Annotated in this window: 41 protein-coding genes and 2 pseudogenes; 20 read left to right on the forward strand and 23 right to left on the reverse strand. The window is 47.7% G+C overall.

Features of this window, described 5'->3' with window-relative positions:
• Positions 1–1331: 1331 nt before the first annotated feature.
• Positions 1332–2603 (reverse strand): SUMF1/EgtB/PvdO family nonheme iron enzyme, encoded by a 1272-nt coding sequence (locus U2F10_RS24120; protein WP_499873484.1) that lies wholly within the window; start codon positions 2601–2603, stop codon positions 1332–1334.
• A 323-nt stretch (positions 2604–2926) separates the two neighbouring features.
• On the opposite strand from U2F10_RS24120, the gene U2F10_RS24125 reads away from it, so the two are divergent.
• From U2F10_RS24125 to U2F10_RS24155, 7 genes are all read left to right on the forward strand, one after another.
• Entirely contained in the window at positions 2927–3067 is a 141-nt protein-coding gene (locus U2F10_RS24125; protein WP_499873485.1) for a hypothetical protein, read from the forward strand.
• Complete coding sequence (locus tag U2F10_RS24130) at positions 3067–5313, forward strand: NACHT domain-containing protein (protein ID WP_499873558.1); 2247 nt, start codon at positions 3067–3069, stop codon at positions 5311–5313. Before U2F10_RS24125 ends, U2F10_RS24130 begins: the two co-directional genes overlap by 1 nt.
• Before the next feature lie 141 nt (positions 5314–5454).
• Positions 5455–5769 (forward strand): hypothetical protein, encoded by a 315-nt coding sequence (locus tag U2F10_RS24135; RefSeq protein WP_499873486.1) that lies wholly within the window; start codon positions 5455–5457, stop codon positions 5767–5769.
• 421 nt (positions 5770–6190) lie between these two features.
• On the forward strand, positions 6191–7027 hold the full coding sequence (locus tag U2F10_RS24140; protein WP_499873487.1) for a hypothetical protein: 837 nt from the start codon (positions 6191–6193) through the stop codon (positions 7025–7027).
• Between the two features lie 59 nt (positions 7028–7086).
• A complete protein-coding gene (locus U2F10_RS24145) occupies positions 7087–7374 on the forward strand; it encodes a hypothetical protein (RefSeq protein ID WP_499873488.1) in 288 nt (95 codons plus the stop codon).
• Positions 7371–7709, forward strand: coding sequence for a hypothetical protein (locus U2F10_RS24150; protein WP_499873489.1), 339 nt, complete (start codon positions 7371–7373; stop codon positions 7707–7709). Before U2F10_RS24145 ends, U2F10_RS24150 begins: the two co-directional genes overlap by 4 nt.
• Positions 7710–7885: 176 nt before the next feature.
• Positions 7886–8110 (forward strand): helix-turn-helix domain-containing protein, encoded by a 225-nt coding sequence (locus U2F10_RS24155; protein ID WP_499873490.1) that lies wholly within the window; start codon positions 7886–7888, stop codon positions 8108–8110.
• A gap of 27 nt (positions 8111–8137) precedes the next feature.
• On the opposite strand, the gene U2F10_RS24160 is transcribed toward U2F10_RS24155, so the two are convergent.
• The 4 genes from U2F10_RS24160 to U2F10_RS24175 form a co-directional block, all read right to left on the reverse strand.
• Positions 8138–8308: a hypothetical protein gene (locus U2F10_RS24160; RefSeq protein ID WP_499873491.1), complete on the reverse strand. Its 171-nt coding sequence runs from the start codon at positions 8306–8308 to the stop codon at positions 8138–8140.
• Positions 8309–8451: 143 nt separating this feature from the next.
• A complete protein-coding gene (locus U2F10_RS24165; RefSeq protein WP_499873492.1) occupies positions 8452–9588 on the reverse strand; it encodes a hypothetical protein in 1137 nt (378 codons plus the stop codon).
• A 211-nt stretch (positions 9589–9799) separates the two neighbouring features.
• Positions 9800–11011 (reverse strand): hypothetical protein, encoded by a 1212-nt coding sequence (locus tag U2F10_RS24170; protein ID WP_499873493.1) that lies wholly within the window; start codon positions 11009–11011, stop codon positions 9800–9802.
• Positions 11012–11024: 13 nt separating this feature from the next.
• Positions 11025–11384 carry a PadR family transcriptional regulator gene (locus U2F10_RS24175; protein ID WP_499873494.1) on the reverse strand — a complete coding sequence of 120 codons (360 nt, stop codon included), beginning with the start codon at positions 11382–11384 and terminating at the stop codon, positions 11025–11027.
• A 284-nt stretch (positions 11385–11668) separates the two neighbouring features.
• Between U2F10_RS24175 and U2F10_RS24180 the strand changes: the two genes are divergently transcribed.
• Entirely contained in the window at positions 11669–11914 is a 246-nt protein-coding gene (locus U2F10_RS24180) for a hypothetical protein (RefSeq protein ID WP_499873495.1), read from the forward strand.
• Positions 11898–12023, forward strand: coding sequence for a hypothetical protein (locus U2F10_RS24185; RefSeq protein WP_499873496.1), 126 nt, complete (start codon positions 11898–11900; stop codon positions 12021–12023). The genes U2F10_RS24180 and U2F10_RS24185 overlap by 17 nt, the downstream gene beginning before the upstream one ends.
• Positions 12024–12115: 92 nt before the next feature.
• On the opposite strand, the gene U2F10_RS24190 is transcribed toward U2F10_RS24185, so the two are convergent.
• A complete protein-coding gene (locus tag U2F10_RS24190; protein ID WP_499873497.1) occupies positions 12116–13711 on the reverse strand; it encodes an SUMF1/EgtB/PvdO family nonheme iron enzyme in 1596 nt (531 codons plus the stop codon).
• A 569-nt stretch (positions 13712–14280) separates the two neighbouring features.
• On the opposite strand from U2F10_RS24190, the gene U2F10_RS24195 reads away from it, so the two are divergent.
• Together U2F10_RS24195 and U2F10_RS24200 are read left to right on the forward strand one after the other, a co-directional pair.
• A complete protein-coding gene (locus U2F10_RS24195; protein ID WP_499873498.1) occupies positions 14281–15597 on the forward strand; it encodes a pentapeptide repeat-containing protein in 1317 nt (438 codons plus the stop codon).
• Positions 15598–15898: 301 nt separating this feature from the next.
• A complete protein-coding gene (locus U2F10_RS24200; RefSeq protein ID WP_499873499.1) occupies positions 15899–18631 on the forward strand; it encodes a TIR domain-containing protein in 2733 nt (910 codons plus the stop codon).
• 257 nt (positions 18632–18888) lie between these two features.
• Here U2F10_RS24200 and U2F10_RS24205 read toward each other — a convergent pair whose 3' ends face one another.
• From U2F10_RS24205 to U2F10_RS24250, 10 genes and pseudogenes are all read right to left on the reverse strand, one after another.
• Positions 18889–19347: a hypothetical protein gene (locus U2F10_RS24205; RefSeq protein ID WP_499873500.1), complete on the reverse strand. Its 459-nt coding sequence runs from the start codon at positions 19345–19347 to the stop codon at positions 18889–18891.
• Positions 19348–19736: 389 nt separating this feature from the next.
• Complete coding sequence (locus tag U2F10_RS24210; protein WP_499873501.1) at positions 19737–20192, reverse strand: hypothetical protein; 456 nt, start codon at positions 20190–20192, stop codon at positions 19737–19739.
• Positions 20193–20291: 99 nt separating this feature from the next.
• A complete protein-coding gene (locus tag U2F10_RS24215; protein ID WP_499873502.1) occupies positions 20292–20894 on the reverse strand; it encodes a class I SAM-dependent methyltransferase in 603 nt (200 codons plus the stop codon).
• 154 nt (positions 20895–21048) lie between these two features.
• Positions 21049–21963, reverse strand: coding sequence for a class I SAM-dependent methyltransferase (locus U2F10_RS24220; protein WP_499873503.1), 915 nt, complete (start codon positions 21961–21963; stop codon positions 21049–21051).
• A gap of 2472 nt (positions 21964–24435) precedes the next feature.
• Positions 24436–25364, reverse strand: a pseudogene (locus U2F10_RS24225) (IS1595 family transposase).
• 202 nt (positions 25365–25566) lie between these two features.
• Positions 25567–26304: a double-stranded RNA binding motif domain-containing protein gene (locus U2F10_RS24230; protein ID WP_499873504.1), complete on the reverse strand. Its 738-nt coding sequence runs from the start codon at positions 26302–26304 to the stop codon at positions 25567–25569.
• 9 nt (positions 26305–26313) lie between these two features.
• Positions 26314–26502, reverse strand: coding sequence for a hypothetical protein (locus U2F10_RS24235; RefSeq protein ID WP_163671287.1), 189 nt, complete (start codon positions 26500–26502; stop codon positions 26314–26316).
• Between the two features lie 178 nt (positions 26503–26680).
• A complete protein-coding gene (locus tag U2F10_RS24240) occupies positions 26681–26926 on the reverse strand; it encodes a hypothetical protein (protein WP_499873505.1) in 246 nt (81 codons plus the stop codon).
• 50 nt (positions 26927–26976) lie between these two features.
• The gene (locus tag U2F10_RS24245) at positions 26977–27198 is read right to left on the reverse strand and encodes a hypothetical protein (RefSeq protein ID WP_499873506.1); all 222 of its coding nucleotides are present in this window, start codon (positions 27196–27198) and stop codon (positions 26977–26979) included.
• Positions 27198–28244: a ParM/StbA family protein gene (locus tag U2F10_RS24250; RefSeq protein WP_499873507.1), complete on the reverse strand. Its 1047-nt coding sequence runs from the start codon at positions 28242–28244 to the stop codon at positions 27198–27200. Before U2F10_RS24250 ends, U2F10_RS24245 begins: the two co-directional genes overlap by 1 nt.
• Before the next feature lie 285 nt (positions 28245–28529).
• On the opposite strand from U2F10_RS24250, the gene U2F10_RS24255 reads away from it, so the two are divergent.
• From U2F10_RS24255 to U2F10_RS24275, 5 genes are all read left to right on the forward strand, one after another.
• Positions 28530–28769: a hypothetical protein gene (locus U2F10_RS24255; RefSeq protein WP_499873508.1), complete on the forward strand. Its 240-nt coding sequence runs from the start codon at positions 28530–28532 to the stop codon at positions 28767–28769.
• A 168-nt stretch (positions 28770–28937) separates the two neighbouring features.
• Positions 28938–29117, forward strand: a complete 180-nt coding sequence (locus tag U2F10_RS24260) for a hypothetical protein (protein ID WP_499873509.1) — start codon at positions 28938–28940, stop codon at positions 29115–29117.
• Between the two features lie 545 nt (positions 29118–29662).
• Complete coding sequence (locus U2F10_RS24265) at positions 29663–29872, forward strand: hypothetical protein (protein ID WP_499873510.1); 210 nt, start codon at positions 29663–29665, stop codon at positions 29870–29872.
• A 124-nt stretch (positions 29873–29996) separates the two neighbouring features.
• Positions 29997–30404: a hypothetical protein gene (locus U2F10_RS24270; protein ID WP_499873511.1), complete on the forward strand. Its 408-nt coding sequence runs from the start codon at positions 29997–29999 to the stop codon at positions 30402–30404.
• Positions 30405–30944: 540 nt separating this feature from the next.
• On the forward strand, positions 30945–32324 hold the full coding sequence (locus U2F10_RS24275; protein ID WP_499873512.1) for a recombinase family protein: 1380 nt from the start codon (positions 30945–30947) through the stop codon (positions 32322–32324).
• Between the two features lie 68 nt (positions 32325–32392).
• On the opposite strand, the gene U2F10_RS24280 is transcribed toward U2F10_RS24275, so the two are convergent.
• Positions 32393–36094, reverse strand: a complete 3702-nt coding sequence (locus U2F10_RS24280; protein ID WP_499873513.1) for a hypothetical protein — start codon at positions 36092–36094, stop codon at positions 32393–32395.
• A 268-nt stretch (positions 36095–36362) separates the two neighbouring features.
• Positions 36363–37040, reverse strand: a pseudogene (locus U2F10_RS24285) (ATP-binding protein); the annotation flags it as partial.
• 2 nt (positions 37041–37042) lie between these two features.
• On the opposite strand from U2F10_RS24285, the gene U2F10_RS24290 reads away from it, so the two are divergent.
• Positions 37043–40747 (forward strand): hypothetical protein, encoded by a 3705-nt coding sequence (locus tag U2F10_RS24290; RefSeq protein ID WP_499873514.1) that lies wholly within the window; start codon positions 37043–37045, stop codon positions 40745–40747.
• 618 nt (positions 40748–41365) lie between these two features.
• Here U2F10_RS24290 and xisF read toward each other — a convergent pair.
• On the reverse strand, positions 41366–42793 hold the full coding sequence (gene xisF / locus U2F10_RS24295; protein ID WP_499873515.1) for a fdxN element excision recombinase XisF: 1428 nt from the start codon (positions 42791–42793) through the stop codon (positions 41366–41368).
• A gap of 248 nt (positions 42794–43041) precedes the next feature.
• On the opposite strand from xisF, the gene U2F10_RS24300 reads away from it, so the two are divergent.
• Both U2F10_RS24300 and U2F10_RS24305 read left to right on the forward strand, forming a co-directional pair.
• Positions 43042–44556 carry a toll/interleukin-1 receptor domain-containing protein gene (locus U2F10_RS24300; protein WP_499873516.1) on the forward strand — a complete coding sequence of 505 codons (1515 nt, stop codon included), beginning with the start codon at positions 43042–43044 and terminating at the stop codon, positions 44554–44556.
• A gap of 2 nt (positions 44557–44558) precedes the next feature.
• The gene (locus U2F10_RS24305; protein WP_499873517.1) at positions 44559–47528 is read left to right on the forward strand and encodes an SPFH domain-containing protein; all 2970 of its coding nucleotides are present in this window, start codon (positions 44559–44561) and stop codon (positions 47526–47528) included.
• A gap of 158 nt (positions 47529–47686) precedes the next feature.
• Here U2F10_RS24305 and U2F10_RS24310 read toward each other — a convergent pair whose 3' ends face one another.
• Positions 47687–48064, reverse strand: a complete 378-nt coding sequence (locus U2F10_RS24310) for a CU044_2847 family protein (protein WP_499873518.1) — start codon at positions 48062–48064, stop codon at positions 47687–47689.
• 97 nt (positions 48065–48161) lie between these two features.
• Here U2F10_RS24310 and U2F10_RS24315 point away from each other — a divergent pair, with 97 nt between their 5' ends.
• A complete protein-coding gene (locus U2F10_RS24315) occupies positions 48162–51155 on the forward strand; it encodes an nSTAND1 domain-containing NTPase (protein ID WP_499873519.1) in 2994 nt (997 codons plus the stop codon).
• Between the two features lie 194 nt (positions 51156–51349).
• On the opposite strand, the gene U2F10_RS24320 is transcribed toward U2F10_RS24315, so the two are convergent.
• The 3 genes from U2F10_RS24320 to U2F10_RS24330 all read right to left on the reverse strand — a co-directional run bounded on the left by U2F10_RS24320 (position 51350) and on the right by U2F10_RS24330 (position 57442).
• The gene (locus tag U2F10_RS24320; RefSeq protein ID WP_499873520.1) at positions 51350–52003 is read right to left on the reverse strand and encodes a hypothetical protein; all 654 of its coding nucleotides are present in this window, start codon (positions 52001–52003) and stop codon (positions 51350–51352) included.
• Positions 52004–52867: 864 nt separating this feature from the next.
• On the reverse strand, positions 52868–56707 hold the full coding sequence (locus U2F10_RS24325; RefSeq protein ID WP_499873521.1) for an NB-ARC domain-containing protein: 3840 nt from the start codon (positions 56705–56707) through the stop codon (positions 52868–52870).
• A gap of 99 nt (positions 56708–56806) precedes the next feature.
• Complete coding sequence (locus U2F10_RS24330; RefSeq protein ID WP_499873522.1) at positions 56807–57442, reverse strand: toll/interleukin-1 receptor domain-containing protein; 636 nt, start codon at positions 57440–57442, stop codon at positions 56807–56809.
• Positions 57443–57671: the final 229 nt, after the last annotated feature.

Consider the following 57671-nt stretch of genomic DNA (forward strand, 5'->3'; position numbering starts at 1 on the left):
AACTAAAATGAAGAATTATTGAACGTTACACTGCGAAATATTTTTCAGCAAACGATAACGGCAAATAGCTTTTCAGCTTTAAGGCTAGTCACAAACAAAGCCCTCAACTCCGCTGGAATCAGGGACTTATTCACTGCCAGTTAGTGTATTGCCGGGTAACAGCGGGAATTACACTTTGCTATCGATGGTGTGACGATTTCTGCGTCGCTTACCTGGGGGATAAACCTTGCGCCCCAAGTAAACTGAACAAGAAGATACAGCCTGGGTGCTACTGTGCGATCTCAACAATCCGCTCTTTAGATGTAACTTTACGCATATAATTCACGACATCAGTGATTGCTAGAAGCTGTAAATAGTAAGAGTTATTGAACAGTGGTGATATCTAGTCACTTTTATTCAGGAAACTAGTTAGCAACAACAAACCCCTGGCACTTTGTCTACAGAGAGTTAGTTCATTTGAATACAGATGAACTAACCAACACACCGAGCCGTCATTCCTCGCACCCCACCCCTATCCCATCTATGCCCTAACAGTCTCCCTCCCAACAATCTCCCTATCTCCGCAGCCGTCCTCCCCGCTTTCTGCAAATTCGTAGCAAAGCTCCTACGAAAACTATGCGTTGAAATCCCTTCCAGCTCTGGAGCAGCTTCAACCACGATGATGATGATGATGCGGTTGGATTGAATTGCAGAGATTTTGAGGCTCAGTACCTCGGATATACGAGAACCGGTGAAGTATGCGATCGCAAACACGACGGACCACGATCTCAAACACGATGGATGGAGTTCATAGATCACATAAGACTTGCGTGTGCCAATTCAGAGCATCCACTCTGATCATCAGCGTAGACAGCAGTAGGCCAGAAAAAATCTTCAACATCGCTGAAAGCATTGAAAACTGGTTGACTAGTTGCCATGCAAGGCAGTTCCACAGGACTAAATCTGTTCCCAAGTCGTTGCCATGAGATGGTTTCAGGCTTTGTGAAGTTGATTGCTCAAAATTTGGACTGGACTAGGATTAAAATCGCTGATTGGCACATTGTGACAGTCAGATGGATTGATTATGAAGTCAGCCGCTCTTGAGTGTGACAGTTGCGACACAAAACAGTTGTCTCACAACGCCCGTTTGTGGAAAAGTTATTCAGGTGCTAATTAATATGCTCTGAGGTTAGGTCATCTAGTGAAATGTTCAGAACTCTGGCTATTTCCTTGAAAGTAACCAGAGCATTTTGAATGATGGATGCAAGCATTCTTAATCTGGGCCTGCCTGTCTCGCATTGAGATTTTTGCAAAATATAAAAAGGAAAGGATGAAAAGCGTAACTAGGAACCTTAAGGGGAACAGGTGACACGAAATCCGAAGTTTTTGCGCCGAAATGCTGGCATGACGTACAACCGAGCCGCCGACCGACAACGAAAGAGTCGATTGTCCCATGAGCCACCACGTACCATTCGAAAGTTTGAATTGCCTCCCTGAGTCCAGGCACTGCCATCTGTCGGCGCACCAAGGTAGTTGCTGTGCATATGATCCTGGCACCACTCCCAGACATTTCCATGCATGTCATAGAGGCCAAAATTGTTAGGAGAATATCTCCCAACAGGTGTTGTTTTCAGTACATTGTTGGAGAAATTAGCTTGTCCCGCTGTAAGGATGGCTCCAAAAGAGAATGGTGTTCTTGTCTCTGCTCGGCAGGCATACTCCCATTCAGCTTCACTAGGTAATCGAATAGGTTGTCCAGTTTGCTGTGAGATTGTTTCGCAAAACTTCGCTGCATTATGCCAAGTCACACACTCCACTGGAAAATTGTCGCCTCTGAATATACTTGGATTTTCCTCCATAACAGCCTGGTATTGCTCTTGTGTGACAGGGTATTTCCCCATCCAAAACTCAGGAACTGCTACTTCATGTTGTGGCAGTTCATCACCACGTCCCTCCCCTTGAGGAGACCCCATGAGAAACTTTCCACTGGAAATATATAACAGCTCTAGAGCTACTCCATTCCCTAGGTTTAGGGTCTTGGAAGATTTATTAGTAGTTTCTTGCGGCTTATTCTCCCTGGTCGCTGGTTCTTGTGAAGCTGTAGCTAACTGAGCAGATTGTGAAACTAATGTTTTGGGGGAACTTGCTTCAGACTGCAATAAGTCTTTTATTGCTTTCACCAGCCTGTCCATATCTGCATGAAAGCGAGGATCATACCCAACCTGGGTGCCATTACGTCGCGCTAACTTATGTAGTGACTCAGGTAATTGCATGCGCTTTGGCAGACTGGCTCCTTCCAATAAGACCGGAATTACAGGGATATTACGTTTTAGTGCCGATTCAACTTCGATACGTACAAAATCATCAGGATTATCTAGTCGCTTGGCCCCATCTACTTCAGTGGCCGATACCCAAGTTTTACCAATAATGACTAACAGCACTTGGCACTGACCGACCGCTTTATCTAGTTCCTCAGCAAAGTCGGAGCCAAGAGGAATGCTGTCCACATCCTTGTAAACACGGTCTTTGCCAAATGCAGTCACCAGGCGATCGTAGATTCTGCCAGTTTCCGCAATAGAGTCACTACGACGGTAGGAAATGAATATCGATCCTGAGCTCGACATTGGCTAATACAGGTCTAACATCACACGCTGAAAGCAGTTCTGCTCGCCAAGTTAGAGTCGCTTTCTACTATGTAGTATCTATTAAAAACAGTCTGCTTGATGAATGTCAGGAATCCACCCCCAGGCATTGAAGCTATAGATGGCAGACGCATTACCGATCTGCCTACTATTAATTTTCTTATAAAAATCAGCCCCTAGTGCTCAGTGCATCGGGGGCTATTTAGTGCGACCCTTAAGTCTACGAAATCCCGATAGCCCCGCTGTATACTCCTGATAGCGCGGTTAACCGTGAATCGTTATTTGCGTTATCCCCAGGTATCTCCATGAGTAGACCTGCCACTGGCCGAACCACCAAACTTAGCCGAACTACCCAGCTTAACCGAACTAATAAGCTTGTTAGAGTACCGATTCGCTTTGAGGCTGAGAAGGAGTTGGGGCAGCAAGTACAGCAGGGGCAGAAGTGATGCTAGGGAATGGGGCAGCAAAGGTTGCGATCGCACTTCTCTTAGCCTCGACTGAGCAATCCGAACCCGATCCGGTGTCTACGCTGCTTAAGCAACTAGAGCAGCTAATGTCTCCCAGAGCTTGGGCTGTGCTCTTTGTGGGAGTTTTCGCGCTTCTATTTCTCCTAAATATTGGTGACCAGATATCTGGGATTCTCAGTTGGTTAGGTGTTCCAAGCCCCTTTCAGAGATCGCAACCTTCTACAGACCAGCTAGAACGCACCCGCCATCAGCTACTGACAATTGTCAAAAAAGAGGTGGATCGTCGTTTAGCTACGTCTTTGCATGAATTGGTCAAACTGGATCTCTATATGGAAGACCAGCAGCAACGGGTAGGGAGTCCTCAGTATAAGCTGGTGCCTGAAGATCCGCCCAAGGACCCTGAACCGAGCTTTCAAGCTGTTAACCGGGTACTACATCAAAAAGGGAATAAACCACCACTGGACTTGAAGCGCACACAGAAAATCTTTGAGGTTTTTGATCGTCAAGATATTGCGGGAAAGCTTCTGATTCTAGGAGAACCAGGTTCAGGAAAAACGACCGAGTTGCTGCAGTTAGCCAAGGACTTGGTTGCTCGGGCGGAAGAGAATGAACGTTACTCAGTGCCTGTGATCTTAGAGCTATCGAGCTGGGATGGGGAACCCATTGATAAGTGGGTGGCTAGTCAACTGAAGAAGCTCTATAGCCTGTCGGGAGAGACCACAAAGACATGGTTAGCAGGCAGTCAAATACTGCTTTTGCTCGACGGATTAGATGAGCTAGGACTGACAAAGCAAAAACAGTGTGTGGAGAACATTAACCAATTTTTAGACACGACTCGCACATCAGAGATCGTTGTTTGTTGTCGTCGAGAAGAGTATGAGGCAGGCCAAGTTGAGCTGGATGCATTGAATGGGGCTGTCTATTTAGAAGCTCTGAAAGAAGATCAGATCCGTCAATATTTTGAAGAATTAAATCGACTGAGCCTTTGGGAGAATGTTAGAGGTAATCCAGCTTTACTAGAATTAGCTGAGAAGCCACTGTTTCTGTTCATGCTAGTGGTGGCTTATCAGGGGAAGCCAATTCGTAGCGAGCAGGAGTTGTTTGATGCCTATATTAAAAAGCAACTCCATGTTCCTGTTAATCAGGGCACCTATAAACCAGGCAAAGAACCTACCCTACGGAAAACTCTGCATTACCTTATCTGGTTAGCTCAACAGCTTGAAAACGTAAGTGAAACTGAGTTTTTGATTGAGGGATTACAGCCTACTTGGTTATCTTTCACTACGCAAATAAGACTGTACAGATTGAGTGTCGGCCTGAGTATGTGGCTGATTGCCTGGCTGATTAGCGGGCCGATTTTCGGGCTACTTGGTATCCTGATTGTCTGGCTGATTAGCGGGCCGATTTTTGGCTCGATTGTCAAGCTGATTGGTGGACCGATTGTCTGGCCAATTGTCAGTTTGCCTGGCTCGCTGATTGAAGGGTTGATTATCGGGTTTGATTTAGGGTTGATTGTTGGATTGGTTTTCGGACTGATTTGCTTATTGGATGACCTTGCTATCAAATCAAAAGAAAAATTGCAGTGGTCTTTTGACAAACTTCTTTTCTGGCTGGGTGTCGGGTTGATTGGTGGACTGATTATCGGGCCGATATTCTGGCTGGTTGTCGAGTTGATTGGCTGGTTTCTCGTCTGGCTGAGTGGCCAAGGGAATGGCGAGCCGATTGAAGGGCTGATTATCGGGCTGATTGGCGGACTGATTATCGGGCTGATTATCGGGCTTCCTACTGGGTTGATTGATGGGCTAAGTGGTGTTTCAATCACAGAAAAAGAAACACCAAATCAAGGCATTAGAAAAAGCATTCAAAATGCTCCCCGCGCGGGACTGATTATCGGGCTTCTTGGCGGGATAACTGCCGGAGTAATTAATGGACTAATTGATGGGAGGGGTGGAGGGCTAATTAATATGCTGAATAGCGGGCTATTGGCTGGGGTGATTGTCGGATTGCTTAGCGGGGTTATTGGTGGGTTTGCTGGTGGGTTAGATGTAGCAATCAAACACCTCATCCTCCGTATCTTCCTCACACTCAACGGAGACACCCCATGGAACTATGCCCGTTTCCTCGACCATGCCGTCAAACATCGATTCATCCAAAGAACGGGTGGTCGCTATCGCTTTGTGCATGATTTGCTACGGAAACACTTTGCAGCGATGCCTTTGGAGTAGGGGGTGTGGACCGAGGTAGAGGACGCGACACCATGATTGCCACAGGAAAGTTACGTCACAGGCGGCTTATGTCGCCAGAAGGATGAATCAGGACTAAGGGCTGCTTGCTTTCTTCGTCGATCAACTGTCCAGGAGGACCAGGTGGGTGGCACCATCAACAACGAAGCGGCTAAAATACCTTCCCTCTCTTCCCTCTCTGAAACCACTACCGAGATCCAAACCCTACTCAAGCAGCTCAAAGCATCCAACCCCACAGCGACCGAAGCACAGCAGACGGCGTACCTTGATGCGTTGATCCCACCTACGCAACGTGAGCGGTTAATTGGTGCGTTGAAGGCAGCGGGCAATGCTGCAATCGATGATCTCCCCTACGGCTCAGTACTCAAAGCATTAGTCGAAGGATGGCAAAGGCCAAGCCAAACCCAAGAAGGTAAGTCTGACAATCAGCTCAGCTGACTGATATCAAAAAGAGCAAATCTTCCCAAAAATCTTTCTCAGAAAAAATATCTTCTAGGTCCTTGCTCTGCTCGATCCAAGAGGCCTATCCGTTGCCATCAAATTTTATGTCTATTCAGACTACACATTAGATGACTTTGAAGTTATAGTAGAGCCAGTCCAGCACTCCTAGCACCATGAAAAGAAGAGCCAAGAAGGTCTCAGCGTACTTAACGCCTGAGCTACATCAAAAAGTTAAAAAGCTAGCCGCTCGTAACCAAATGAGCATCAGTACATTCATTGCATATCTTCTCTCTAAGCAAGAGAGTGTCTAATCTGACCCAATCTGTGATTTCAGGTCAGGGTGAGTTGGCGGCATTAGAGCTTTCAAGTAACAGAAGTTTTTTTTGGATTACGAAATGAAATACATGAGGATGAAATCATGAGTGAAACCGTTTTAGCGTTGCAAGTGCGCAAGGCTATTGACTCAGAAAGTCTTGTTGAATTTATCAGAGAAAATTTGCAGGGTGAAAACCTTAGCATCAAAGGAGTTGCTGCTCTTTGTGGTGTCGCGGACACGTCTATTATTCGGGGCGCTGCCTTTAAGTCGCTCGCGCTAGCCGGAAGGCTTGAGAATAAAGGGTTTGAGGCCGCTGCCTTGGCTGAAGAAGGATTCAATCCTGTCGCCACTTGGCTGACAATCGATTATTTTGCTAATGAGTCAAAGGCCAAGGCGGTTTATGCTAAGGCGATTGCCAACACGTTTGGAGCATTTGGCGTTAAATCCGCGTTTAATCAAATTTCACACGAGAATTTTAATCAGCAAATCCAACCCAATGAACCCAGATTGATTGCTGGTTTTGTCGATGCAGGAAAAGCCCTCGGAAAAATGTTTGGGCCTGCATATGGTGAAAGCTTTACGTTATTAAATATCAAGAAGCACTGTCCTAACGTGGCATTGCCTGAGGTGCCTGCCCAAGAGCGAGCTTCTCTCAAATCTGCTGAAGCCTTACTCACCCCAACAGATATCGGTAAGGAACTGGGCATCGTTTACAGCACCGGCAGGGGGCATGCCGTCAAAGTTAACCATCTACTTAGGGAGCTGGGCTATCAGGAAAAGATTGGGGAGAAGGGTCCATGGTCCGCTACTGAAAAGGGTAAACCATTTAGTGAACGTAAACCCATATCAACCAACAGCAAGTCTGATAAAGACCAGTTGTTCTGGTATGCATCGATCTTAGATGAGCTACGGAAGAACTGTATAGAAACCGCAGCTTAATCTGACATTTTGTCAGGATATCGACTCACTCAACTATCAACTATTCGGAGAATACCCTCATGCCTCAACTCACAACTGCCTACACTCTATCGTTGCAATGGCTAGAGTCTGAAGGTTACCAGCTTATTGATCAAGGTATCTACAGCAAGCAGCCAGAACTCGACGGTCCTCTGGAAATTCAAGTCGTTGGTGCTCAGGCAACCGGTCATGCTCACGTTCAAGTGGTGGACACGGATGACAACTGGGCTGATTTACCAGAGATTGTGTGTCACACCACAGAGCAATTCATCGCTGTTGTCCGGAATCTTGAGTGTCTGGCTAAGAAATTGGGAGAGGCTGAGTCATGAGTTTAACCGGGTTACTTCATGACATCGATGCTTGGCTTGAGAACCATGGCTGGTGTCTGGTGGATAATGGGATTTATACCCAGGAGGACTGGAGCGACGATGACATCTGTTTGGGGCTTCACATTTCAGGGGCTCCAGAGACGCCAGAAGTCTTTCAAGTTCGCTTCATGCAGTTCAAAGGTGTTATCGAGTTATTGGATTTACCTGGCATCGAGGTGGATTCCCTCTCACAGTTCATTGCGATCGCAGAAAACATCAGGTTAGCCATCAGCCTCATCAAGCTAGCCGAAAGTGGACGGCCTCAAATGAGCCTGATTCAAGGGGGGATTCAATGATAAGCGGTCCCAAGCCGATAGATGCCAAAAACCAGCTAAAGGGGATCCGGCCTGGCTGCCAACTCAGGCGGGTAAGCCCTACTCAATGATGACTATGGCCACTGGGCAGTATGGAGATACGACTAGTTATCAACATTTGAAGTGGAGTGAGCGGGTGCTGGAATTGTTTGAGGGAGATGTGGCGGCATGATCTACACCACAGAAATGACTACAACTATGGCCATTTAATGGTGGACATGAATAAGGTCACCATCAACCGTATGAAGAGTAAATTCGAGTTAGATTTCAACCCAACTCCTGGGACGTTAAACAAACTTTGTAGCGCTTTGAATTGCCAACCCGGCGATTTATTGCGCTATGTGCCTGATGAGGTGGTCGATGATGAAAATCAACCTAACTAAAATGCTCCAGAGAGCCTAAATAACTAACTACTTAGCTTCTGGCAATACTTGTTCAGCCTGAGCTGTTCCGTCAATCAAAATATCCAGCCATTCTGACTTAATCTGGACAATTCCTTGATTCTCCAAGGCAACAATCCCTAAAATAACCAAGCCAACCACACAAAGTGGCACTAGAATGTTGAGGTAGTGTAATTTCATGGTTTCGACTCCATTGAATAAATAAATAAATGCACGAACTGGGGCCGCCTTGGCAGAGGTGGCCTTTTGGCTTATTTGGTTGGCAGGTAGATGGTGCGAGATTAAGCTAAGAGAGATTGCGTTCAGAACAACCGTGTTAATGATCAGTCATCGATAGTATGGTCTCCAAAAGGTAAAAACAGATTCTCTAATTTCACCTGGATATAGTAGGCCCAGAGAAGAAAGAGAAATTCATGAGTGAGGCGTTGTTGAATTTGCCAGGGGGAAGCGTTTGTTTTCTTCAGGCGACGTTGCAAGTAACCTAGCTCTGCAACGTATTCTTCTGGCAGAAAAGCGATGAGGTGCGTTGTGTGCGGAAGGGTTGAGGAGCCTTGGAGTTTGGAAAGCGCTACCAGAAAACTGAATAGTGCTAGGGTGGATGCACCTAACAAAATTCCTGACTGTAGGAAAGTATGGGTACGATTAGGCTCACGACTCAAGAGAGTTTCTAATGTGTTTCCTTGTTGCAGCGTTAGTCCATGATTTTTTTCTAACTCTGCAGCTAGAATGAATACGAGTAAAGTCTTGTTAGTCCTATCCAACTCCTGAGCCAGTTCTTGAGTCAGCTCTTGAATCTGAGCGAGTTCCTGAGCCTGAGTCAGCTCCTGAGCCAACTCTTGACTCCGAGTCAGAATACTATCCTGAAGCGAAACCCCGATCGTAACCATAAATAGATCTTGAGCCAGAAACTGTGCTAAAGATTGGCTATAATCAGACCCCAGCTCCATACCCTGAATTTGAGCCAAGTCCTTAGACAAATTCTCGGCTAGAAACTGAGCCTGAGACTGCGCATGGATCAGTTTCTGTACCTGAGCCAGAGTCTGAATCGAAACCTGAGTCTGATTTTCAAGCCTTATGAGTGAGTTCGCTAGCCCCCGAACCTTAGGCTGAATCAATGATAGTGCTGGTCTCCCCGTCTGGGCATCAAGCAGAATTACAAGCGAAATCGGTCTATTCGTTAAATGCTGAATGGCTAATTCCGTGTTCTGCAAACCACGTGTTTTAGAGATTCGTTCAATTTCTAATATTGCTCTGAATTCATTCTGTTTAGTCTTTTGTTCTTTTGTTAGTATCTCCACCGACTCAAAAAGCTCTAAAGCCCATGATGGATATTTAGGACGATTATTTACAACTGCCTGCAATTGCAAAGCAGAAACCCCAAGAACAAGCAAACTACCCATACCCAGCAGCAGGCGATCGCGCCACAGCTTCCGAATCCTTCGGTTAAGGCTTCTCTTCATCTCAAACCCTCCATACACACCGAAAACCACAGGCAACTGCTATAGCAATCGACACAAGCTTATTAAGCTTGATAATTGTGGAGCCAGATAACCGAATCCTCAGCTCAATAGTATCGGGAGCCAATGTTGTTGTTGAGGGTTTGGGTCGCTTTCGATAAAGCATGGGGTGACTCCTTATGAAGAGCAATCGAAGTAAAGCTAGAACTAGAAGTTAATCGTCAATGGTGTGGTCTTTGTTGGACTCCAAAAACAGTTTATCTATCTGCATTTGGACATAGTGGACCCAGAGTAAGAAGAGAAATTCATGAAATAATCGTCGTTTAATTTGCCAAGGTGAGGCTTTCTGTTTCTTCAGGCGGCGTTGTAAGTAGCCTAATTCAGCAACATATTCCTCTGGCAAGAAGGCGATGAGATTTGCTGTTCTTGGCAAGCTGGATGAACCTTGCAGATTGAGAAATGTTGCCAGTATGAGAAATAATGCTACTGCAGACCCACCGAGCAAAAAGCCTGACCGTCTTGAAGTACGGGCTCGGATTTGCTCGTTCTCTGAAAGTTTCTTTAAAGTATTGCCTGTTTGTAGAGTTAGCCTATGAGTTCGTTCTAGCTCTGCGGATATAAGCAGTCCTACGAAAATGTCATCCGTTAGGCTTGTAGCCAATCCTAAATCAAGAGCCTGTTGCTGAGCCTGTTTTAGATCCTGTTTCAGAAAAGGATCCAGCTCCCAATCCTGCCCCATAGATAGAGACAGGACCTGATCCAGAGCCAGATCCAGAGTCCGTGCTTCTGCTGCCTGTGGCCAAGTCACGGACAGAGCTTGATTCAGGGCCTGAGCCTGAGCCTGAATCTGTTCCCGTGCCCTTACTTGTTCCAGATCCTGTTTTAGAAAAGAATCTAGACCCTGAGCCTGAATCTGTGCCCCTTTCAGCTCAAAAGCTTGAAACAATCCCTGAATCTGTGCCCGAGTCCCTTCCAGAGCCAGAGCCTGATACAGATCCCGATCCCGATCCTGAGCTAGATCCTGAGCCTGAGCCTGAATCTGCTTCAGAGACAGAGACATAGCCGGAGTCTGTACTCGAACCTGAGCCTGAGCTATAGCTAGAATCAGATCTCGCTGCTGAGAAAAAAGGTCATCTTTATTTCGATTCAATAATGACCACTTAGTGATCGATAAAAAACGGTCTTCCGAGATGCTTAGAGCCTTGAAGATTGCTGCCTCTTTCGCTTCCTCAGATGCTTTCTCATCTGTTAATACCTCCACTGACTGAAAAAGGTCTAATGACCATGATGGATAGTCAGGATTTCGATGCTTTAAGACTGTCTGTAACTGCACTCCAGAAAATGCAACAATGATCAAACTCCCCACACTCACCAACAAGCGATCGCGCCACAGCCTCCGAATTTTACGCTTAAGACTTCTCTTCATCTAAAGTCCCTCCTCACGTAGCTGGCGCTTGGCCTGCTCTCTGAGCCAATGAAGCCCGATATTCCTGCACTGCCCTTAGCGACCTGGCCCCCAAACCAGTCACTTTGTAATATTTCCTCCGAGCACCCCCTGACTCATCCACTTCATCGCCCCATTTCCAGGACACTAGCCCCTTCTTCTCCAAACGATTTAGTGCCGGATACAAGCTGCCAAACTTCAGCTCACTAGGCCGACCGAGATTCAACTGGTCCAGAATTTCTAGACCATACAGCTCACGTCCCATCAACGCGGTGAGGACATCCTCATCTATGGCTGAGATGCGTGCTGGTTTTTGGTCCTTATCATCAGAATCTTTCTCTTTCTTGGAAGGCATGACACCAACCTCATTGTGAGTATCGCTATAGACATCGATTCAAAATCGACACCTACATACTATTCGAAAAACATATAATTGTGTGCAAGTTTCTAGGAAATATTTAGGATGATCTTTGAACCGTCCTTTCTAGTATTAGAAATGCAAGTTTCAATAGTCTAGGATTGGCCGAGAAGCTGGAGATAAGAGGATTTGATGCTGCAAGTCTAGCCGCTGCCTTGACTGAAGAAGAATTCAATTCAATCCGCTAAATGGCTAACGATTGATCAGACCCTGAGACGGGTGTGTACTCGGTCAGCTCGGTCAGCTTTGGTAAGTTCTTAGAGCTGAGAAACCAGCTTAAGTCTCCATTTATCGAGTTCCACACAATGGAGCAGTTTATTGCGATCGCAGAAAACATCAGGCTAGCTATCGGTCTGCTCAAGCTAGCCGAAAGTGGTCGGCCTCAGATGAGTGTTATTGATGGGGGCCTGAAGGGGGTGTCCGGTGATGGGAGCCTAAGGGGAGTGGCCGATGATGGGGATGATTAGCGATCGCAGGCCGATGGATATCAAGAGTAAATCTGATCAGGATCAGTGGCTATGGCGAGCATCGATTATTGACGATCTACATGGTCAGGATATGGCTGTAACGGCGTGAGCGAACACAAGGTGTAAGCTTCTCTGGAAAGTGCCTACGCTATCGAGCTTGTTCAAAAAGTGCCAGCACTTAGAATTTGATTTGTTTCCTTATCATTTTGTTGGCGCACTGGAGTCTGCCAGTTTAGAACAGGCAACTCGAAAACCCGTAAAGTTGCCGAATTCATCGGGCGCACAGTCGCAGCGGTTAGCAGAGCGGCAATTCCTAGGACGATCACCCCAAGAGCCCCCACGCATAACACGATAGGCCTCATTGTCATTTGTGCCCCCTATATCCCTATCGATTGGATCACTTGCATAATTGTTATGCAAGTAGTCTTGACAATATTCCCAGACATTACCGTGCATATCGTAGAGGCCAAATTTATTAGGCGAGAAACTGCCCACATCCATTGTCTGCTCTCGAAAGCTACCTTTTGGACCAGCGCCATAAGAGCCTGAGTAAATTTTGTTTCTAAACTTCCGGTCAATTCCTCGATAATTGGCCAATTCAGTGGTTATCGTAGGTCCAAAATAGAATGGACTCGTCGTCCCGGCTCGACAGGCGTATTCCCACTCAGCTTCACTTGGGAGACGATACTTCTGACCTGTATGGACAGAGAGACGCTTACAAAACTCAACCGCGTCATACCAGGACACACACTCAACTGGACGATTATCGCCTATGAAGTGTGATGGATCAGGCTTCAACGCTCTATCTACATCATCCAACAACGACACCGAATGCCACTGAGCTTGAGTCACCGGATACTTTCCCATCCAAAAAACAGGCACCTGTACCTTATGCTGTGCTTCATCGTCCAAACGTCCAGCTTCGCTCTCGGAAGAACCCATCCAAAAGCGTCCTCCTGGAATTTTCACTAAATCTAAATAAACGCCATTAATTAGGTTTTCTCGATAGTACTCTGTTGTTTTTTCTTCACGGCTCTTAATATCTCCTGTGCTATTAACTTTCACGACCTCAAACGAGAATGTTGGCAGTGATGATGGCGAAGTATTAGTCTGCTTTGGCACTGCATTAGGAGCTGAGTTAGTAGATATAGCTTTATCAAATGTCTGATTATTAATTGTTCCACCACTCTGAGATCCCTGTACAGTTTCAGCGAAGCCTCCAGCAAACTGAGAATTATTGAATATAAATACATTGCGCTCGGTGCGCTCAGATGTTGAGAGTCTTGTTGCTAGCGACTCAAGCGCTTTCCTTAATTGTGCAATCTCTTTCTCAAGGGAGGCTTTGGACTCAGATTTGGGTCTATTCAGGGCATTGGGGAAACTATATTCAATAACCCTGACTAATTGCTCAAATCCATCGGGCTCGAAAAAATTTAGCCACTGATAATCAATAAAGCTTATGCCATAGTCTTCCTGTCGAAGCTCTGGAATTTGGCAATCATCTAAGCGAAGTGGAATGAAGTAAATCTGCCCTGCCGGTTTATTGGCCATTTCCTGCAGGGCCATTCTAAACTCCCGCTGTACATAGCCTCGCTTATGTATGGACTGCTGCGACAGGCAAGCAATGAATACATCACTTCCTCGGATTGCCTTGGGAATTTCGGCTCGCCAGCTTTGACCAGGCAGTAAATCAACCTTATCTAGCCAGGGTTTGAATCCTCTAGCCTTTAGACGGTTGTATAAGTCAATAACAGCAACTTTATCTTCATGGGCATGAGCCAAAAATATCTGGACCATCAGTTACCATAGGGCTATCAGTTTCAAACACATCCAGAAAGCGGCTCTAACTTGGCGGTTGGGAGCCGTTTTCTGTATCTATACCCCATTAAAGCTAGTTTTCTTGGTCAGTGGCAGGAAACGTGACGCTTGGCTTAATACTGGAGCAGCACAAGCGACTATCGATGAGCTACGAAGCTGCATCAGAGTCTCACAGACTGAAAGCCAGCCAGCCAGAAGCTATCCTACAGCCAAGTCAAAGTCATCCTCCTGAGGTCAGCCATGTGGGAAAGTGCTATCGGCGGTAGGGTATTGCGATCGGCGGTTACTTTCTACTTTCCACTCGTACAACCATGCGATCGCATCAGAACTTGCTATTGGTGCTACAGGGCTTGTGGCTGATTTAGCCTAGCTGGATTAAGCTCTGAATGTGCCTATGTCTGAAGTGTCGCAAGTTTAGATTGAGTGGGCTTTTATGAGGATGAGTATTGAGAAGGATTAGCCAGCGCTGGAAATTTTGAGGATTATTGTTGAAGGGAAGAAGAAGGGGTTGGGTGTGTCGACCAAGTTGCTGAGTTGAGGGTTGTGGAGTGGCTAATGTTGGGCATTTAGAGCGGCTGAAGCAGGGAGTGCAGGTCTGGAATCAATGGAGAGTAGAAAATGCTGACATTGAGCCCGATCTCAGCTCGGCAGAACTTCGCGATCTCAATCTGACCGATGCCAATCTAACTAAGACCAATCTCGAATGGGCGTTTCTTCACAACTCAAATCTTGAAAGAACAAATCTTGAGGAAGCTAATTTAAGGGATGCTTATTTACCTGATGTTCGCTTAAATGGGGCTAATTTACGTAACGCTAAGCTCAATAATACGTTTCTTTCCGGTGCTAATCTCACCCATGCGGACTTTACGGAAGCTGATTTAACCAATGCTCATTTAGGACATTCAACGCTGATTAGGACAAAATTTATCAATGCCTCTCTAGTAGGCGCTGATTTCACAAGAGCATCAGCCTTAGAAGCTAATTTTACTGAGTCGAATTTGACTGGAGCCTGTATTCAGGAATGGAACATTGGTACATCTACCAACTTCAGCAACGTCACTTGCGATTACTTTTTCTTGCTGCAAGGAAATAATGAACGTCGGCCAAGTGATGCCAACGATTTCTTTCAAGCTGGTGAGTTTGTTGCTCTTGTGCAAAGGTCGCTCAACACAGTTGATCTGGTTTTCTCTGATGGTATCGACTGGCAAGCCTTCTTTCAATCTTTCCAAGACCTCCGTAGCCAATACACTGATCAAGACCTCTCTATCCAAGCCATCGAAAAGAAACGTGGTGGCGCTTTTGTTGTTCGTGTAGAAGTCGCTGAAGGTGCCGATAAATCGGCAATTGAGAGCAAAGTTAAACAGCTTTACGAAAGTCAACTCAAACAAATCGAAGCTCATTATGAGAAGCAACTTCGTCTTCAAGGCGAACAACACTCAGACGAGATTCAACGCTTGATCGCAGCGGAACGCCAGGAAAAAGCAACTCTGATGGGCGTCCTCACTACGATGGCTAGCCAGCAGGGGCCGAAGTATGACTTTCGTGGTGCCCACGTAGCTGGTGGGGTGACTGATAAGGTTCAAGGTGATCAGATTGGTGGAGCTATCAATAACACTGTTGCTGAAATGCTCTCACTCACTGAGGCTGCAGCTGAAATCCAAAACATCCTCAAACAGTTAGAAACGTCAAACACCACAGCGACCGAGGCTGATCAAATGGCTTACCTGAATACATTAATCCCACCTGCCCGTCGTGAACGATTTATCAGTGCGCTTCAATCTTCTGGCAGTGATGCTCTTGAAGATATCCCCTACGGCCCAGTGCTCAAGTCGTTGATTGAGCACTGGCAGAAACCAGAGGGGTAGCAGGATTAGTGTGTTGGTGAGTTGCTGAGATGAGTATGAGGGTTGGAGTAGTAATAGGGAGCAGCCGGTATTTCTTTGAAAAAGTTATGGAATCTCTAGGGCGAGAGCATGCTTATGCAAGTCGATCTGTATGACGGCACTCTGCGTGAAGCTGAATCTATATGCCTGGGATGCCTGGCTCCTGGGATAGTGACAGATAGCAACTCAACCAGCTTTAATGAGTATATGTATAGAAATAATCCTGACTGCTAAGTCCTAGGGTCCCATTCTTCCTTAATGTGCTGATAGCCCTTTTTAGTAGATGATTCGTATCTTTTTGGCTCATGCCAGTGAAAACAAAGAAGCCGTTATCAATTTATACGATCGTCTACAGGAAAAAGGATTTCAGCCTTGGCTAGACAAAAAAGATTTACTTCCAGGGCAGAATTGGCGGTCTGAGATACCTAGAGCTATTCAAAATAGTGACATATGTTTAGCTTGCTTATCTCAGCAGTCTGTGATCAAGAAAGGTTATGTCCAGAAAGAATTTAAGCTTGCCTTGAGTAAGTGTGCTGAGATGCCGACCGGAAAAATCTATCTGATTCCACTTCGCTTGGATGCCTGTGAAATCCCAGAGCTTCGTCAGGAAGATTATGGAGTCAACCTTCGTGATCTTCAATGGGTTAATTACTTTGAAACTGATGGCTTTGATATGCTCGTCAGATCCATAGATTCCTATTTCCCAACGTCCAAAGAAGACGCAACGCCGAGACATTCTACATCTGGAGGAGATAAGTATGATATGCGAGGTACCCAGTTTGGTGGTGGCTATGTTGCTGGGAACGTCGAAGGCACTCAGATTCGTGAAGGCCGAGAAAATGCCCGAAGGGTAGAGAACGTTCTCAAAGCCTCACAGGAATACAATAAGAACTACGAAGCTCGTCACGGACAAATCAAGACTATGCTGGGGCCGATGAAAGATTCTATCCCCCTAGACTCAATCTATACAGCGGTCAAATTTCTGGACGATCGCAGCCGACGCTACTTTGCCCCGCCAGATGGTCCAGAACAGCTCTACCGGAATCAAAATAAGCGTAGTTTTCAGACAACCAATATCCGACATGATGGTATGAGTATCGCTCAGGAAGAGCGATACCTGACGGTCCTGGGTGAACCTGGTACTGGTAAAAGTACATTCTTAAAAAAGCTCGGGTTAGAAGCACTTAAAGGTCAGGAAGGCCAGTTTAAGAGGGACCAAACTCCAGTTTTTCTCGAACTCAAAACCTTTAGAGATGAGAGTATCGATTTGGTGGCTAAGATCGCTAAAGAATTTGCAATTTGCGGCTTCCCAGATTCTGAAGCATTTACGGTAGAATCCCTCAAGCAAGGTAAGTTGCTGCTCCTGCTCGATGGCCTGGATGAGATTCCGAGCCACAATATGAGTCTCGTCATGGAAAAAATCGAAGACTTTGCGACCCAATACAAAAAAAATACGATTGTTACATCTTGTCGTACAGCGGCCTATCGTAGTAGTCTCAAACAGTTCACCAATGTCACCATTGCCGACTTTGATGATAAACAAATCAAACAATTCATTCACCTGTGGTTTCAATCTGAGATAGACCAACAGACTGAGACAGCTAAGCACTATTGGGAGCTACTACAACAGCCTCAAAACAAAGCTGCTAAAGAACTGGCGCAAACACCCTTACTTTTGACGGTTTTATGTTCAATTTACGACCGAGAAAAAAGGCTGCCAAACCAACGCAGCGCCCTTTACAAATACGCCTTAGATCTTCTGCTGAGCGAATGGACAGTTCAGAAACGGCTAGAACGTGCCCCTATTTACGAGAACCTTCATCCGGAGCTAGAAAAAGAATCCCTCAGCGAAATTGCCTACACTAGTTTTAAGGAAGATCGTCTTTTCTTCTCGCAATCAGATATTACCAATCGTATCACTACATACCTAGCCAAAACTCTAGGTGCTCCAGAGTATTTAAATGGTCTAGCCATTCTAAAAGCCATTGAGGTTCAGCAAGGTATTCTTGTAGAACGGGCTGTCGATACCTATTCGTTCTCCCATCTCACTCTGCAAGAATATCTCACAGCTCTATACATTAGTAAAAACAATCTGATGCAAGAACTGGTCAGTGAGCATTTGACAGATAAGCGTTGGCGGGAAGTATTTCTGTTGGTATCAGGTTTGCTAGAAGAACGCAGCCAAGAACTTTGGGGGTTTATGATGCAGCAGGCGGATGAATTTGTCAGAGAAACACCCTACTCGACCAAACTTCAAGATTTCTTGAGGTGGACAATACGTCTGACTCCTAAACCACAACCTACTAACCAGTTGGTAGCTTCAAGGTCTTTACTTTTGGCATCCGCTGTTAACAGCGCCCAGGCCATTAACAATATTGAGATCAAAACCATTCAAATTCATAGATCTGACCATAACGCTAGGACTAGAATCAGCGATATTAATATCGCTAGCCCTCGTCTCATGGATGAAGTCAGTAACATTGCCATTGCTATTGCCAATGCCAGCAACAGTAGTGTGGCTAGTAATATCTTTAAGAGCATTAACAACTCTGGAGCGAGAGTCAGCAACCGTACCACCGCCAAGGCTAAAGTCATGGATATCGCCATCACCATTGCCGAAGCCAACAGGAACGCTAGAAGTAGGCCTGCCGATATCCATATTGTCAGTCCCATTGCTATCGCTATCGCTATCGCCAGCAACATTGCAAGTACTAGCGACAGCGAAATCAATGCGCTCTTGAAGAAACTGGAAGAGCTGGAGAAACAATTGCCTTCTAGATCGTCTAGTTTTGATCAATGGTGCGCTTTTGCTAATCAACTAATTGAGACGTATCGCATGCTCTTTCACTTAAATGTAGTCACGATCTCACTTGAAGAAGCCCAAGCCCTAGAAAAATACCTCTACGCAGTCAAGCTAATCATCGATTGCAAAAATGCGGCTGTTCGTGTTTCTCGCAAGGAGTGGGAAGCTATCGAGTCCAGATTGTTGACTCCTCAAGGCGAGGGGAGCCAGTGATGATTAACCCTGCTGAGACCTCAATCGATGCGGGCGAGTGTGAGTGTGGTTCATCCGCACTCTACTTACTAGCGGATTGGGGCTTTACCCCCTCCCACAAAAAAGCCCCTACCAATCGGCAGAGGCTTAGAGTGTGTGTTGTACGGAGAGTCTGAGTAGGAAAAGGGTGCCCTGAGAATGAAGCTTTTCACAGATTACGGAGTCTGTACCGGGCACCCAAGCTTGTTAGGCCGAGTACCGCAACAGCTCAGCATCTGTTAGCGGACGGACTTAGTACGCGCATCCAGTGCGTCTAAGCGGGCTTCCTGAATGTTATCAACAGCCTTAGTCCGAGCATCCAACGCTTCTAAACGAGCGGCTTGAATATCCTCAACGGCTTTAGATTGGTTGTTCAGGTGCTCCAGACGTAGCTTATGAACGCTGTTCTTGGTGCGAGCATCCAGGGCATCTAAGCGAGTAGCTTGGATATCCTCGACAGCTTTGGTACGAGCATCAAGAGCGTCTAGCCGAGCAGCTTGAATATCTTCGATAGCCTTGGTTTGGTTGTTGAGGTGCTCAAGGCGTAGTTTGTGGACAGTGTTCTTAGTGCGGGCGTCTAGCGCTTCGAGGCGAGCGGACTGAATATTGAAGCTAGCGGGCTCAACGGCGGCGGCAATGGGTGCGATCGCAGCGGAGGCAACGAGAACAGTTAAGGCGGAAAGAAGTGTGCGTTTCATGGTTAAAGCTCCTTGTGTATCAGTGAAGTATTGGACTTGCTTCATTGATTACAAGAATGCCGGGGCTACCTGAACGCTATCTGACCGCTAACTGAAGGTTGCTTAAGGGGTTTCTGAGATTGGCTGAGGAAATGTGGTGATGGGAGTCACAAGGGTGGTTGTTGGCAGAATTTGCCTTGGCTCACTGAATCTTAGTGCTGCTGCCTAAAAGGAGTGCGATCGCAATTTCCGCTGCCTCCACATTTGCCATCCCATCCTTCCCAAGCCCTACAGATCCCTTGATGGTAAGGCGGCAAAAAACGATGCCGCCTGCGGAAGGATCACACGAGAGCCTCGTTTTTCGACCCCAGACTTGCGGATACACCGATTTAGTTTGCGCGAGCAGGCATTCACCATCGCCCAATTCCAGTCCGCTGGTCCCCCAGCTCGGTATAGGTCGTCGCCCAGTTACGTGCCCGCGTTTCTGAATTGTGGTTGGTGTGCGAGTGGCGAAGGCTCCCGTTTCGCGGCGATTCGAGATAGAGCTGAATGAGGCCCCATCCGTGACAGGAATACCGGTACGTGGCACCTTTACATGCTGCTTTGGGATTCAAGGTATCGCGCCGGAAACTGACCTTGCCGTCTGCACCTTCGGCATAGAGTTGCAGATAAAGTGTCGGGTGTTGTCCCTGCGACCAATCGTTAATCTGATATCGGCGTTCGACATCAGACAGTGAGCGAAATTCTGTGATTTCAGTATCAAACGCGGAGGCCAGCTCGAAGATGCGACACGGCATCGTCTCGAAGAGGTGCTCCAGGATGAAACGATGGTCGTCGCCGTACGCAAAGAAATCACAATTCGGCATGGGGGTGCGAGAGAAAGTGACTGCATGCCCTGGTTAGGGGACCAATAGAGCAAACGAGCGAAGGGAAGTAGCAGCAGATAGGTTGGCGGCAAGGTGTTGTTAGACCTCTTTTCTAGCAATGAATTGAACCACCGATGCCAGGCCAGTATGACCGTCCCCTTCGCATACTTCACGTTCAAGTTCTTGAGCCAGAATTGGGGTCAGATTTGGGAATTCTTGACGCAGTTTTGCAACAGACATAAGCATATCAATATCTTTTGGGCCACCAGTATCCTTTGCTAACTGGTTTTCTGAGTAAGCCTCAAGTAGAACAATTCCATTGGGTTTAAGCGCGGCTTCGACAAGGGGATATAACCGGAGGCGGATATGGCTGGGTAAGTGTGCAGAGATGGAAACCACGGAGCCATAATGGTGTTCTTTCGGCTGATAGTGGGCGAGATCGGCTACCTCGGTTTCGATCGCGACGCCTTTAGATTTGGCCAGTAATTGCGCTTTTTCTAATCCGACTTCCGAGCAATCCACACCGAGAACATTTAACCCCTGTGACGCCATGAAAACAGCATTCCGTCCTTCGCCCTCAGATAGCGAAAGAACTGGCCCACTCAGCAAATCTACGTTTTCTACCAAGAACGTATTGGCCTCCTTCCCGTAAAGATATTTCTCAGTTATGTAGCGCTCATTCCAGAAGGTTTGGTTAGACATGGGCTTTTTTACCTTGAGGCATAACGACAATTAGGCATGGTACTCGGTAGGGCGCGCGCGCGCGAAAGTGACATAACGTTCGCAGTCACCGAGTCGCGACAAGTGATTGCCCATTTGGAAACGCCCGGCTTCGCGGCTCAGATACATGGCATTGTTATCTCGCGTCTGCGATTGGAGAAGGCTTGAACGCAAGGTACAGCATTCCACGATTAACGGACCGATGAACTACAGCAAGCCCGGAAGACTCTGCTGTCGTGACAACCCGGTCTGGATGTAGTCGAAGTTTTGGATACGCGCTGACAGAGGTATGCCATGTCGAATCACCCAACGAATGGATGATGTCATGAACCAGAACCGCGTCCTCTCGGTATTCCAGAAAACACGTGTGTATTCGTCTATCGTCAGATCGGACAGGGATAAATCGTTCTGATCCAGTTAATTCATGGGTCGCGTAGTCACGGAATGAAATTATGAATAGCCCATCCGGTCGCAAACTCCGGGCAGCGTCACGGATCAGCTGATCGACCGCGTCGCAAGATAGTAGATGGGTCAATGTATCGCCCATACAGGTGATCAGCGATGTGGCTGCAGTGTCTAGATGAGCTGGGAAATCCGTTAGGTCAGCCTGAACTGTCTGGATCGGCAAATCGCCTGTGACGGAATCAAGCTCAGACAATAATTGCTTCGAAGAGTCGAGACAGATGACACGGTAGCCTCGTCGAGCAATCGGGATTGAATGTACGCCATGCCCGCACCCAAGATCGACCGCAATGCGTCCGTCACCAGCCGGAAGATCTATCTCGGCGTAGAAATCGTCTGCGGCTGAGCACGCAGCCTCAAAATCGCCCACCATCCAAGAGTAGATCGGAGCAAGATGATTCTCATAGTGGTCAGTGACAGGATTTGACATTCGGAAACTCCGTTGCCAGCTAACGACTAACGATACGGAAACTTTCTGGAGAAACACCTTATAAGCATATCGCCCAGAAATTTTCTGGGTAACACCCTGAGGCTTGAAGAGTTGAGATCGCGTTTTACCTTTGACGGTTTCAAAGACTCTGGCAGACACAGGGGAACAAAAGGGGACATAGGGATACATAGTCACCCAGTGGATCACACTCACTCACACCCCCGTGGCTGGCACACTGACTGTCACATTACACGCAAAATACAGTTCACATTTCAGAAAAAGTTATCCGAGGGTCGCCCACGGGTCGCCCAGTGGTCGCCCAAAAGTTATCCGAGGGTCCTCCGAGGGTCCTCCGAGGGTCCTCCGAGGGTCCTCCTGGGATCCTCCTGGGATCCTTTTAGATATCTCTGGGATATTTCTGAGGGGTCCGTGCGATCACCTTGAGGTACCCATGCGATCACCTTTAGATCACCATGAGGTGCCCTTTTAGGTACCCCCTTAGGTACCCCCTTAGGTAACCTTTTGCTGCCTGGCATCGTCACCCTAATTTAGTAGCAAAATATACAAATAACCCTGAGATTCACTCTTTCTTCCCTAACTTTCCTGCTAATTCCTAATAGAATCCTCAAAAATAAACCCGTATTTACTACTTATTAATAATCCTAATTCCTAACAATAAATACCCCTACAATCCCAAAGTTTCTAACAGAAAGCCTTTTACCTCCACTTTCCTTACCTGGTAACGCCGTAACGCAATAGCGACAGCATCGTAACACTTCACCTTCATTTGTATCAGACGTTACCGAACGCCGTAACGCAATAGCGACAGCATCGTAACAGTCCAGTAACACGGACACTCAAAAGGCGTTTTCAGTCTGTTACTAAGGACTGTCTGTTACTTGGGATACTGCCCTATCTTAGCCTCTTCCCGATCTCGGTAACGCCCAAGCGACAGGGGTCGTAACACTTTAGGTCACCTGTTACCAGCCTTGTTACTGGAAAAACAGGCTAGTAACAGGCGGTAACGACCAAGCGACAGTGGGTGTAACACTTTTGTTCCAAGTAACAGATGCGGTAACAGTGGCGGTAACGCCTGTTACTTCGTTGGAAAAAGTACAAAATTTATTCGTGAAAAATCCTTACTAAACTTTTTTAGTGACGTAATTATTATTTGATCACTACATCACCTTCTTTGGGAGAGTGATAGTTTTCTTTTGGAAACTTCCCTAAAAAATATCTGAAAGTTGAAAGGAGTGATGAAAAACTATCGCCTCATCCATCCAGTAGTTATTACTTTTTAGAATCCCGTTGTTGCGAGTGATGATGGTGCGAGGAGCGTTGTCTGTGTGGGTGAGCATCTAAAGTCATTCCCAGATCACGCTTACCCTGATGGATTGATGATTGATGGGTATCTAGGCGAGCACATCAGCTGAAGACTCCCCTCATTGAATAACCCCCGATGCGTCAGGCATCGAGGGTTGCTTTGTTATAGACGTTACTCATAGGTTGATGGAGCAGTATGTCTGCCCTCTGTGCCTAGAGTGCCCTTAAATGAGGAATTCTGTATTCCCTTGAAGGGGCATGTTTACAGGATGCAGAGCCAATGACTGCCAAGGGGCAAATTTCAGCGAACTGTATTTAATTTTCTTTACTTTCGCCTTGACCCGTGTATTTTTCGAGGGCAGAAGGATTAAGGGCAATGGCAGGTGCACTCTTGGCGGTTGAGGTTGGCGGTTGAGTGATCGGCATTTCGAAATGAGGACACCAGGTGATGAAGATAGGGTGCCAATCGAGCAAGGCCAGTTGCTGTTCCTGTGTGAGACGTATTGGCTGAGATGGGGATGAGGATGGGCAACCCTCACATTACACTTTCTGCCTTACGTTGCTACATCTTCTTGGTAGCGACTTACCCAAAACAAGTATCTGAAATGGCTGCCCCTGGCCTTTCTGCCTGCCTGCTCACGATCAACAATGATTTCCAATTTTATAGCCCTATTTATCAATAGCTAAACCTCTTATTTCTTACTAATAAATATCCCTACAAACCTCTAGTTTCTATCAGTAACCCTCTCACCCTCCTTCCTTCCCCCTGGTAAGGCGGTAATGTATATTACATCAGCGGTGTAAGGAATGCACCCCTCTCCAGTAAGGAAATCACCCGATCCGGGTAATGCATGTGTAATGGGCGGTGTAAGGAATCCTTACTGAGACCCTTACTTTTGCCTTTCTGACGCCTTACTGCATTACTGGCCTTACCACGGATTTCACCCGGATCTAGCTCTTGGTAAGGAGCCGTAATGTATATGTAATGGGAGGTGTAAGGAATCAGCCCTCCTCATTACCAGCGCCTTACTGATTCCTTACCCGGAAAATGGCTTAGTAAGGGGCTGTAATGACCCTGTAATGGTAGGTGTAAGGATTCCTTCCCCAGTAAGGAAGGCGGTAAGGAATCTGGTAAGGCCCATTACTCCGTTGAAAATAGGTAAGTGAAAATTCCTTACTAAACTTTTTTGAGTGAGTAACAAAATAGTGATCATCACATAAGACTTTTTAGAGTGACAGATATTTTTGTTGTGGAGATTGCCTTAGAAAACTATCTAAAAATCAAGGCTCAATCGACGTTTCAGGGAGCTAGACAAGCAATGTAGTCAATAGACTGCCTAGCAAGGCTTTACCCCGTTTTCTGGCATTGTGTACAAATTCGAAGAACCCCAAATAAATCGGTAATTTTTCTTGTGAGATGCCTCGATGGGGTCTCAACCATGACCGCAGCAATGACCAGAAGCCTTCCATCGTATTGACATGGACTTCACAGAATCCATCGCCATCGTCATCTCGGGCATATTCTCCGGCACTGTGGCAAACACTTTTGTGAGTATAGCCCCAACTCTCTAAGCGAGCGTAGATGTCATACTCATCAGTATAGATAAGGGTGCCAGGTTCTACTATTGACTGAATAATCGGTTTGATGGTTTGTTGTTGAACATTCGACAGCATTTTAATCACCACCTCTCCGCCTCGCTGAATCATCCCGAAGATCGGCGGTTTTTCCGTTTCGAGCGTACCGCGCCCCCGAAGCCCTTTGAGTTTCCGTCTGCGTCCCTTACGCCCTTTTTTTTGACCTTTTCTGGCTGCCCCTTATGGCCTGCTGTCACATAGACTTCATCAAACTCCACCGTTCCTGATAACTGGACTTCTGGACGCTTATCGGCCACCGCTTGACGTAATTCACTCGTCATCTGATGGACATCATCTTTATGCAGACTCAACTCTTCGGCAATTTGTTGATTAGACACATTGAGACCCATCAAATATAGGCACGCTATCCAGATATGTAACGGTTGATGACGACCGGCAAAGAGGGTGCCGGTTAAGTCATCAAAGTGACGACCACACTCACCACAGATATAGCGTTGCCGTGCCGAATAGGTATCATGCTTCCCTCGTTTGGTAATGCTTTTCGCGCCACAATCAATGCAGCAAACGCCCTCAGGCCAACGCATCGTGCGAATAGTCTCGTAGCATTTGTTCTCATCGATTAACTTAGAAAGCGTTAGCATAGGTAGTCTGACCGGGGGCTTTATTCCCTGACACTACCCTGCTCATCTTGAAGTTAGCAACCTCCCTGAAACAGCTATTGAGCCAAAATCAAAAGGAGCGATGAGATTAGATCGCTCCTTTTGGAAAGATGTTTATTGACTTTTTAACTGGTTGATTACGGGTTTGATTTGTCTGTTTGAACAAGTCTGGTTATCGCTCCGTTCACGAGTACCCCAGCTGTTTCAAGGCAGCCACCGCAGCACTTCGCTTGGCCGATTTCTTGTTGGAGCCTGAGCCCGTGGTGGCCAGCTGTTTACCCAACACTTTCACCTGGCACTCACAGGAGAAGCCTTCCTCACAATGGCCAAAGGCATAGTCAGGCAGTCGCACCTGATGTTTGTGGCAGATTTCCTGCAATTGAGAGATCGGGTTATCGAGGTGGATTTTGCCAATGAAAGGCCTGGCCTGGAGCTTGGCAGATGAGGGTTGGGGAGAGGAAGGGGGAGAAGGCTGAGTGGGGGCAGGAGCAGGCTGGGACGGCTCAGGGAAATGCTTAGGCGGAGTAACTGGATTAGGCGGAGTAGCCACAGCGGTCTTGGGAGCCACCGGGAGCTTAGACGCCTTCACCGGGACCTTCGTAGGCTCAAGGGGGCCAGAAGACTCATTCACAGGCACCTTAGAAAGCTCAGCCCTATCTGTAGCTCTGGGTCGCATCATGGCCGGTCGCTTGGCCGGTCGCTTTGCCGGTCGTAACGCCACCACCGTGCCCTGGGAGGCGATTGGATCAGGCTTTCCAGGCGTATTACGACGGCTCGCCCTCATCTCATCTCGGATCAGGAGCCCGACCTGGATGGGTAGCTCCTCATCGGGATAAAGAGAGTCGAGAAATGAGACCTGGGCTGCATTCAACCAAATTTCAGCTCTGTAGGTGTCTCTGACCTTTGGAGTACGGGTGTTCATCTCTCTTCTCTACTCCCGAAACAGTTTCAAATCTACGCTCGGCAGCGTGCTGGGCCAACCCACGCCAGTCATGGGCTGTGATTGCGCCTCAGTATCGGCCTTGCGTTTTAAGGCCCAATACCAATGATGGGTGGGCCGGTAGTGCTCTAGCCTGTGCAGGGATTCGCGGCTATAGAGCCCATATGTTGTCGTCTTCATGGTTCTCTTCCTGATTGATAACCTGATCAATGCCCAATCCTGGGTAGCAAGACGCTCCTCTCGATGAGATGGGCAAACACAGCCTGAATACGGATGATTGGGGGTGAATAACAGAGGAGACGGGGTGCGGGTGCCGACCCCCTCGCCAGCTCATCACGACAGGCAATGACTGCGGTCTCTAGTACGTTAAAGCTCCGCGACGTTCTCTCTGGGTAGTTCGGGTAATCAGCTTGCGCGGATACCTCGCCGGAGGCAGCCAGTGGGTGTGATTGGAGGCCATGAAGAAGCCGAGTGCCTTGAGCCCATCGACGGTCCAGATAGCAGGCTTCACGCCAGGGACCGGCGAGAATACAAACCCATGGCCCAGGACAGGCAGGGCAACGGTTTGGTGGGTGCGAGTATGGATAAAAGGTTGGGTTTTCATAGGGGGTCACCGACGCGAACGTTTTCTGTTCTTGTTTTCTGTTCTCTGCTTTAGCCGTGCTGTTGAACGGAATCCAGGTCCAGCTCTATGTCGTCCAACACCTCTTCAAGCTTGGCCGCATCGACATTGCCATCACTGTTCACTAGTTGTTGCTGGGACTCTGCCCATAGGCCAATGATGTGTTGCACCGCCAGGCGTGGCTCTGTGGTTTGAATGTTGGCCATCACCTTCTTAATCAGTGGGTCAAACCCTTTATCAATGGATACGCGCACTACTTCACCTCCTGCTTGGCAACATAGTTGCGGGCATAGGCATAGAGACCACGGACATTGGCCCACTGGGGGTCTGGCAAGACCTTAATGTTGCGCTTGGATAACAGTTTGACAATCCCAGGGAGACACGCCCCACCACCAATGGCAATCAATGCTGTGGCGCTATCTGTCGCGGTTTCTGCCTTTCTGAGCAATGGCTTAAGCACGGTGTTCACCCAGGCAGGTAATGCTTGCTTGTAAGCGTCGGCAAAGTGCCAACCCGGATACTGGGTGCCATAGGTGAACTTGGTGGCCTCAATGCCAGCCCGGATGAGGTGCCGATCACCCTCTTTGAGCAATTTCTCTCGGACGATGGGATTGCAAGCAATGGCATCAATCAAGCTCTCGACGCCACCCCCATCGGAATACCCTCGATCACTCATCGCCAGGCCAATGAAGTGAGAGTAAATCAGGGTTCCATTCCCCAGGTCATAGACAATGGCGTTGGTGAAATCCGCCTGTTTCTGATAGTGAATAACAGCTCCCGTACCTTCCTCTAGGACCGCACACACCTCGATATTCACAACGGTGTCACGATTGTTGAATCGCACCTGATGGCGACCTTCCTTGGCCGCTTTAACCCCCTTCCCAAGGACAGGGCCATCGTGGACACTGCTGGCAATGGACAAATGCCATTCATCCCGATGGGGCATCAATGACACAGCAGACAGCAGCAGTTGCAGGCCCAGATCGACTTTGCCGTAACGGTCATCGGTGACTCGCAGAACCGCGTTAGGGGCGTGGTAGTAGGCATTAATCCCACCAATCCATTGCTTGCCAATTAGGTCATCGCGGTCACCCTCCAGGTACTCCACATACCCAGCGGTTAGCCCCAGGGACAAGCGCTCTTTTGTGTAAACGATATAGCTATCTAAGCGGCTTTCACCCAGGGATGTGGCTAATTTCAAGGCCCCATTCCCACAGTCTTCGCCGACCGGGAACAGCGCCTGGCAAGAGCGTTGTTTTACTGCAGATTCTGCAGGTCTTGTCATCACAGTAGTGGTCATATTTTTACCTCAACAGGCTTCAAAGGATTGTTGTGTCGATATTTGAGGGCGATTGCCAATAACTGCCGGAATGCAACAGATGCAACGATTACCGTCGAATTCGCAGAACGTGTCATCTCGTTGTTACCGTTATAGCATAAGTCTTAATACTTGCAAGCCTATATAGCTAAATAAGCTTAATTAGCTATATAGGCTATATAGGCTAAAAAGCTCATTAGCTGGCAGGCTTTTTAGCTTGCAAACAATGCAAGTCAACAAACTATCCGGCATACTGGAGCCGATGAAATGCAGGTAACGACTGAAAACATGGCCGGTGGACGCAGCTTGGATAAAAACTATGGGCAGCTAACGGGCCACATCCCTAAGCACAAAATCAAAGCCTTCAAAATTGGAGTCACCACGGAAGAGACGACCATTAGCGAAGCCTTGGAGCAGGCGGTTGATTTATGGCTAGCGGCTGTCGCGAGAGGAGACGAGTTGCCAACAGTCGATGAACGTGTCGATAAGCGGAGGGCAGAGGAATGACGTCAACGACGGTTACCAGCAATCGCCCCCAGAACACACCTCAGTGCGTGGAACAGCTTGATCCGTTCTCCTTGCCTACTGTTGACTACAAAGATACGAACCATTGACCCTCAGCCGCTGGCATTTACGTTGTGATCAGACGCAAAGCGATTATCTATATAGGGTGCAGTGTCAATGTTAGAGATCGATGGCCGACGAGGCAGTATCCGATTTCATGCCTTGACCCTGGAAGTGATGGCCGCTTACTGGGTCGCTGAGTGCAGCCAGGGTAATCAACAGGTGCTGACCCTGGTGACTGCGCTCAGAGGCCTATCAACGGATTTCACAACTAAAATCCAGCCTGGATAGTCTCAGGGGTGCCTATGCAGAGGCAGGTCTACTGCGTGAGGACAATGACCAACGGCGGCAACAGCACTCGGTCGTCTGACCATATGGCGAGAATGCGTTGAGCTCTCCAAGTAATCAGACATCACAGAAAATTCACATTTCAGGCCTCAGCGCGCGACGGGATACCGGATTCACCTAGCGGATGCGTCGAGAATCCGTCATATCGACCCGTTATTTGGCTTTAGAGACTTTATGTAGTCCTTGCCGTAAGCTGAATCTTTAGTCAATCAATCGCCAAGAAGCCTGTAATTGCTTATCAGCTGTGAGATAACTTCAAAAAATAAGGGTTGCCGTAGTCTTAACTGTAAGTTAGTCTTACTATAAGAGAACACGCAAAGGCCAATATATCTCTATTGGCCTTAAGTAATGCCATTAAGTGTAGTCTAGTGTGTCTATTAAGATTACTCTAGTTGTACCTCAGGTACACCACTCCTGTTAGGGCGATTGCCTGGCTGTTCTCCGCATCTCCCATCATCTATGCAACCCAATCAAGTAGGAACTGAACCATGAGAAAAAGTAGCGAACCCCTCCAAATCTATTCGTTCCGTCTGAGCGCTCGTGACATTCGCAAAATTGATAGCCAACAAGGTGAAAGCCGGACGGCTCGCTTGAGAAGTCTGATCTCCGCAAATACAGCTCCTCAGCAGGAAAATACGTCTCAGCGGAACACGACTCCCCAGCAGAATACGGCGTCTCAGCGGCAAGTCGCCACATAGCAAAAAACCGCCTGGTCAGGAGTTGTCAGGCGGTTCTTAGTTGGTTTCCTGACGGCAGGAACAGCTAACGAATTCGAGAACTCCTCAAAAAGTTAACTGATGTGTAGCCAGGGACTACGTCTCTATGTATAGCACAATTAAAAATCTTTGCCCAGGATCTCATCAAGCATCTCCAGAGAGTGTTTACTCTCACGCCTGTTGGAGGCTCCTCAAGACGGTATCCCGCTATCTAGGGATTCCAAATCGCCACATCAAGAAACGCAAGAAGCGCTTCTATACCCTCAAGCCAGACCAACAGCGGCTCGTCACTCAAACCTGGATCCGCATCGGGCATCTACAGGATTACGGCATCCGACTCGGATTCTTAAGCAACGAGGGAATCATCGGCATTGATTCACCCTTGGACGTATTAACGATTCTGTTTGAAACCGCTGAGCACGATATCGACACTGCGATCTGGCAATGGACCGTGACAAAAGACTTGCTCAACCGTGTCAGCGCCATGAAAGCCATTGAGGAGATAGGGGGATGAACACCTTCCTCGGTAAATGGAGGGGGAGATGGGGTGGCGTCCCCCGAGAACCGCCCTGAGAATCTCTTTCTTAATCGTTTTTCCGTAATAGATTGTCAAATCAGGTTGCAGATAATTGAAACCCTTTATTTCAGTAGTTTTTGGAAAACTCAGTTGTGCAAGGTGTCTTGAGGCAGAAAAAAACTCACACCTTGCTCCAAAGTTCCTACACCAGGACAAGTCGTGAGTTTTCCAATGTTGATGACCACACTTAGGAGGCCCTCAAGTATGAATGTAATGCAAAAGTCGAAAGACTTTTCATATTGTACTCGATTTACACTCGCTACATCACTAAACAAGAGATTTATTTTGGCAGGAGGGACTGAGTCATGAGTAGTACGCCTAAAACGCCTTCCACTAAAGCAACTGATGGCGATAATCTCCAGATACCAGAACCATCGCAACAGCCAAAGAGACTCATAGGGATCCCATTCTCCTCGACAGTCAAAAAAATATTACTGGATCGTCTGGCAAACTACTTAACACAAGGGAGGGAGGACGATGTATAGCGCGGATGCACCCACCTGTAGAGGGGATAAACAGACTATGGAAGATTATCCGATCGGTTATGTAAGGGCATCAACAGACCATGACCAACAATCAACCAGTATCAAAAATCAAGAGCAACGCCTAAGGGAGTATGGCTGCCAAAAAATATATATTGATAGGGCATCAGGTAAAGATTTTGCCCGTAATGGTTGGCTAGATCTTGAGGAAGATGTAGAAAAACGTTTGGGCGCTGGTTTAAACGTGATTGTTGTTGTCACTGCTCAAGATCGGATAGGCCGTAACAATGAAATTCCAGCGTTGATTGGAAGGTTAGAAAAGTCTGGAGTCCGCTTCTATTCTCTGAATGATGGACTGATTAGTGTACAGGACCCTGAAAGTGAGTTCATGGTGGATCTTCGGTCCACTCTCGGAAAGCTTGAGCGGAATAGAATTAGACGAAAGATTCTCAAAAATAAAGCCTGGAAGAGAGCTAGTAATCATAGGGTGGGTGGTAACCCCATCTTCGGGTATCACTGGGTAGATGACAAATTACAGATCCACCCTGAGCATGGGCCGATTGCCAGGGCAATGGTAGATAAATTCCTTATGGAAAAATGGGGTGCTGATCGGATACGCCAGTGGCTAAAGAGAGAGCACAATATTGATTTCACGTCCAAATGGATACGACAATGGCTTAAACATCCGATGCTCTTAGGGCATACCGTGGACAAGGTGATTGACGGTATACGAGTCAACAAACCCCGATACAACACCCATCCGGCAATCATTACAGAGGCAGAGCACCGGGCAATCATAGCTAGAAAAGGTCAATCCCGTGGCGGTGGAACCTCTAGGGCCTGTTCCGGTCTGGTCTGGTGCAAAAGATGCACTATTAGGCTACAGCTAAAAAAGAGCGCGAGGCTGAAATCCAAAACTTACTACTATTTCCGGTGCCATGGGACCAATAACCACGGATGTCCAGATAAGGGGGTAGTCAAATATGAATTAGTGGAGCCGCTGGTCATAGAAGCCATCGCCAATCATGCCGAAAGCATAGCCCAACGTGCCCTAGAACCAGAAGAACCCATAACAGACCCCAAAGTTCTGGAGCTACAAAATCAGATTGCTCAATACCAGAGTCTTTATGAGCAAATGCCCATGGTGGAGACAGCCCAGGTAATAACCAAACTCCAAGACAGGTTGAACACTCTACGCTCTACAGAGGAAACCGATAAGATCGATCACGATAAGTTGCAGGAACTAGCCCAAGCAATGAGTGACCCTGTTTACTGGCAGGGGATACCGGAAGCCGACAGAAATCTGATCTATAGAGAGCTAGGGGTTAAAGCATGGCGTGTAGGCAACCGAATTGAATCGGTACAGCTGAGTTAGGCTGCTAGCAAGTTCTAAATTCTAAGGGTTCTTGGGACGAACTTTGTAAAAATCCAATCTCAGAGGGTCTACTGTTGAGATTTTGAGGGTTGAATACCGGCAGGGGGTGGATCAGCATCACGGTGACAAGCTTTTATCGGGTAATTTAGCCTCTCGATTGGGCCATCAGGTGGCGGTGTCCCCTCGGGCAGCACAGTAAACAGAGGATCCTCTGGATAAGGTCTTGTTTTTACTGTGCTGTCATCAGAGTCCTTGGCAATAAAGGCGTGTAGACGCTGCTGCCATCCGGTCACGGCAGACTTAATTAACCCCTCGATGAACTGATTGAGTTCCGCAAGCTGCTCTAATGCCTGCTCGGTGAACGCCTGCCGAGTCTCAGCGCTCGGCGTTACCCCTTGCGCTTTGATCTGTTTTTTAGTGACCTCCTTTGAGATAGCAGCTCGGCCCTTCTCACTCAAGTTGGTTTGCATCACGCGGACGCGTTTTTTGCGCCCATCAATAGTGGTCCAAGGTTGCCTCGCACACGCCGTAATAATTCCCAGATATTTATCGAGGAATTTGCAGACCGTACTGATGGGGTCTTCATCCCAGACAAATTCTTTTCCCCAATATTTTTGGGACCAGAGATTTAGCATCCCCGCATTGGCCGCCAAGAGTTGGGCAAACTCGATGACATCTTCCCGATCCAGGGCAATCTCATCATCGACGCCATTCAAGATGCGCTGAACCATCCGGTGCTGCCCCACCCCATCGGCCAGTTGTAAGGTCAGGAGGGCTTTAGAGCCCTTTAGCTCCTTCAACCCCTGTAGGATCCCGGTCTGGCTCAGGGTTTCCAGATGGTCATCGGAGATAAGTTGGATAAGCTGCGCTACCTGGTCACTCTGGGAACCCAGCTCAATTGCCGCTCTTAGTAACATTTGAGCTAAGAGCCCCTGTTGATTTTCGAGTGTGTGAATCAGTTCTTTATTTTCCAACGCAGAGTCTGGGAATAACCGACTCAGCTCCAGCTTCCGCCGATGGCAATTCAGAATGAAACCCGACTCAGTTGGGTCGAGGAGTGCTGAGCGGTACGCCAACGCGTCTAATACGCATGTTCCATCTTCTCTCGTGATAGTTTGGTAGTCCTCCAGCGTTCGTTTACCGCGAGCGATGGTTCGGCACCGCATCCATTCCGCCGCGTTGATTTTTTTATCCAGCAGGGTTTTGATGGCTTTGTTGGTGCCGGGGTCACTGCGTACCTCTCGCACAGACCAGTCGAGGGCCTTACATTTATCGAGCAGCAGATCAGTTCGAAAGAACCGTTGTCGTGCCGCCCAGGCTTCATACTTAGCCGCCCAATCAATCGCCCAGTCCAGGTTTTTGAGCTGCTCCTTCACCTTGGTCGTATCCCCTTTCAACAGGGCCAGATAGCGCTGATTTTCCTGGCGTTCTTTATCCGCCCAGTACGACTCGGTGAGCTGCTCAATACTGGTAAACGACTCGCGAGGGCTGTATACGCACAGTTTGGGGGTATCGCCACGCAACAGACTACGGCACCGGCTAAAGAATTGGTTAACAGAACTGGCTGCCATTTTTGGTGATGCGGCGCAGTACACCACATCAAAGTCACGTTGCAGGTCAATCCCGGTTTCAGCCAGCCGGGTCAGAATCACAATCTGGGCATCGCGGACTGTTTCGTCCGGCTTGGCCGCAAACCCTCGTTTTTGGGTTTTAGTTGAGTAGGTGCCGTCTCGAAACACCACGCGTACGCCCGCCTGTTTGAGGGCTCGTCTTAGTTTAGAGGCCGTTTTTTTGTGATTGAAATAGCCCTTGAGGCCCCGTGCCTTTCGAACACTGCCTGCCAAGACCAGAATCTGTTTCCCGGCCAGAGCATCATCGATCAGCGACTGATAAAACGCGCCTGCCCCCGAAATCGTCTCCCCATGTTCATCCTCATCATCTAAAAAGAGGTCAACCTTAACGGGTTTCCGTGGCTGCTCGCGGATCAGCTCAACCACTTTGACCGGTTCGCCGGATATATCTGCAAGGAAATCGACCGTAATGGGATTGATGTCGGCGTTCAACCAGAGTTGGACTGGGACTTCTTTGATCAATGCTTGCAGTTGGGCCAGGTTCGGATCGGCGGCATCACCCAATAGGCCCTTGAGCACTCGCAATATCCAGGTGTCGGGCTCGTCTGCCGCTAGATAGTCCACCCGCTGGCCTTTGATCTTATAAAGGGACTCCGCAGGCGTATCTAGGTTGCCACCCTGGTTGAACGTGTTCCCTGTGTCATCCGCAGACGACTTCATCGTCAGCCCTTTTGCACTGAAGCGGGCCGCTTTCTCAATCGATAAGGTCTGCGTCGGACTGACCCCGTGGTACGTCAGATTTCCATAGCGTTGTTGCAGATAGACCGCCAGTTGAGCTGCAAACTCAGTTTTGCCGCATCCGGTCTCACCTGAAATAACGACCGGGCCGTCATAGCGGGCAATCCGCTCGAAGTCTACTTCGTTCATTGCACTACCCGGATTGATGACCCGGTCGTTAGGCATGGCTTTGCCCCGAGCACTATTGAGAAGGGTTTGCCGGTGTTTCCGCTCAATCTCACGGTAACGCTGGGTTTCAGCCTTGGCAGTGTTGACATCCGGTAACGTTGCGATATCCAGGGGGGTGCAGTCCTGGCCGACCGCTGCCGCCCATTTTGCCGCCGTGGCCGCCGCTTTTTTGACTTGCGCATGGGCGGCCTTGAGCGTCGCATCTGTCTTGCCCGCTTCGTTTGCCACGGCACTCCAGGCGGGGCGATACTTCCGAGGGGCGACGTCTTGAGAGTGAGCAAAGCTGGTGATGGTCCAATTGCCAGGTTGTTGGCAGAAAATTCGAGCCACATCCGATCGCCCACCTCGGTAGGACGGTTCCTGGGGATCGCACAGTGTTTGGCCATGGTGGTCAGGGCCGATATCCCCTGCAGTAATGATCTGCCCGTTACTCAGGTAAAGGGTATGGTCTTTCTCCAGCGTCGCCTGGTTAGCGGTTTCGATTCGTTCGTTGGCCAGATTGGAGCACTCTTCTGGTGTCAGGTCTGGCTGCTCTTTTTTGATGTGCTCTATTACGTTGGCGGTGCGCTCAGGCTCTTTGAGCTTCCTGCTCTCCTTGATTCGGTGCTCAACTTCGGCCAATTCTTCAGGGGTTGGTTCTGGAAGGGTGTCAATATCCAGAACGTCTCCTTTAAATAGTTGTGGTGCGGGTCTGCGTTGCTCCCATTCATCTGGGACGATGGCACCTGCTTCATAGACCAGACGTTCTGCGGAAAACACTGAGAGATCTACCAGCGTTCGTTGATGGATGGCCGTGACTCCGGTTTGGGCATTGGCCCTCGCTAGCTTATGAAAGCCGTGTCCGTTCAGCCAGGTGCGAACTTTGAGAATCCGCTTCAGCCGCTCAACATCACCACGGACCATTAAATACGTGTGGTGTCCAGTGGCTGGCTTAAGGCATGCCCCTGTGGCCTTGTCGTAAATGCTGCTACTAGTGGACATCGTCACCACTCGTCCGCACCTTTCCAGTTCGGGCACACAACTCACCAACGCCTGCCAAAATTGATCAGCATCTAGCTCGGGTTGACTCGGTTCAGGGTCGTGGTCTAGTAGAACCGCATGCGTATCTTCTGGCCATTGGTAGTACTCTTTAGATCGACTAATGGCAGTCTGAGTATTCAGACTACTAAATTTCTTTAGCTTTCCGAGTTGGTCCTTTGGAAAGACCCGGTTGATGCCCGGATGGGATGGCACACCTAGGGTGAGGGCCTCATTCTTGTTGAGCGTTCCAATCAGATTGGCGAGCCCGACTAGCGGGTTATTTCTAAATTCAACCGTGCGGGCTTCGCCTTGACTAATGCCTAAGTAATGGTTCTCATCCTTAGTCGGCTTTCCATCTACATTAAGGATTCGTTTTTGGACACTGCCCCGTGTGGCCTTGATGACTCCAATTTGGAAAACATCGCCCGAACGGTTACAGGTGGGTAGCCGCTAACTAGCAATAACAGGTTAACGTCTCTCCAGACTGACGCGTACGCGCAATGCTTACATAGCCATCCTCCAAAGGCTGCCGCAAAAACTCCAGCACCTTGCGATTAAATTCCGTCAGCTCATCAAGAAAGAGAATACCGCGATGGGCCAAAGAAATTTCTCCTGGCTTTGGAAATGTTCCACCCCCCACCAAAGATGGCCCCGATGCAGAATGATGAGGACTACGAAACGGTCGCTCAGTTACTAATGTCCCCTTATCTTTAAGCAGGCCAGCCACTGAATGAATTTGAGTAACCTCCAGAGCTTCTTGAAAGTTCAGAGGCGGCAAAATAGTTGATAGGCGACGGGCCAACATGGTTTTACCGCTACCAGGAGGCCCTACAAATATAAGGTTATGACCACCTGCCGCTGCAATTTCTAACGCTCGTCTTGCCTGAGCCTGACCTTTGACATCCCGTAAATCTACTGCATGGGGTTGGGCTTTAGCCAGAGATTCACAGCCATCGATAGTAAGTGGCATCCGCTCGCCAGGATTATTCAGAAAATCGACAACATCAGTAATCACCTTAAAACCATAAACCGCAAGACCCGGTACCACTGCCGCCTCTTGGGCATTATCCTCTGGGACAATTAGACCCTTGATCCCCAATTGAGGCGCTGCTGCTGCCATTGCCATCACACCCGCTATCGGTCTCAAGCTGCCATCAAGCGGTGGGTCAACGTTATCAGACCAATCCTGTAACCGTTTCCCAATCTGGGAAAGCAGCGATTTCTATTCTAGAATCCGTCCAGGCTTCTAAGGTATTCGACCTAGATAATGGCCAACTCATTAAGCACAATGCGCAAAGCATTTGGGCTGGAGCGCTAACCCCTCACAGATTTGATCACTTAGAGCAATTGCTTCCTTACCTGAACGGGGATTACTCCTTTGTGCTGGGCGTTGACCGTTCGGGTGATTGCGATCGCAAATTTATAACTACTGCTGAACGGGTCCAGCGATTAGGGGTTGAGAAGCAGCAAAATTGGATCTACCGCTCAAAGGAAGATCTGATTTTCCAATACGGTCGGATGCCGATCATCATCGACATTGACCCAGGTAATTTTGAGTACGAGGAAGCTTACCAAGCGATCAGAGGCGTTTTCCCTGGTTGGGATGACACCCAACGAATAGAAAAGCCCTCGACTAGTTCGGGCATTTGCAACGCCGATGGTGATGTGGTTTATGACTCCAATGGTAGCCACCTTCTAATCCTGGTGGATGGTTTGAATAGCGTAGAAGACTATCAACGGTTTCAGGAAAATCTGGAGGCCCGATTCTGGCTAGCCGGGTTTGGGCACTGGATGCTGAGCAAAAAGCCCAGCGATGGTGGCCCTAGACGGGCACTTGAACGCTTCCCCATGGATATGGCAGTCCTGAAAGACCCTGCACGGGTAATTTACTCTCAGGGGGCTACCTTTACCAAGAAGGCCAAAAGAGCTGGTTTCTGGCAACGCCCACTTAACCCTCAGTTCTTTGAAGGTCGAGAGGCATTTAACGCTGCTGATTTTGAAATTGATGACCTCGATAGATTAGAGGCCATGAAACTGAGGTCAGAGGCTAAGGAAAAACTGCTAAAAGAGTATCTGCCACAGAGAACTAAAGAACTGATCTCAATAGGTGTATCCCCCTCTAAAGCCAAAGAGCGAGCAGCTGATGAAACCCGTTCAATCGAAAATCAGGAGCTTCCAGGTTCTACACTGCTATATCCAGCTGATGGAAGTGATCCTGTGAGAGCAGATAGCTTACTACCTGAGCATGACGGTCTGCTGCTTAAAGCTGTATTAGAGCCTGAATATAGAGGGGGTGCTCAAACTGCGATCGCATACGTTAATGGCAATGGCATTGTGATCAGGGACCAAGCTCATGGAGGTTGCAAATATCTAGTTCAGCTAGCCGAGAAGCATGGCAACATCCTCCGTCAACTCGCTAGCCAGTGGGCAAAGCTCAAAGAATATGCCCATGTAACCAGAACATCGGTTGATATTGTGCCTGTTACACCGATGGAAAAAGGTGCGATCGGTGAGTATGAAGCGCAAGTAGGGATTAATAAAGCCCGCTCCCATCTAGCTAAAGCTTGGCGAGAACAGCATCTACTCTCTAACGGTGAAGTTGGGTGGGTTGAGCCTGTAAGCTTACCCGCTGATAGCCGCAGTCTCACCGCATTTAGCGCGGATGTTTCTTTAGGTAAAACGTCCAATGGTGTTTCTAGGGGGGTATTTGAAAATTATCAGCGCGGTGGTAGAACCCTAATCGTCACAGCACTGAGGCACCTAAATGCCGACACTCGGCGACAGTATCAGCCCCACGACGGGCATGGGAGGCCTAGTGAGTTTCAGCGACTCTTGCAAGAGACGGGCATCGCAGCTCCAACCGTGATGATTCTGGGTGAGGAATCGTCCTCCTCACCCCAAGATGTTCAACCCCTTAGCCTTGATCCATGGTGCGCTGATATCGTCATCTGCTGCCCGGAGTCGCTATGGAAAATCGCCAAAGATATCCAAAGCCATGGCACAGAATACAATCTCATCACTATTGATGAGGTGAGTTCCAGTGTTCACCGTATGGTCAGTGGTGCCCTAAACGCTAACGCTATGGAAATGAAACGGACGCTGTGCGATTTGCTGGAGTACTCACAGCACGTCATCATTGGCCAGCAGGAGATTGAGCAATTCACACTCAAACAGATTCAGACATGGGGCAACTTTTCAGACGCTGAAACCACCGTGCAGATCCGTCAGGTACATCCTAATCCTGACTGTGAGCATTGGGGCTTTGATCGAGAAATCGATATTCTCTATGCCATTCAGCAGTCTGTAAGCATGGGTGAGAACGTTGCGATCGCAACGGCTGATAAGACAGCAGGCCGGAAACTGTGCGAATTACTGGGGGATAAGGCTGAAGTTTTTGATGCTTGGCATGATAAGGACTTTGATGGAGCACGGGCTAAAGCATTCCGGAATGACCCGAATGCGTTTATCCGTAATCATCAGCCCCAGGTGCTGAGCTTTAGCCCCACTATGAGCCATGGGTTCAGCATCACTGAAAACCATTTTGATCGGGTGTTCTACCTGCCTAACGTTTGGACAACGGATTCTGATATCCAGCAGCAGATCGCCCGTATCCGAGACGTGTTTCGGGGCAACCGGCTTAAGAGTGTTGGCACCTATCTCAAGGGCAAGCCTGGGCTGGGCTATTGGCCTGATGCTAACGAGCTATCGATGGTTCAGGCACTAGAAGATGTTAAAGATAGTTTTTTGGGGGCTTATCGGCAGAAATGGGTCAATTCCCACCGTGGTCATGAGGCCGTATTGGAGCGGGCACAGGAACAGTGTGATGAACTCGCTGACAGTATCGCTCCTCACCTCCAAGCCCAGCGTTTCCGCCAGGTGTTTGAGAAGGAACTATGGGCACTCAGTGTTGAACGCAATGGCTGGACAGATCAAAACGCAGACCCTAAATTCACGTTTCAATACGATGGGGATGGCAGCCTGAGAAAAGAGTTTGAACAAAAACTTGAAGCTGCGCGCATTCGTTACGAAGTCAAGCTATCTGACATGGCATCGAAAGTGGAAGCCATTGATCTGAAAGGTCATGAGCCCAAGTCTATGGATGACATCTTAGGTGACATGAAGTTCAAGCGAACTCAGAAAATCGGTAGTGATGACCTTAATACCTCTGACTATTGGCGTTTGTTCCGGTTTGGTGTGAATGCTAGGGAAGCATGGCGAACCGTCTTGTTCATGGGATTGTATCGACTGTATAAGGAACGGCCTGACCTATGGAAGCGCTTGGTCGCCCAACGAACCGAAAGGAAAATCCTGATCGAGGAACTAAGAGCAGCTGACCTGCTCCAGATTGATGAAATTCCGCCACTCGCTGAGATCGAGACTCTGATCGATGCCTTTATGCTGGTGCTCAGTTGTGCGGCTGTGCGGGAGCTATTGAGCCGTGAGAAGCCCATCGCAAGCAATGATCCATTGCTGGGCCAGATTAAACAATATGTTCTGGCTAATCGTCAGGCCTACTATCGGTTAATGAAGTCTCGACCGACTGAGAAACGTTGTGCGACACAGCTTGTGAGTACGTTGCTGAAACGATTTGGGCTCCATTGGAATACAGTCTCACGTTCAGGGACTAAGGTTCGTGTAAGAAAGTATGAGATTCAGGGGCACCTGAAATACCTAGAAAAACGGCTATCTGACCAGGAGAAACGTAAGGAGCCTAACCAGGAAGTGATTGAACGGCTCGAAGGATGGCTGGAGTTTATCCCCCGACTAGTGGAAGCACGTTTCCAGAGATTAGTGGCGGGTATCGTTGAACTTGATAACTTACTGACCCTTATGTCCGATTGGTCGGGACCACCACTCACGTCCTAATTTCACTCTGCTATCTCAGATATAAGGTCTTTAGCCTTTTCCAGCACCAAGCCCATACCTTTAGCCAAGCACGGGACTACCTGCTGGGAAATTTTGCCATCAAATTTTTGACGAAAACAGCGACATGAGTATCAACTTCACTCTAAAGACGTTGGGTCACCACGCCTTCAGAGTGAAGCATGAACTTAAATGCATTTAGAAATCAATTAACTGCTTGACAAATGTCCTTTGGAACGTGGACTGTTTGCACAAGATGTTCTTGAACATTGAGTTTTATAACTTTTGAAATGCAAAACCCCTGACCATAGAACTTACTCTATGACCAATATTTTGTTCATAGCTCTTTATAAAAATAAGAGCGTCCAGCACATTCATAAGAGCAAAGATCTATAACAATGTGCTGGACGTGACTAAAAAACGAATGATTTCAATCTTCTTGCCCAGAAAAAATGTGACATGGGATATCAGAATTACCCCGTCATATGAACCAGGATGGTAGGGGAATGGAAATGAAAAAGGTCTGGACGCACTCACCATAAACACACCGACGAAAGGTAAACCAGCATTTTCACAAACATCTAGCCCTTTTGAACAAGAGGGGACCAGAAGAACAGAGTTCTAAACTTGTAGATCCACAGCGATCACAGTCTTAGCCCTAATCCAGATGGCTTTTACAAAATGGGGATACAGGATCAACTTCTCTTCAGTTCCAAGTGTCTCGCGCCAAAATGTTGGGTCACGCCCTACTTCAGCTAGCTCTGAGCGTTTCGCTTCATCAATGGATGACGGCTCATTCTCACGTTGAGCGATCTGACTTTGAAGCATTGCAACATGTTGAGCAAGAAACCCTCCAGTATCGGAACTGGCTCCCATCATGTTCTTCACTGTTTCCAATTCAGCTTGAAGCCGTTGCAATTCCGAATCGATGTCTTGATCAGCCAGATCTGTAGCCACGTTTTTTGCGATCGCATCGGCACGAGCTACCAGCGCATCTATCAAGGCATCTTCAATCACCTCTGCTCGAATGTATGGCTTGTTTGTACAAGTACCGGCAGCTGCATGGTGACAGTAGTAATAGTAATAATCCCTTGGCTTTCGGTTTTTGGAAGCTCCACTCTTACTGGTGTAGCAAGAACCCTTGCAGACATCACAATGGACCAAGCCCGACATAGGATGACGCCGTTGGGCCTGGGCTCCCCATCCACCAACTTTCTGGTTCACAGCTTTTACCTCCTTGATGGCCTCAAACTCCCGATCCGTCATTAATCGTTGCTCTGAATGGGTGTTCCAGGCAATTTCCTGGCCACGTAAATAGGGGGTGTGGCCTCTGAGGACAGGGTTATTTAGCCAGTTTCTCAGCCCTGATGGGGATACTTGGAGCCCAGGACGACCATAAACTTTGGATGCCTGCTCAACACCATAGATATCATTAATAGCTCTGGCTGTGCGGCGTAAGCTTCTTTCCTTCAGATACAGCTCAATACGTTCACGAGCTATATCCCTAACGGTCAATACCCGTTTACCATCAAGCAGGCAAATATATTCCTGATCATCAAATATGTATTTTTCTTCATCGCTCATGCGATAACCGAACGGTGGATGCCATGCTTTTTTTTGTTGCCGCCGATAGGCTGTACCAGCTTTTACCGCTTCTGTCTTGAAGTCAGATTCACTACTACCAAAAACCATCAGCATATGGGCCATAGTCCGGCCAGCTGCGGTCGATAGATCAATATTCTGATCTAATGTCCTGAGCACTACGCCCGACTCGATAAATATCCCAAGGACTTGAGAGCCTTTAATGTTGTCCCGCGCTAGGCGATTAATACGGGTAGCAATAACCTCGTCAACTTTACTCTGCCTGACCAGGTCCAGCAGTTGCTCTAGCTGTGGCCGTGCTTTTTTCTTGAACCCACTCTGAACATCCGAATAAATTTCGGTGGCCCCAGCCTGCTTAAGGCGCTCAATCTGCTGTTCTAAAGCATTAGAATTTTGGGCCTGCTCACGCTTACTCACGCGGGCATAGCCTACAATGCGCTTAGTCATATGTTTTGAAAAACGGCTGGGTACTCCATCACCCAGCCGTTTTGATTTTAAGTCATGCCTGTTCTAGCGATAGACTGGCAAACTATTTGATTTTTCCAGGGTCATCAGGTAGCTCTTCTTGGCTTTTTGAGCAGATGATTGGAAGCCAGCTGGGAGTTAATCTCTATGCTGATAGTCTGTAATATTATGCGCCATCTAAAGCGCTCCACCAGTATTCTAATGACAGTTCCGTACTGATATATTTCTGAATGGGTTTTGAACAGGATCTATTCATCAGTTTTAGTCATATTGATAACCAGTCTTTGAGCCCAGGCAAGGATGGTTGGATTACTTACTTTCACAAGGCTTTGGAGATCCGATTGTCCCAACTACGAGGGGCTTATCCGCGCATCTGGCGTGATCGCAAACTTCAGGGCAATGATTATTTCAGTGACACTATCTTTGAGACTCTGTCTAAGACAGCTTTACTGATCTCCATCTTGTCACCCCGGTATCTAAAATCTGAGTGGTGCATGGATGAGTTACAGCAGTTTTGCCAGATGGCAACTCAAACTGGAGGGCTGCGAATTGGGGACAATAAGGCCCGCTTATTTAAAGTAGTCAAAACATATTTACCGCGAGATCAACACCCATCAGAGTTTGAGTCCTTCGTGGGATATGACTTTTTTGAGTTTGATGATGCGGGGCGTCCTCAGGAATTTGACAAAATTTATGGCCCTGAGCAGGAGCGCAAATTTTATGCCCGGCTCAATGACTTGGCTTATGACATTCACCAAACCTTGCAACTGATAGAAGCATTACCTATTAGTAGTTCCAAGTCATTAGAAACCCTAGCAGTAGCTACAGCGACAAATACCTCGTCTTCTGAAGGTAAGGCAATTTATCTAGCTGAGACAACCTACGATATGAAGGAGTTTCGGGATAACATTCGCCGAGAACTGACTATGGCTGGACATGTCGTCCTGCCGACCCGCCCCTTACCATTTACGCCAGATTTTACTCATCAGGTGAGGGAAAATCTGGCTCAGTGTGATATTTCTGTCCATCTAATAAGCCCACAAGAATCCGTTACCGAGCAAACTAATTCTCTCTCAGGCAAAGCTCTACAGCAACTCTTAGAGGCACGGAGTCAGGAACAAATTGAGATTGCCACAAACTGTAGTCAGGATCAGAAACGACCACTTAGCCGAATCCTGTGGATGCCCCCAACAGCCCAGAATGCTGAAGCAAATAACTTCTTACAGTCGCTGCAAAGCCAACCAGATTTTCTCAGCACGCCTCTAGAAGTTCTAAAAACAGTGATTCAGGAGCGGCTAACCCAACTAGTATCTCTACCCGAACCTGAACTAGCTGATGGTAAGGGATTACACCGTGTTTACCTTGACTGTGACCAGCGAGATCTGGATACCGTAGGCATTGAGCCTCTTTATGATTGGCTGGAGCAACGTTTTCAAGTAATACTGCCCGATTATGAAAGTAGTAGCCTCAGACAATCGGAGGCTCGACTTAAGCAATGTGAGGCCGTTCTGATTTACTACGGTCAGGCTAGTGGTCTTTGGTTAAAGCGACGGTTGTTGGCTTTGAAGAAAACTCTTTATGAGCGACCTCGACCACTGCTGACAAAGGCTATCTATATTGCTGGTCCAGTAACTCCAACTAAGCAAGGTTTTTCTGACCCAGAAGTCCCTGTAATTGATGGTTCGCAGGCATTTAACCCGAGTCTGTTGGAACCATTTTTAGCTCCGCTAACAGGAGAAGCATAAAAATGGTAGAGATGACAAATCGAACCAATCCTTTTCCAGGCTTACGACCATTTGAGCTAGACGAGGAACATCTTTTCTTCGGTCGCGAAGGCCAAGCCGATGATTTGCTGGTGCGTCTCAACCGTACACGGTTTTTGGCAATAGTAGGCACCTCGGGCAGTGGTAAATCATCACTGGTGCGAGCAGGATTACTGCCTTCGCTATACAGTGGATTTTTATCAGGTACCAGCTCTGGTTGGCGAATAGCGATCCTACGACCGGGTCAGGCTCCCATCCGTAATCTGGCTAAGGCACTGAATCAGCAGGACGTATTTGGGGTAGACACTACTGATGATGAAATCATTATCCGTACAGCCCTGATGGAGAGCACTCTGCGACGCGGGGCACTAGGATTAGTGGAGGTGACCCAGGAGTCCCGTATGGCAAACCATGAGAGTTTGCTGGTAGTAGTAGATCAGTTTGAGGAGCTTTTTCGGTTTAAGCAGCAGGCTCAATCTTTGGTAGATGAAAACGAGGCATTAGCTTTTGTGAAGCTGCTGTTAGCTGCGGTAGGTCAACGAGCGGTAGCGGTTTTTGTGGTATTGACCATGCGCTCAGATTTTTTGGGCGACTGTACCCAGTTTCAAGGATTGCCAGAAGCATTGAATGACAGTCAGTACCTGACTCCTCGCTTAACCCGTGATCAGTTACGACAGGCAATTGAAGGTCCTGTTGCAGTCGGGGGGAGCATGATCACCCCACGATTGGTGAATCGTTTACTTAACGATATAGGAGACAAATCTGATCAACTGCCAATCCTACAACATGCCCTTATGCGGACGTGGGATTGCTGGAAAGAACAAGCAATCCCACCAACACCTATCGATATTGAACATTATGAAGCCATCGGTGGAATGAGTCGTGCTCTCTCCATACATGCTGACCAAATCTACTTCAGTTTTCCTGACCAGGAATCTCGGAAAATCACTGAAACAGTCTTTAAACGGTTAACAGAAAAAGGATTGGATAATCGTGAGGTGCGACGCCCTTCATCTTTAGAAGAATTATGCCTGGTTGCAAGAGCTAATCAAGAAAAAGTAATTTCAGTTATTAACGAATTCCGCAAATATGGCGCTTCTTTTCTAATGCCACCTCCAGATCAATCACTTGAAGAAAAAGTCATCATTGATATTTCTCAAGAAAGTCTTATGCGCATCTGGGATAGGCTTCAAAATTGGATGTCGGAGGAAGTTGAGACTGCCCAAATGTGTAGACGACTAGCTGAAACTACCCAGCTACATCTAGATGGCAAGGCAGCTTTAATTAGAGATCCAGAATTGAGACTTGCTATTGATTGGAAAGAAAAAATCAAAGGAAATTCTGCCTGGGCAGAACGCTATAGCAACAATTTCTATCAAATTGTCACTTTTATTGAAAAAAGCGCAAAGCAAAGCAGTGATGAAGAGGCTGTGCGTGCAAAAAAAAGTAAGACAAAATTTCTGCAAAACTGGATCATAAAACCTTCGCTTTTAGGGGGTGTAGGATTAGCTACTACGGTCTTACTATCAATCACTAGAGATAGATTATTGGGGGCTATTTCACCAAAGTACCTTGTTGCATGTGCAATTTTGCTAATTGTTATTGCATATGCCGTTGGTTCTATTCGGATTATCAAAGAGGGTAATGCGGCAATCGTAGAGCGATTAGGTCGCTATCGTGCGACTCTAGCTCCAGGCGCAAATTTCATCGTACCTTTTTTCGATGCGATCGTTATTGAAGATACTCTTCGGGAACAAATTCTCGATATTCCACCTAAATCATGTACTACGAAAGATAATATAAATCTTGAAGTCGACACCGTCATCTATTGGAGAATTCTCGACTTAGAAAAGGCATATTATTCCATTGAGGATGTAGGATTTGCCATGATTGATTTGGTGAGCATATCAATCATGGCTGAAATAGCGAAGATAGATTTCCAAAGAATTCTTTCATCGCGAGAGAGTATCAATAAGGCTTTGCTAGACATACTCGATAAAACTACAGAACCCTGGGGAGTTAAGGTTAATCTAGTAGAATTACAGGAAATTAGACCACCTAAAGGGCTCATTGATTCCATACAGCAGGAGCAAGCGGCGGCTATCAGAAGATCAAGAATGCAAAGTATTGTAGAAGCTAAGCTTCCAATAAAATATAACGAGACTACAGAACCCTGGAATGTGAAAAGTGAACATATAAGCGTTCAGGAACCCGAGGGGCAATCTCCATCTGTCGTTGGAACTATTCAACAACAAGAAGTGAATACCAGAGTTACAAGATATAGCGCTTCTAGGATTGGTCAAAGTAAAACTCGGCTTCAGCAAAATTGGATCAGAGCATTTATAGCTTTAGGGAGCATAGGATTAGGTGTCACTGCATTATTTAGCAGGGATAGAATATTGGAATATATTCCACCAAAGTATCTTGTTGCATGTGCAATTTTGCTAATTGTTGTTGGATATATCTTGGGTTCTGTTCGGATCGTTAAAGAAGGTAATGTGGCAATTCTAGAGCGATTAGGTCGCTATCGCTCTACTCTAGAGTCAGGATTGAATTTCATTGTACCTTTCTTCGACGTAATAATCATTGAAGATACTCTTCGGGAACAAATTCTCGATATTTCACCTAAATCATGCACTACAAAAGACAACGTTAATCTTGAAGTCGATGCCGTTATTTACTGGAGAATTCTTGACTTAGAAAAAACTTACTATGCCATCGAGGATGTAGAAACAGCCATTAGTGAGTTGGTGAGTACATCACTCCGAAGTGAGATTGGAAGAATGGAATTTCGGGAAATCATGCCATTCAGAAATAGTATTAGCGAAGCATCGCTTGAGATACTCAATATAGTTGCAGAAGTTTGGGGAGTTAGAGGTATGCGAATAGAGATACAGGAAATCAAGCCTCCTAAAGCTCTGATTGACGCTATGGACGAAAGGTGGTCACTCTAAATAAGCATTCGGTTATACGGTTCACCGAGCAGGTTAATGGTTAGTATGAGAGGTGGATTATAAGAGTGTTAGCGCGGCTAATCCTTGGAACATGGGGGAGCTGAGTAATTTGGAGACTATACTATTATGCAGTCTCGCTATCATCACCTCAGCCCTGGCTAATCCAAGCCTCCCTTTTCCCGCTCTGGAAACGAACACTCAACGGTGATCTTGAGATTACATTCAGCACTCCCCTTCGTCACATAGGGCACCCCACCCTCCCCAGCCACCTTGATGCCAAACTCCAACGTCACCTTATCCACATTGGCAGTGGCCATGTCCTTAAAAGCACTCAGGGTATGGGCTGTGTAGGTGCGAATCGTGCTTTGCATCATCTGGAAGTTTCGGATCGCTTGCTCACCAGGGCCTTTGGGAGTACGAGTAGGGCCGTCAGCAGTCGGTACTGATGGAGGCAAAGGTGGAGCCGTAACGGTTTCGTCAGCCTCGATATAAATGGTCGTGCCGTCTTCGAGCTGAATGGGGGCTAGTTGGGTCATGGCATATAAAGAAGAATGAATAAGTACCAGTACGGGTACTGCTATATCAGCAACCAGATACTACACTGACACCACATCCTGCCATTAGCCGCCATCTATGAGCCGCGATGCCCTGATCGTCGGAATCAATCGCTATCAGTATTTGAGTTCCTTGAAAGCTCCGGCTAAAGATGCTGAAGCGATCGCACACCGATTGGAGGAGGATGGCGATTTCAATAAAGTGCAGCGGATGCCGGAACAGCTCGACCAGGCTAATGGGAATAGGCCGGTGGTGTCATCAACGCAGCAAGTTTTGCAGATACAGCTCGAACAGGCATTAGAGAAGCTATTTTTGCCTGACAGTAATCAGGCACCGGAGACAGCGCTGTTTTATTTTTCTGGCCATGGCCTTCCTGATCGCAAGGGATTTGACAAAGGCTATCTAGCAGCGAGTGATACAAACTCTAATACCCCACGAGCAGGGTTATCTCTGCGCTGGCTGCAGTGGTTGTTATCAGAAAGTCCGGTCAAGCAGCAAATTATCTGGCTTGACTGTTGTCATAGTGGGTCTTTGATTGTCAATGTTGAAGCGGCTAATCCAGGCAATAGCGAAAGTCGAGATCGCTGCTTTATCGCGTCGTCCCGTGACTTTGAAACCTCCTGGGAGGATCTGAACAGTCCTTACAGCGTACTAACCAAAGCACTGCTAGAGGGACTGGAACCATCTCGGTTACCAGGACGCTGGATTGATACCTTTGCACTGGTGGATTACGTGAGCCAATCACTGAAGGGTGAATTACAAACACCCGTCTGTACCAATTTTGGTGAAGCGATTAACTTGACTCGAACCTGGCAAGTTGAAGACCAGACAACTAAGGAAGTATCAGTAGACAGTGGTATCTGTCCATACAAGGGGCTGGAGTTCTTCGACTGCAATGATGAAGACCCGAAATACTTCTTTGGTCGAGAAAAGCTGGTCGGCCAACTGCTTGATCAGGTACGCACATCCAACTTTATGGCACTGGTTGGAGCCTCGGGCAATGGTAAATCATCAGTCTTACGCGCCGGGTTACTACATCAGCTAAAGCTGGGGCGACGCATCGCAGGCAGTGACCAGTGGCAGATTCTGATTACCCGACCAGATGCCCATCCAATGCAAAACTTAGCCGCTGTGTTTGTACCGGATGGTGGATCTCAGCTAGACCGTGCAGAAGCACTAGGGCGAGCTGCGGGGCTCTTGAAGGAAGGAGCGGCTGGGTTACAGCGACTAGTACAGGCATCCACAGTTCCACGCACCATTCTAGTGATAGATCAATTTGAAGAAGTCTTTACCCGGTGCGATAGCTCTGAAGAACGCGAACAGTTCTTTAGCTGTTTGATGGGAGCACTGAAAGAAACTGGGGAAAAGCTCTGTCTGATTATTGCGATGCGGGCGGATTTTGTTGGTAAATGTTTAGAACAAGATTACAGTGGATTAGCCAAAACACTTCCAACTCATACCATTAGTGTTTTGCCCTTGACAGAAGATAAGTTGAGAGATGCTATCTGTAAACCCGCTGATCAGGCTAATTTAACGGTTGAACCCGCTCTTGTCACCCAAATCCTCAACGACATTAAGGGTGCGCCTGGTAGCTTGCCACTCTTGCAATACACCCTCAAGGAACTGTGGCAGCGTCGTCAGGAAAGTACGCTCATGCTCTCTACCTATCAGGAGCTTGGTGGCATCAACGGCACCCTAGATAAACGGGCAACTGAGATTTATGACAACTGTGATGCTGCGCAGCAACGTACAGTGCAACATATTTTTCAACAGTTAACTCAGCTAGGTGAAGGCACTGAAGATACCCGCCGTCGTGTTTTTCTAGATAACCTTATTTCTGCCCCTCTTCACCCAGAAGAACGAGTTAGGACACTGATTGATCTATTATCCAGCAAAGATAATCGACTGTTGGTGACCAGTGAAGTTATTAGTAAAGGTGAAATACAAGAACGACGTGCGATCGTTGATGTGGCTCATGAAGCCTTGATTCGTCATTGGCGTTTATTGCGACAGTGGATCGAAAAGAATCGGGATTTATTACGGCAGCAGCGACGGATTGAAGCCAGTGCCGTGACCTGGCAAGAGCATAATCAGTTGAAAGGATATTTGCTACAGGGGTTGTCACTCAATGAAGCTCTCCGATTTCAGAAACAACAAGCAGATACTTTTCCACTCTCAGAGTCAGCTAAAAAGTTTATCCAAAAAAGTGTTTGGCAAAAACGCTGGAATCTTCTAAAAGCTTCTGTTTGGCTCATTATTCCGGCTGTGATTATTGCTGCACCAGTAGAATATAGTGCACGTGAAAACGCGATAAAAGAGGACTATGGCCGCTTAGACAGTAAAAATAAGTCCGAAGAGAAACAAGCAGTTCAATCTTTGGTTGCTGGTTGCTTTGCCGATTTAACCTATTCAAGAATTCCTCCATACATCTTAGAACGAGTATTTGGTAACTGTCGCTCACTTCTGGGAGCTCGCTTATCAGAAGCCAACCTCAGCAGCGCTTACCTCAACTACGCTTTCCTCCGCCTCGCTGACCTCCGTGACGCAGACCTAAGCCATGCTTACCTCCAACATGCCATCCTTCAAGCCGCCAACCTCAGGTCTGCAGACCTTTCATCTGCTGATCTGGGTTTCACCTACTTTCGCGATGCCAACCTCGAATACGCCAATCTTAGCTACTCTGGTCTCCACGGTGCCAACCTCGAATACGCTAATCTTTCCAACACCACCTTCCGCTCCACCAATCTCCATAACGCTAATCTGAGTTTCGCCAACCTGAATTTCGCCAATTTCCACGACGCCAGCTTCCACGACGCCAAACTCAGCAATGCTATTTTCCTTAGTACGAATTTGCATACTGCTAAAGGGCTTACTCAGCAGCAATTAGAAGGTGAAAACCCACCTCTCATCTGCAATTCTTCGCTTCCTGAAAGTATTGAAATTAAAGGTGGTAAAGACCGAGACTGTGACAAGTTAGCGGATATCTTGCATCAAAGATATCCAGATGAGTTTGAGAACATTGAAGCAGCGGCAGAATTTGTCAATGAGCAACGGCAGAAAAACTGGGAATAGCCTTGAGAGTCTGTGCTTAAACGCTCTAGTTCTATAGCTGAGTCAGAGAAAACTTCCCCTCATGGCAACCATTCCCCTCATGGCAGCCATTCCCCTCACGACAACCGCTGATAGCGAACTTCACATCTAAATCAGTCCGTCTCAATATTCTCTGCGATCGCAACCTCTTCAACCACTCCACTCAATCCTCACCCTCACTCGCCCATCCCTATCTCACCCGCTATCTCCACCTCTTCCACCACTTCAACCACTCCACCCGCTCCCTTACCCCGAGCCTTCTCCTGCACCAATCCCATCCCCTTAGCCAAGCACCCGGCCACTTTCTGAAACTCTTCATCGGTCAGGCCCTGACGCAAGATCCCCAGAATCATCTCCACCTCACTCTCCAACCGTTGGGTCACCACAACCTCCACTGGAGCATTAGCACCCGTGAGTTTGGAGATCGATTCGATGGTTTGGCGAAGCTCCCTAAGCACAAGCACCGTTTTCACCGGTCGGATATTGGCCGTATCCGCTTCGGCATCATCCCTAAGTTCCTGAACCATTTCATTCAGAATCTCAAGATTGCCCTCAAGCCTAACCAGCTGAAGCGTTTGCTGATCTTGGTAGGTCTCTCGATGGAAGACGGTCAGGTTTTTAACAAACGCCTGGTAATCATCATGCAGAACGGATACCGATAAGGGGTGGCCTTCTTTGGTGGCAAAGCCTTGCTCGGCTAACTCCTGGGCAAACTCTCGGGTGATCTGGCCGCCTGCACGACGATGATCAAAGACAAGCTGAGCCCGTTGTGCTCTATGGTCTGACTCGGAGAGTCTCTCGGCTAATTCTCGTTTGTGATTGATTCGCATGATGGGACTTGTGGGATGAGTGGGGTGGAGGAAAGGAGGGGGTGAAGGGCGCTAATCCATTGAAAATCTTCAATACCAAATCACGATCTCATTAACAATAGACTTTGATCTATGGTTAAAGGAGCTGTCATAGCTATCAGGCAAAAGAGGGTGCGATCGCACTGAGATAAGAGGGATTCCAGCCCATTGATATCGGTTTAATATCGGTGTTTTGTTCTTATGCGTGTGGTGGACACGATTCTAGAGCCATGGGGTGACCGTGTTTCAAAAAAGGAGTATTTTCAGCCATTCTACCCAGCAAGAAAAAATTTGACATTCTGAGATGAGAAGGCCCCTTTATTTGAACTGGGGGGTGGGTGGGCCTAGGGGGTGAGGGTGAGTGAGGTGAGCGGATGAACTAGGAGGTGGCCCAGGTGGAGATGGTCTGGAGTGAACCAAGAGATTAGGGTGGAGTGTCTCCAACCTCGTTCGCACGAGAACGAGGTTGCGGGTATCCCCAAGGGCACAGGATCTGGGGTATCCCCCCTGTGGTTCATCCACTGGGATGTCCAGCTGTGGTTCATCGACGAAAACTTACCCCGCCGTTTCTACAGACACCTAGTCATGTTTGAACAGAGGGGGTGGGGAGAATGGAAGGTGTGGCTAACGGTCCAGGAGGTACGGAAAGGACCGGGAGAGATGTGGAGTGTTGTTAAGGGTCAAGCTTTTGTTGGGGCTACGGGATCTAGGGGCAGCCTTCAAGGGGGACAACTGTAATCTCGCCTCAATTCAGGAAGATGACCAGGCCATATCCTAGCCGTATCTTCCCTTCGCTCCAACAAAATAACGCGAAGAATAATGGGCTCCTAATTCAGAAACGTCGTCTCATGGCCATTGACGGCAAACGTCTCGCATTGCCTCGACGACTAAGTTCAAGACAGTTTTGTCTCCTCCAGATAAGCTAATCATAGCTGGGGCCAGGTTGGGGATATCCTCAAGGAAGGACTTGCGATCTCGATGAGATAGTGTATGCAATACCTCTTGCCAAACAGTAAAGTCAGTTTCAATTATTGTGAGCTTAGGTAGTAACTCACTCAGGGCCTCGACTTGGGTAAATTCATCCTGCATCAAGCAGACTATATTAAATGCCTCATGTAACAAAGACTCCGGTAGATTTTCGACTAATGCACTCAAGACTTTGACTAGGGAATGCTCAGATTCCATTGAGCGTGCTCGTGCCAATTCCTTGCTCATCTCTGTTTCTGACATATACGGAGATGTCATACTCAAAGCAATGGCTCGTTCATTCTCATACTCCATTGAGCGTATTAATATCAGGACCTCGTTTACCAGTTCTGGCAGATACGGGGCTAAGCCAATCATTGCGTTGATACGCCATAACTCACCATCTATCGAGCGGGCCAGTAGCAGGACCTCGTTCACCAACTCTGGCTGATACGGAACTAACGCACTAAGGGCGTTAGCCCGGTCAGAATCATTTTTAATAGAATAAGCAAGGTTCAAAGCTTCGTTCATTTGAGACTTCGACAGATACGGAGCTAGCTTATGCAGGGCAATGGCTCGGGCATACCCGTACTGAATCGAGTGGGCTATGGTCAAGGCCTTACTCATCTGAAAATTTGACAGATATGGAGCTATCATACTTAGAGCATTGGCCCAATCCAAATCATTCGTTTGCCTATCCAGGCGATTGAGTAGATCCGCCTCATACTTCATCGAAAGTAAGAGTGATAAGACTTCATTCACCAACTCTGGCTGATACGGGACTAGCGCACTAAGGGCTTTGGCCCGGTCAGAGTCCTTCTGAATGGAGCGGGTTACAGTTAGAGCCTCGCTTACTAGCTCTGGCAGATAAGTTGCAATAGCACTTAAGGCATTGGCCCGGTCAGGCTCATCTTTTATTAAGCGTGCTAATGCTAATGCCTGACTCAGTTGAGTTTCTGATAGATATTGAGCTAGCTCTCTTATAGCACTGTAACGTTCAGACTCATTATGTAGTGAGCGTGCTAATGCTAATGCCTGACTCAGTTGAGTTTCTGATAGATATTGAGCTAGCTCTCTTATAGCACTGTAACGTTCAGACTCATTATGTAGTGAGCGCGTCACCTCTAAAGCCTCACTCACTACTTCTGGTAGATATTTAGCTATCCCAATCAAAGCATAGGCCCGGTTAGACTCATCCTGGATCATACGTGCTAATGCTAATGCCTGGCTCAGTTGAGCTTCCGATAGATATGGAGCTAACTCTCTTATAGCGCTGACTCGGTCAAATTCATTCTGTATCGAGCGCGTCACCTCTAAAGCCTCACTCACTACTTCTGGTAGATATTTAGCTATCCCAATCAAAGCATAGGCCCGGTCAGACTCATCCTGGATCATACGTGCTAATGCTAATGCCTGGCTCAGTTGAGCTTCCGATAGATATGGAGCTAACTCTCTTATAGCGCTGACTCGGTCAAATTCATTCTGTATCGAGCGCGTCACCTCTAAAGCCTCACTCACTACTTCTGGTAGATATTTAGCTATCCCAATCAAAGCATAGGCCCGGTCAGACTCATCCTGGATCGAGCAGGCCATAGTCAACGCTTGACTTAGTTGAACCTCCGATAGATGTGGTACTAATGCACTCAGAACTTTGGCCCGGTCAGACTCATCCTGGATCGAGCAGGCCATAGTCAACGCTTGACTTAGTTGAACCTCCGATAGATGTGGTACTAATGCACTCAGGGTGCCAACCTGACTCCACTTAGATTGCATTGAGCAGGTCAGCTTCCATGCTGTGTTCAGTTGAGCTGCCGACAGATATGGAGCTAATGCTCTCAGGATTTCACCTTGATTCCACTCATCCTGACTCAAACATGCTGCTGCAAACGTTTCACTCACTAGCTGTTGCAGATATTTGACTAGACCACTCAAGGCGTCAGTCCTATTAGACTCAGACTGCATTGAACAAGCCATAGTTAATGCTTTGCTCAGTTGTGACTTTGGGCAAGACGAGGCTATTTCACTTATGACTTTAAGCTGAATCTGCTGAGGCTGAAGAGAACAGATAAGATTCCAGAACTCACTTATCTGCGCCTTGGATAGATATGGCAATAATTTTATAAGGTTGCGGGATTTATACTGAATCTGTTGAGGCCGAAGGGAATAAACAAGATCCCAGAACTCACTTATCTGTGCCTTAGATAGATATGGCAATAGTTCTGTAAGGCTGTCAACGCGCTGCCATGGGTTCATATGTTTCACATACGTTAAACCTTGGGCAGGTTGCCAAACCCCTTCTTGTATAAAAAGTGCGATTAATGCAGGTGAAAGATTCTGTGACAGACTATTGAGAGATGTCGTAATCAGGGCATAACGACATTGCAGCGCAATCGACTCAGTCGCATTCTGGTCATAGAGTCCCTCAGCTGCCTGCCATGCCCGAGCAACATCGGTAACGAAACTGGCTGTTTGTCCCAGCTTCTCGCATGCTTCATACCAACCATTGCGACCATCTGGCGTCGATTCTTTCAGCAGCTGATGCATCAATTCCGGTTGACCAGCCTGCTCAAAATGCCAAGCCAAATGACTGTGGATGTAGCCATCTGCTGGAACTGTATGCCACAAATCATTTTGGGTCTGAACACGATAGCGCTCAAGGAATTGGGAATGAGCCTCTTCAACCGTGAGCCCTAGACCTGGTAAATCACCTAAATATTGTTCATGGGTTAGCAAGTTTTTGGCCAGGTCATGAACTAAATCATGGATGCGATAAGTCGGTTTCTCTCCAGACCTTTGAGCTTGAGACAAGAGCAGCGCCCGATTTTTGAACTCTCGCAACAACTTACTCGCCTGCACGGGGGACACCCCCCACAACGTGGCTGCCATCGGTTGAGTAAGAGAGACATCCTCAGGAACAATGCCCAACCAGGCAAATTGCTTTAATTGTTCTCGGGAAAGTAGCTTAAGCGTGAGCTTGAAAGAGGCCACCAAACTGCGGCGTTTCTGAATAGCTTCATTGCTCAAGGATGCTACATCACTATCAATATCCAGCGCTTCGGGATGCGCCATTTCTGATTGAAAGGCTGTCAACAGCTCATCCCAGGTCACTCCATCCTTAATCTGAGCCGCCGCTAATTCTAGAGCCAGCGGTAAATAGCCTACTTCTTTGGCAAAGGTCACCGCAGATGATTTCTCTGCGTCAGATAACGATGTAGGTAAACACCGAGTAAGCAGCTCCAATGACTGCTGTGGTGTCATCAAATCCAGGTCGTAGCGTTCTGAATCAATAATCTTGGTTTGCCGAGTCGTCACGAGCACATGACAACCCACACCTCTAATACGAAAGGGTTCCACATGCTCGGGATGCCATACATCATCAATGACTAGCAGTGCTTTCTTATCTGCCAGTAACGTTCGCAAATGCAATGATGCTGCCTGTAGCGTGGTGGGATTGTAGTCATTGTCCCCCAGCTGGCGAATCCATAGGTTCACCATTGAGAGCATATCCGGCTGCTGGCCCAGGGTCACCCACAGCACTCCATCAGGGAATTGCTGTTGAATCTCACCATTCTGAACCAGGGCTGCAGCTAAAACCGATTTGCCAATGCCCCCCATGCCATAGATGGCACTGATTACCAATGTGCCAGGTGTGCTCTCATCCAGCAGCATGGCCTTAATCGCTTCGAAATGCTCAGGCCGTTGGACATAGTGTCGAGGCAAGGGCGGAGCCTGAAATGGCGCACCGGGGTTCAGTGTTGTTGGATATGGATTGCTATAGGGCAGGTTGAAATTTGTCGAGTCTGCTCTCGACGACTCCAGCTAATTTGTTGTGATGTTGATAGTACTGCCGCTGATGTTGCCAGTGAGCACGGGTGCTTTGGGATCGTTAATCTGAACGCCGGACCCGCCACGGATATTCTGGACATTCTTGCCCAAGCTCTCATCAATACTACTGTTCAGAGCAATATCGTCCAGCCCCAGGTGACTTTGGATATCTGCGATGAGACGGTTCACATCATCATCGAAGCGGGGGTCGTTGCCAACTTCACAAAACTGATAACGAGTGAGTTGTTGCAATGATGCTGGCAGTTCAGACGCAGCGGGCATCTTAGCCCCTTCAATTAAAACGGGAATGACAGGAATTTCACGTTTAAGTGCCGCCTCCACTTCAATCCTGACCCAGTCCTCGGGATGATCCAGGCGACGAGTGCCATCTGCATTGGTCACCGTTAACCAGGTCTTACCGATGATCACTAGGATCAGCTGACACTGACTCACAGCTTTATCGAGTCGCTTAGCAAAGTCAGTCCCACCCAGGATACTACTGGCATCCTTAAAGACGGCATCATCACCGAATGCGGTCTTTAATCGATCATAAATGCGCTCTGTCGTTGAGCGACTGTCAGCTCTGCGATAGGAAATGAAAATCGGCTCTGAGACTGCTGAATCCGGCATATTCCAGGGAGCATGAAAGAATATCTATCCCTGTTATCACCTGACTTGAGCAGATTCAGCAAGGCGTCTTGATGATTTGTAAGCCTTAAAGCCTGAAAAAAAGCCCCTGTGGAGTCATAAGGCATCACAAGGGCCTGATTTTAGATATTCTTTCAGTAGCCTATGGAAACCCATAAGGCTACTAGCCAATAGTATGGCTTACTCGATTGGTTCTAAGTCGAGCAGGCAT

The organism is Leptothoe sp. EHU-05/26/07-4 (assembly GCF_043421015.1).
Lineage (GTDB): Bacteria > Cyanobacteriota > Cyanobacteriia > Phormidesmidales > Phormidesmidaceae > Leptothoe > Leptothoe turfae.

Excerpts from the sequence above, each read along its gene's own strand:
- U2F10_RS24120 (WP_499873484.1), bottom strand. The coding sequence starts at position 2,603 with ATGTCGAGCTCAGGATCGATATTCATTTCCTACCGTCGTAGTGACTCT.
- U2F10_RS24125 (WP_499873485.1), top strand. The coding sequence starts at position 2,927 with ATGAGTAGACCTGCCACTGGCCGAACCACCAAACTTAGCCGAACTACC.
- U2F10_RS24130 (WP_499873558.1), top strand. The coding sequence starts at position 3,067 with ATGCTAGGGAATGGGGCAGCAAAGGTTGCGATCGCACTTCTCTTAGCC.
- U2F10_RS24140 (WP_499873487.1), top strand. The coding sequence starts at position 6,191 with ATGAGTGAAACCGTTTTAGCGTTGCAAGTGCGCAAGGCTATTGACTCA.
- U2F10_RS24145 (WP_499873488.1), top strand. The coding sequence starts at position 7,087 with ATGCCTCAACTCACAACTGCCTACACTCTATCGTTGCAATGGCTAGAG.
- U2F10_RS24150 (WP_499873489.1), top strand. The coding sequence starts at position 7,371 with ATGAGTTTAACCGGGTTACTTCATGACATCGATGCTTGGCTTGAGAAC.
- U2F10_RS24155 (WP_499873490.1), top strand. The coding sequence starts at position 7,886 with ATGTGGCGGCATGATCTACACCACAGAAATGACTACAACTATGGCCAT.
- U2F10_RS24160 (WP_499873491.1), bottom strand. The coding sequence starts at position 8,308 with ATGAAATTACACTACCTCAACATTCTAGTGCCACTTTGTGTGGTTGGC.
- U2F10_RS24165 (WP_499873492.1), bottom strand. The coding sequence starts at position 9,588 with ATGAAGAGAAGCCTTAACCGAAGGATTCGGAAGCTGTGGCGCGATCGC.
- U2F10_RS24170 (WP_499873493.1), bottom strand. The coding sequence starts at position 11,011 with ATGAAGAGAAGTCTTAAGCGTAAAATTCGGAGGCTGTGGCGCGATCGC.
- U2F10_RS24175 (WP_499873494.1), bottom strand. The coding sequence starts at position 11,384 with ATGCCTTCCAAGAAAGAGAAAGATTCTGATGATAAGGACCAAAAACCA.
- U2F10_RS24185 (WP_499873496.1), top strand. The coding sequence starts at position 11,898 with ATGATGGGGATGATTAGCGATCGCAGGCCGATGGATATCAAGAGTAAA.
- U2F10_RS24190 (WP_499873497.1), bottom strand. The coding sequence starts at position 13,711 with ATGGTCCAGATATTTTTGGCTCATGCCCATGAAGATAAAGTTGCTGTT.
- U2F10_RS24200 (WP_499873499.1), top strand. The coding sequence starts at position 15,899 with ATGATTCGTATCTTTTTGGCTCATGCCAGTGAAAACAAAGAAGCCGTT.
- U2F10_RS24205 (WP_499873500.1), bottom strand. The coding sequence starts at position 19,347 with ATGAAACGCACACTTCTTTCCGCCTTAACTGTTCTCGTTGCCTCCGCT.
- U2F10_RS24210 (WP_499873501.1), bottom strand. The coding sequence starts at position 20,192 with ATGCCGAATTGTGATTTCTTTGCGTACGGCGACGACCATCGTTTCATC.
- U2F10_RS24215 (WP_499873502.1), bottom strand. The coding sequence starts at position 20,894 with ATGTCTAACCAAACCTTCTGGAATGAGCGCTACATAACTGAGAAATAT.
- U2F10_RS24230 (WP_499873504.1), bottom strand. The coding sequence starts at position 26,304 with ATGAACACCCGTACTCCAAAGGTCAGAGACACCTACAGAGCTGAAATT.
- U2F10_RS24235 (WP_163671287.1), bottom strand. The coding sequence starts at position 26,502 with ATGAAGACGACAACATATGGGCTCTATAGCCGCGAATCCCTGCACAGG.
- U2F10_RS24240 (WP_499873505.1), bottom strand. The coding sequence starts at position 26,926 with ATGAAAACCCAACCTTTTATCCATACTCGCACCCACCAAACCGTTGCC.
- U2F10_RS24250 (WP_499873507.1), bottom strand. The coding sequence starts at position 28,244 with ATGACCACTACTGTGATGACAAGACCTGCAGAATCTGCAGTAAAACAA.
- U2F10_RS24255 (WP_499873508.1), top strand. The coding sequence starts at position 28,530 with ATGCAGGTAACGACTGAAAACATGGCCGGTGGACGCAGCTTGGATAAA.
- U2F10_RS24265 (WP_499873510.1), top strand. The coding sequence starts at position 29,663 with ATGAGAAAAAGTAGCGAACCCCTCCAAATCTATTCGTTCCGTCTGAGC.
- U2F10_RS24270 (WP_499873511.1), top strand. The coding sequence starts at position 29,997 with ATGTATAGCACAATTAAAAATCTTTGCCCAGGATCTCATCAAGCATCT.
- U2F10_RS24275 (WP_499873512.1), top strand. The coding sequence starts at position 30,945 with ATGTATAGCGCGGATGCACCCACCTGTAGAGGGGATAAACAGACTATG.
- xisF (WP_499873515.1), bottom strand. The coding sequence starts at position 42,793 with ATGACTAAGCGCATTGTAGGCTATGCCCGCGTGAGTAAGCGTGAGCAG.
- U2F10_RS24300 (WP_499873516.1), top strand. The coding sequence starts at position 43,042 with ATGGGTTTTGAACAGGATCTATTCATCAGTTTTAGTCATATTGATAAC.
- U2F10_RS24305 (WP_499873517.1), top strand. The coding sequence starts at position 44,559 with ATGGTAGAGATGACAAATCGAACCAATCCTTTTCCAGGCTTACGACCA.
- U2F10_RS24310 (WP_499873518.1), bottom strand. The coding sequence starts at position 48,064 with ATGACCCAACTAGCCCCCATTCAGCTCGAAGACGGCACGACCATTTAT.
- U2F10_RS24315 (WP_499873519.1), top strand. The coding sequence starts at position 48,162 with ATGAGCCGCGATGCCCTGATCGTCGGAATCAATCGCTATCAGTATTTG.
- U2F10_RS24320 (WP_499873520.1), bottom strand. The coding sequence starts at position 52,003 with ATGCGAATCAATCACAAACGAGAATTAGCCGAGAGACTCTCCGAGTCA.
- U2F10_RS24330 (WP_499873522.1), bottom strand. The coding sequence starts at position 57,442 with ATGCCGGATTCAGCAGTCTCAGAGCCGATTTTCATTTCCTATCGCAGA.